The following is a 57,671-nucleotide window of genomic DNA, read 5'->3' as shown; positions in this document are numbered from 1 at the left end:
TCGCTCACCTCTGCCCCGGCTTCCGGAGCTATCGGCTGGTTATGAACCTTCCGCGACACGGCTTGACCGGTTGGCGGATTGCGACCCGCCTTTGCTGTTGCCAGAAAAGGGGTACGGGAAGGACCTGAAGTCACAAGCGCAGGACTGTAGCACCACGCTGGAACCCTTGCTGTTGCTGGTTCGCCCACATCTTGTGCGCCCTGTCCACGACAGGGATCAAGCGAACAGATCGTCACATCGGCCTCACACCCGGAATCGACTCACAAACGTTTGCGAGGCAGCAACTCCAAGCAGTAGACTGCGGGTTGGCGTACCGCCCCGACATTGAATGGCGGACTGCCCGGGACACAGGAGATCCCACATGCAAGTTCGAGTCGTCGACTACCGCGCCGCGGATGCGGCCGAGCAATTCACCCGCTCCCTGCACGAGACAGGCTTCGGCGTCCTGGTGAACCACCCGCTGCCCCAGGAACTGGTCGAGAAGATCTACGCCGACTGGCTGGCCTACTTCAACGGGACCGAGAAGCACGAGCTGGCGTTCTCCAAGGAGACACAGGACGGCTACTTCTCCACCGAGATCTCGGAGACCGCCAAGGGCCACACGCAGAAGGACATCAAGGAGTACTTCCACATCTATCCGTGGGGAAGGATCCCGGCGTCGCTGAAGGACGACGCGATGCGCTACTACCGCATCGCCAACGACCTGGCGGCGGAGCTGCTGTCGTGGGTGGAGAAGCACACCCCGGCCGACATCGCGAAGAACTATCGCGAGCCGCTGTCCAACATGATCAAGGACAGCCGGCTGACGCTGCTGCGCGTGCTGCGGTATCCGCCGCTGACCGGCAACGAGCCGGCCGGCTCGCTGCGGGCGGCGGCGCATGGCGACATCAACCTGCTCACCATCCTGCCGGCGGCCAACGAGCCTGGGCTGCAGGTCCAGGGCAAGGACGGCGAATGGGTCGACGTGCCGGGCGACTTCGGCATGCTGATCATCAACATCGGCGACATGCTGCAGGAAGCGTCGCAGGGCTACTACCCGTCGACGCAGCACCGCGTGGTCAACCCGACCGGCGAAGGCGCGAAGAAGAGCCGCGTCTCGCTGCCGCTGTTCCTGCATCCGCGCGAGGACGTGATCCTGTCGGATCGCTACACCGCGCACGAGTATCTGGAAGAGCGGCTGCGGGAGCTGGGTGTCAAGACCTGACACCTGGCGCACTGCCACCGCCGCTGACCCTCACCCCTGCCCTCTCCCGCAAGCGGGAGAGGGAGTCCGATCGGCTCCACTCGCGGCGTTGGCTCCTCTTGCCCCCTCTCCCGCTTGCGGGAGAGGGTTGGGGTGAGGGCCAGCGGCCTCACGCAGTCAGCAGATCACAGGCTCTTCAACGGCACGACGTCCTTGCCCTTGAGCGTGAACACCGTGACGGCGGACGACTTCAGGTCGTGCTTGTCGTCATAGGCGTACTCGCCGGCCACGCCGGCGTAGCTCGACTTCGCCAGGTGTTCGCCGACCTTCTTCGGATCGGTGGACTGCGTCGCCTCGATCGCGCCGGCCAGCAGATGCGCGCCGTCATAGAACGACGCCGCGTAGGTCAGCGGATCGCGCTTGAACTCGGCCTTGTACTTGTCCAGGAACTGCTTGCCCTTGGCGCTGCGGTCGATCAGCGCGCCGCCTTGCGTGCAGTACGCGTTCAGGTCGTTCGCGATCTGCGACAGCGTCGCGGTTTCCGACGAGCAGATGCCGTCGCCGCCCAGCAGCGGCGCCGTGATGCCGAGCCCGCGCATCTGGCGCAGCATCGGACCGCCCTGCGCCGAGTAGCCGCCGTAGAACACGGCGTCGGGCTTGGCGGCCTTCACGGCGGTCAGGATGCTGCTGAAGTCCGTGGCCTTGTCGTTGGTGAACTCCTTGGACACGACCTTGATGCCGAGCTTGGTCGCCTGCGCGGTGAACTCCTGCGCGACGCCCTGGCCGTAGGCGGTGCGGTCGTCGATGACGGCGACCGTCTTCACCTTCAGGTCCTGCGCCGCGTACACGGCCATTTTCGCGCCGAGCTGGTTGTCGGTCGCGCCGATGCGGAACAGGTTGGACTGGTTGGGCTGCTGCGTGATGCGCGGGTTGGAGGCCACCGTCAGCACGATCACGCCGCCGTCGGAAAACACACGCGAGGCCGGCATGGTCACGCCCGAGTTGTAGGGCCCGAGCACGAACTTGATCTTCTTGTCGACCAGCGCCTGCGCCACCTGCACGCCCTGGCGCGGATCGGCCACGTCGTCGTTGACGTCGAGCTCGAACACCACCGGCTTGCCGCCGACCTTCACGCCCTTGGCGTTCAGTTCCTTGATGGCCAGCGCCGCGCCGTCGCGGTTGTCGATGCCGTAGCCGGCCTGCGGGCCGGTGACCGGGCTCATGAAGCCGATGCGGATGCGCTCCTGCGCGTGGGCGCCCAGCGCGGCGAAGCCGGCGGCGAGCACCAGCAGTTTCAGAGAGAACTTCTTCATATGTCTTCCTCGGTAAGGTCTTCCCCGGTAAGGGAGAGGTCGAGTCTACGTAATGGCGCCGGGGAGCGACTGCGGCGCGGCGTGGCAGCACGACCGTGAAAGAGGCGACGCGCGCCCGTCTACAGTGCGGCATGTCCTCCCGAACAGGCAGCGTCATCTGGATCCGTCCGGAAGCGCCACCCAAACCCGCCGTCGGCGCGCCGTGCAACGGCTGCGGCGTGTGCTGCCTGGCCGAGCCCTGCCCGCTCGGCATGCTGGTCAGCCTGAAGCGCGAAGGCGCGTGCCGTGCGCTGCAATGGTCCGAGAACGACCGGCAGTACCGATGCGGCATGCTGGTGCATCCGACGCGCTATGTTGGGTTGCGAACATTCAAGCCGGAAGGGCTCGTCAACCGGCTGATCCGCCGCTACGCGCGACGCATGATCGCCGCGGGCATCGGCTGCGATGCGGACATCGAGCCGATGACTGCGCCGGCCACGCCCTCCGCGACCACCCCGCCGGCCTCCGTCGTCTCGACGCCGAGACCTCCGTCATCCCCGGAGAAGCGCTAAGCAACGCCTGCCCCCGTCGGGCATAGCATGGGCCGAGCATCGCCTGACCAGGCTTCATCGGAGTCCGCCCATGTCCCGCATCCAGACATCCCGCATCCAGACATTCCGCTTCCCGACAACGTCCCGCTTCGTCCGCGCCCGCATGGCGCTCTCGCTGGCACTCGCATTCGGCACGATGGCCGCAGCGCCGGGCGCGCACGCCGTGGCGCTGCGCTGGGCCGCGCAGAACGACGTGCTGACGCTGGACCCGCACTCGCAGGATCACACGACCACCAGCGCGATCCTGCAGCACGCCTACGAGGGCCTGACCCGCTACAACGAACAGTGGGAGGTCGAGCCCTGCCTGGCCACGAAGTGGACGCCGATCAGCCCGACGCAGGTGCGCTTCGAGCTGCGCAAGGGCGTGAAGTTCCACGACGGCTCGCCCTTCACCGCGGACGACGTGATCTTCAGCTTCGACCGCGTCCGCCAGCCGCAGGGCACGATGCAGATCTACGTCACCGGCATCAAGGAGATCAAGAAGATCGATGACTTCACCGTCGACCTGATCCTCGACTCGCCGCAGCCCATCCTGCTGCGCAACCTGGTCGACTTCCGGATCATGAGCAAGGTCTGGGCGGAGAAGAACAAGGCGACGCAGATGGCCGATTACAAGGCCAAGGACGAGAACTACGCCAGCCGCCATACCGACGGCACCGGCCCGTACGAGATCACCTCCTGGCAGCCCGACCAGAAGATCTCGATGACGATCAACAAGGGCTGGTGGGACAAGAACAAGGGCAACATCACCGAGGTGAGCTACATCCCGATCAAGTCGGATCCGACGCGCGTCGCGGCGCTCACCTCGGGCGACGTGGACCTGCTGACCGAGGTCCCGACGCAGGACGTCGCCGCGGTGAAGGCCGATCCGAAACTCAAGTCGATCGAGGGACCCGAGACCCGCACCATCTTCTTCGCGATGGACCTGGGCAGCGACGAACTGCGCGGCGCCTCCGTGAAGGGCAAGAACCCCTTCAAGGACATCCGCGTGCGCGAAGCGCTCTCCATCGCCATCGACCGCGAGGCGATCAAGCGCAGCATCATGCGCGGCATGTCGGTGCCGGCCTCGCTGATGGTCCCGCCCGGCGTCAACGGCTACGACGCCGCGCTGGACAAGCCCGCCAAGCCCGACCTGGTCCGCGCGAAGAAGCTGCTCGCCGACGCCGGCTATCCGAACGGCTTCGAGCTGCCGCTGAACTGCCCCAACAACCGCTACGTCAACGACGAGAAGGTCTGCCTGGCCGTGGTCTCGATGTGGAGCAAGATCGGCGTGACCGCGCGGCTGACCGCGCAGCCGATGTCGCAGCACAGCCAGCTGTTCCAGCGCTTCGAGGCGCCGCTGTACATGCTGGGCTGGGGCGTGTCGACGATGGACGCGCTCTACTCGCTGCAGGCGCTGGCCCGCACCCGCAGCGGCGGCGCGGACGGCAGCTTCAACTTCTCCAAGGTCAGCGATCCGGCGCTCGACAAGCTGATCGACGCCGCCAAGAGCGAGATCGACATCCCCAAGCGCAACGCGCTGCTGCGCGACGCGCTGGTGCGCACGCGCGACCAGTACCTCTTCATTCCCCTGCACCACCAGGTGCGCCCGTGGGCGATGCGCGCCAACCTGCAGACGCTGCACCGCTCCAACGACCGGCCGGAAGCGCGGTTCACGACGATCAAGTGAGCGCGTGACCGGACCCGCGTGACCGGACCTGCGTCACGCGGAATCCGGATGTCCTTCCTCGGCGGCTGGATTTTCCGGTCCGCCCTTGGGGCAATCCCCAGGGTGGACCGGCCTCCTGACGACAGCCCCGGCGGCTAGCATCCAGGCGACTTCACGTTTGCTTAACGACGTTGCCAAGGGAGCTACCGCTCATGTCGAGGAACCACTCCGGATCGATCCGATCCGCTCGTACCACCCGTGCCGCTCGCACCGCTCTGACCGCCCTGTGCATCGCCGCGCTCGCGGCGACGGTCGGGGTCACCCATGCCGCGCCGCTGCGCTGGGCTGCCCAGAACGACGTGCTGACCCTGGATCCGCACTCTCAGAACCACAGCACGACCAACGCGATCTCGATGCACGCCTACGAGGGCCTGACGCGTTACGACCGCCAGTACCAGGTCGAGCCCTCGCTGGCCACCAAGTGGACGCAGGTCAGTCCGACGCAGGTCCGCTTCGAGCTGCGCAAGGGCGTCAAGTTCCACGACGGCTCGCCCTTCACCGCGGACGACGTCGTGTTCTCCTTCCATCGGATCAAGCAGCCGGTCGGCACCATGCATCCGTTCGTGGCCGGCGTCACCGACATCAAGAAGGTCGACAGCCACACCGTGGACGTGATCCTGGGCGCGCCCAACCCGATCCTGCTGCGCCAGTTCGTCGACTTCCGCATCATGAGCAAGACCTGGGCGGAGAAGAACAAGGCGACCAACCTGCCGGACTTCAAGGCCAAGGAAGAGACCTTCGCGACGCGCAACGCCAACGGCACCGGCCCGTACCGGATCACCGGCTGGCAGCCGGACCAGCGCATCACCATGGTCCAGAACAAGGAGTGGTGGGACGCGAAGAACGCGACCAACGTCGACGAGGTCGTCTACACGCCGATCAAGTCCGACCCGACGCGCGTCGCGGCACTGCTGTCGGGCGACGTGGACCTGCTGTCCGACATCCCGACGCAGGACGTGGGCCGGCTCAAGGCCGATCCGAAGCTCAGCGTCGCGGAGGGCAGCGAGACGCGCACGATCTTCATCGGCATGGACCAGGGCAGCGAGCAGCTCAAGGGCAGCAGCGTGACCGGCAAGAACCCGTTCAAGGACAAGCGCGTGCGCGAGGCGATGTCCCTGGCCATCGACCGCGAGGCGATCAAGCGCGCGACGATGCGCGGGCTGTCGGTGCCGGCCGGCATCATGGTCGCACCGGGCGTGAACGGCAACGCGCCGGACATCGACGTGCCGACCAAGGTCGACGCCGAACGCGCGAAGAAGCTGCTCGCCGAGGCCGGCTACCCGAACGGCTTCGACGTGCCGATGAACTGCCCCAACAACCGCTACGTCAACGACGAGGAGATCTGCCTCGCCGTGGTGTCGATGTGGAGCAAGGTCGGCATCAAGGCGCGGCTGCAGACCGAGTCCTTCAGCACCTTCAGCCCGAAGCTGCAGGCCTTCGAGTACCCGCTGTTCCTGTACGGCTGGGGCGTGCCGACGTATGACGCGCTGTACACGATGCAGTCGCTGGCGCGCACGCGCGCGGGCGGCGCGGACGGCAGCGGCAACTACTTCCGGCTGAGCGACGCGAAGCTGGACCAGATCATCGATGCGGCGAAGGTCGAGGGCGACGTGACCAAGCGCAACGCGCTGCTGAAGGAGGGCCTCGTGCGCATCCGCGACGAGGTCTTCTTCATCCCGCTTCACCACCAGGTGCGCCCATGGGCGATGAAGAAGAGCGTCACCACGCCGCATCGCTCCGACGACCGGCCGGAGGCGCGGTTCACGACGATCAAGTGAGGAAGGCCCGGCGGACCAACTCCGCCTGCTGCCACCGGTGGATCACCGGCGAAGCCGTGGCGCCCGCTGCGGTCACGGCGCGGGAGACCTCGCGCAGTCGGGCGCCGGTAGGCAGGAGCGCTTCCAGTTCATCGCGGACGAAGTGCCACGGTCCCTGGTTGCGCGTCTCTTCCTGCGTCCACACGATCTCCTCGACGAGCGGGTAGCGTTGCAGCACCGCCGCCAGCGCCTCGCGCGGGAACGGGTAGAGCTGCTCGACACGCACCAGCGCCGTCGCGCCGGCCATCGGATCGGCGAGCGAGCCCGCCATCGCCTGCCGCGCGCTCAGCAGGTCGTAGTGCACCTTGCCGCTGCTCAGCACGATGCGCCGCACGCCGCCGGCCTGCGCATCGTCGACGGTGTCGTCGTCCAGTACCGGTTCGAAGCCACGGGCCGCGAGCACGCCGATCGGCGTGTGGCTGCGCGGCTCCGCCAGCAGCACCGCCTTGGGCGTCATCACGATCAGCGGCTTGCGCACTGGATCCAACGCCTGACGCTGCAGAAGCGCCGCGTACTGACCCGACGTCGACGGCATCGCCACGCGCAGGTTGTCCGCGCCGCACAGCTGCAGGAGGCGTGCGAGGAAACCGTTCGAGTGCTCTGGCCCCACGCCCTCGTAGCCGTGCGGCAGCAGCACGGTCAGCGCGGAGGTGTCGCCCCACTTCTCCTCGCCGGAACTGAGGTACTGGTCGAGGTAGACCTGCGCCCCGTTGACGAAGTCGCCGAACTGCGCCTCCCACACGGTCATCACGTCGCGCGCCTGCACGCTGTGCCCGTACTCGAAACCGAGCACCGCCTCTTCCGCCAGCAGCGAGTTGACGACCTCCAGGCGCGCGCCTTCGGAGGCGAAGCGCGACAACGGCGTCCACGTCGAGGGTGCACCGATTCGAGGATCGCCACGCTTCTCTCCCTCACCTGCGACCGACAGGCTGCCTGTATCGACCTCGCGTCCCTGGTGATGCCACACCGCATGCCGATGCAGGAAAGTGCCGCGCTGCACGTCCAGGCCGGAGATCCGAACGCCCACGCCCGCACGCAGGACCTGCGCCCAGGCGAGCGTCTCCGCCGTGCACCAGTCGGCGGGACGGCGTGCGTCGTCGGCCATCCCGCGCCATCGGCTCGCTTGATCGCGCAGGAGATCGTGCGGCTCGAAACCTTCAGGCAGTTGCGCCAACGCTTCCAGGACATCGTGCAGATCGCCGATGGGCGCGCGCTTCTCCGAGGTCGGTGTCGCGTCATCCACCAGCGGCGCGGCGCTGTCGAGCGGTCGCGTCGGATCGAAGGCGTCCACCTCCGCGACGATGGCCGCGACGTCTTCAACGAGAAGCCGCTTGTCCGCCGTCAGACGTTCCGCATACAGCGCCGTCACGCCCGCCTTCGCCGGCATGCGTCGGTACAGCGCCGGACTGGTGAGCAGCGGCACGTCGTGCTCCGAGTGGCCCAGGCGCCGATAGCCGACCAGATCGATCACCACGTCGGTGCCGAAGCGCGCGCGGTAGTCGACCGCGAGCCGCGCCGCGCGCAGCACCGCCTCCGGATCGTCGGCATGCACGCGCAGCACCGGCGCGTCCACACCGCGCGTCGCATCGGTGCAATAGCGCGCCGAGGTCGCATCCATCGGATTCGGCTCCGTGAATCCCAGCTGGTTGTTGATGACGACGTGGATCACGCCGCCCACTTCGTAGCCCTGCTTCAGACCGAGCGCCAAGGTCTCCATCACCACGCCCTGCCCTGCGAAAGCGGCGTCGCCGTGCATCACCACGGCCATGCAGCGCTCCGGCCGGTCGCCCGCCGCGGAGCGCGCCGCGCGCGCCATGCCAACGACCACCGGGTAGACGCTCTGCAGGTGCGACGGGTTGCTCGCCAGGCGCAGGCGCACCGCGCCGTGCGCCGTCTGCACGCGCGAAGTGCCGCCCAGGTGATAGACGAGGTCGCGCTGCCGCTCCGGATGCGCCGGCGCGGGTTCGAAGTAGTCGATCAGCGCGTCGACGGGATGCCCCATCAGATTGGCCAGCACATTCACGCGGCCGCGATGCGGCATGCCCACCAGCACCTGGTCCACGCCCTGCGCCACCGCCGCTTCCAGCAGGGTGTCGAGCAGGGGGAGCAGCGCCTCGTTGCCTTCCAGCGAGAAGCGCTTGCCATGCGGGAAGCGCCTCGCCAGATGACGCTCCCAGCCTTCGACGCGCGCCAGCCGGCGTAGCAGCGCGCTCGCCGCGTCGGCGGACAGCGGCGCGTCGTCCGACTCGAAACGGGCGCTCCACCACGCGCGACGGGACTCGTCGCGCACGGCGCTCAGATCGAGCGTCAAGGATCCGCAGTAGAGCGCGCCCAATCGCCGATGCAGCGCTGCCGCCTCGGCGACGCCGAGGACCATGGTGCCGTCATCGGCCACCGCGTCATCGGGCCTCAGACCGAAACGAAGCAGGTTGAAGGCGTCGTCGGCGCCGGATTCGTCAAGCGCATCACCCAGCGGATCGAGCCGCGCATGGCGATGCCCGTGTTGACGGAACGCCTCGATCAGCGCGGCGATGCCGGGCCTCAGGCGCGCTGAAGAAGACGTGGAAGCGGCTGACGATGCGCTCGCGTCCGACGGATCGGTGTCGCGATCGAAGCGGCAGCGGAGCGCCCAGGCGTGGCGCCCGAACGAGGTGTTCACGGACATGTCGACTCCCTTGACGTTGACTGACTCGGCTCGGATGAGCCCTGCTCGTCACGCCTCGCGGGCGACCCCCGGCGCTCTGCGGCACCTGTGCCGATCCCTCGCGGCCTTCGCAGGCCGGCGATCGATCGACGGTCGGATCCTCCCGGGCTGCGCGACCTCCGGCTCTGCGGCCGGTCCTGTCTCCAGTCCCCTCCAACCTGAGCGACGGCGTGCGGCCGCCGCTCGCGGATTCAAGACGCGATCACCGCGCCTGCATGCGTCGCGCGCGCACCGCGTCCTCATGGCGCGAAGGCGCGCACGGCATCCTCATAGCGCGAAGGCGCGCACGGCGTCGTTGAGCTGATGCGCCTGCTCCTGCAGCGCACGCGCCGCGGCGGTGCTCTGCTCGACCATCGAGGCGTTCTTCTGCGTCGAGTCGTCCATCTGCACGACCGCCGCGTTGACCTGCTCGATGCCCGCGCTCTGCTCGCGGCTGGAGGCGCTGATCTCGGCCACGATGTGGCTCACGTGCCGGATGCTGCCCACGACCTGCTGCATGGTCTGGCCGGCCTGCTCGACCATGCGGCCGCCGGCCTCGACCTGCGACACCGAGTCGTCGATGAGCCGCTTGATCTCCTTGGCCGCCGTCGCGCTGCGCTGCGCCAGGCTGCGCACCTCCGACGCCACGACCGCGAAGCCGCGGCCCTGCTCGCCCGCGCGCGCCGCCTCGACCGCCGCGTTGAGCGCGAGGATGTTGGTCTGGAACGCGATGCCGTCGATGACGCCGATGATCTCGACGATGCGGCGCGAGGCCGCGGAGATCGACGTCATCGTCTCGACCACCTGCCCCACCACCTCGCCGCCCTGCGTGGCGATGCCCGATGCCGACGACGCGGAGCGGTCGGCCTCGCCGGCGTTGTCGGCGCTCATGCGCACCGACGCCGTCAGCTGTTCCATCGCCGAGGCCGTTTCCTCCAGCGCCGCCGCCTGCTGCTCGGTGCGCGCCGCCAGGTCCTGGTTGCCCTGCGCCACCTCCTGCGCCGCGTTGGCGATGGTGTCCGCGCCGGTGCGGACTTCGGTCACGATGCGGTGCAGGTTCTCGACCATGTTCTGCAGCGCGGACATCAGCCGCGCCACCTCGTCCTTGCCGTTGGCGCGGATGCGGTAGGTCAGGTCGCCGGCGGCGACGCGCTCGGCCAGCTCGATGGCGCCCTCGATCGGCTGCGTGATCGAGCGCGTGATGAAGAACGCGGTCGCCACGCCCATCAGCAGCGCCAGCGCCGACGCCACGATCATGTCGAGCTTGGCGCCTTGCGAGCGCTCGTTGGCCTCGGCCACGTCCGCCGCCATGCGGGCGGCCTGGAAGTCGACCATCTTGTCGATCAGCGCGTAGTAGCGCGCCTGCGGTCCGGCCAACTGGTCCTGGTAGATCGCCATCGCGCCGTCGCGGTCGCCCGCGGCCAGCAGCTCGAAGATCTTGCGCACCAGCGCGCCGTACTCCTTGCGCGCCGTCGACTGTTCGGCGAAGAGGGCCTTGCTCTCGTCGTCGGCCAGCATCTTCTCGAGCCGGGCGAGGTTGTCCGAGTTGGTCTGCCGGATCCCCGCGTACTCGTCCATGTACTTCTTGGTCGCCTCGGGCGTCGCCGCCAGCAGCAGCCGGCCGATGGTGATCGCGCCGCGGTCCCCCACGCTCTTGACCTGCGTGGTCAGCGCGATCAGCGCGTAGCGGTCCTCGACCACCCGCCCCATGGTCGCGTTGACCCCGTCGATCACGCGGATCCCCACCCCGAGGATCACCAGCAGCAGCACGAAGACGACCGCGAATGCCGCGGCAAGACGTGATCCGATCCGGACGTCGGCCAATTTCATTTGTTTGCGCTCCCTCACGACGAAATGTCTGTCTATGAAACCACCGCTTACATTTCAGGTCTATCGAGTTCAGCAATGCGAAAGTAGCAATCACGTTGTGAAATCAGTCGACCGTGAAGTCTTCAACGGATTGCGGGCGATACCGGTGTCACGCACGGTCGATTGGCAACCCGACGACGTCGCCAATCGCGCACCACGGGCGATATGCAACGCTTGACCACCCCCTGATGAGGGGGCATTCCCCGCGAAAGCGTGAACGGACGCACAACCGGACGGAGTACGGTGGGGGATACGCGAAATGGAAGAGGGAAACGGCGAACGGGCAAAGGCAGAAACGACAACGCCCCGCTAGGCGGGGCGTCGAGGGGGTGAAGCGGGGGAACGCGGGGTGACCGCTGCCGGTCGTCAGGCCAGCGCGAGGCGCTCCCGCGCCGCCTGGTATTCGCGACCGAAGCGCGCCACCAGCTCACCGGCGGGCAGCACCTCGCGGATCGCACCGATGCCCTGGCCGCTGCCCCAGACATCCTTCCAGGCCTTCGCACCTGTGCCGCCGAAGTTCATCTTCGTCGGATCGCTCTCGGGCAGGTTCTCCGGATCCAGGCCCGCCTTGACGATCGAGCCCTTCAGGTAGTTGCCGTGCACGCCGGTGAACAGGTTGCTGTAGACGATGTCGTCGCTGTTGCTCTCGACGATCATCTGCTTGTAGTCGTCGGAGGCGCGCGCTTCCTCGGTCGCGATGAAGGCCGAGCCGATGTAGGCGAGGTCCGCGCCCATCGCCCGCGCCGCGAGGATCGCGTCGCCGCTGGCCATCGAGCCCGACAGCGCCAGCGGGCCGTCGAACCACTCGCGGATCTCCTGGATCAGCGCGAAGGGACTCTTCACGCCGGCGTGGCCGCCCGCGCCCGCGGCGACGGCGATCAGGCCGTCGGCGCCCTTCTCGATCGCCTTCTTGGCGAACTTGTTGTTGATGATGTCGTGCAGCACGATGCCGCCCCAGCCGTGTACCGCGGCGTTGACGTCCTCGCGCGCGCCCAGCGAGGTGATCACGATGGGCACCTTGTACTTGGCGCACAGGGCCATGTCGTGGTCGAGCCGGTCGTTGCTCTTGTGCACGATCTGGTTGATCGCGAACGGCGCGGCCGGCGACTCCGGATGCGCGCGGTCATGCGCGGCCAGCGTCTCGGTGATCTCGGCGAGCCAGTCGTCGAGCAGCTCGGCCGGACGGGCGTTCAGCGACGGCATCGAGCCGACGATGCCAGCCTTGCATTGCGCGATCACCAGCTTGGGATTGCTGATGATGAACAGCGGCGAGCCGATGACCGGCAGACGCAGCTTGTTGAACAGCGGGGGAAGTGCCACCTCGTGTCTCCTCTTCGATGAATCTCGATGCGACGGGATCAGGACGCTCAGAACACGTCCGAACGCGTCAGAACGCGTCGACGGGCAGGGCCATCACGCTGTCCGCGCCGTTGACGACCGCGTCGCGCTGCGCGGCGCAGCGGGGCAGGATGTGCTCGGCGTAGAAGCGCGCGGTGACGATCTTGGCGTCCATGAAGGCGACGTCTTCACCGGCCGCCTTGAGCTCCTGCGCGGCGAGCAGCGAGCGCGCCAGCTGCCAGCCCGCCATCAGGTTGCCGCCGACCATCAGGTAAGGCACCGAGCCGGCGAAGGCCGCGTTCGGCTTGGCCTTGCCGTTGGCCGCGATGAAGTCGACGACCTCGACGAAGGCTGCGCGTGCCGCGGCCAGCTGCGTGCGCACCGCCAGCGCGTCGGCGCTGCCGTTGGCGGCCAGCGCGCCTTCGGTCTCCTCGACCTGCGCCGCGACACTGCGCGCGAACGCGCCGCCGTCGCGCACCGTCTTGCGGCCGACCAGGTCGTTGGCCTGGATCGCCGTCGTGCCTTCGTAGATCGGCAGGATGCGCGCGTCGCGGTAGTACTGCGCCGCTCCGGTCTCCTCGATGAAGCCCATGCCGCCGTGCACCTGCACGCCCAGCGAGGTCACCTCCAGGCTCATCTCGGTGCTGTAGCCCTTCACCAGCGGCACCATGAACTCGTAGAAGGCCTGCGCCTGCTGGCGGGTCTCGGCGTCCTCGTGGTGGTGGGCCATGTCGTAGGCCGCGGCGGCGTCGATCGCCATCGCGCGGCAACCTTCGACCAGCGCGCGCTGCGTCATCAGCATGCGACGCACGTCGGGGTGATGAATGATCGCCGCGGCGTCCTTCGACGAGCCGTCGACTGGACGCGACTGCACGCGGTCCTTCGCGTACTCGACCGCCTTCTGGTAGGCGCGGTCCGCCACCGCGATGCCCTGCACGCCGACGCCGAAGCGGGCCGCGTTCATCATGATGAACATGTATTCGAGGCCGCGGTTCTCCTCGCCGATCAGCGTACCGATGGCGCCGCCGTGATCGCCGAACTGCAGGACGGCCGTCGGGCTCGCCTTGATGCCGAGCTTGTGCTCGATGGACACGCAGTGCGCGTCGTTGCGCGCGCCCAGCGAGCCGTCGGCGTTGACCAGGAACTTGGACACCAGGAACAGGCTGATGCCCTTCACGCCTTCGGGCGCGCCCGGCACCCGCGCCAGCACCAGGTGGACGATGTTGTCCGCCATGTCGTGCTCGCCCCAGGTGATGAAGATCTTCGTGCCGAAGACCTTGTAGGTGCCGTCGCCCTGCGGCTCCGCGCGCGTGCGCACCATCGCGAGGTCCGAACCGGCCTGCGGCTCGGTCAGGTTCATGGTGCCGGTCCACTCGCCGGAGATCAGTTTCGGGATGAAGGTCTGCTTCTGCTCCTCGGAGCCCGCGACCAGCAGCGCCTCGATCGCGCCGTCGGTCAGCAGCGGGCACAGCGCGAAGCTGACGTTGGCCGCCTGCACGATCTCGCCGCAGGCCGCGCCGATGGTCTTGGGCAAGGCCTGACCCCCATACGCCTCCGGATGCTGCAGGCCCTGCCAGCCGCCCTCGGCGTACTGCTTGAACGCCGCCTTGAAGCCCGGCGTCGCGAAGACTTCGCCGTTCTTCCAATACGACGGATTCCTGTCGCCTTCGACGTTCAGCGGCGCGATCACGTCCTCGTTCAGCTTGGCCGATTCCTCGAGCACCGCCTGCGCGGTGTCCAGGCCGTGGTCGGCAAACGCGGGGATCTGCTCGGCCAGCGTCTGCAGGCCGGCCAGGGCCTGCATGTCGAACAGCATGTCCTTGATCGGGGCGCGGTAGGTCATGGGGGTTGTCTCCGGATGAAAAAAGGGCGCCGCGCGTCGTCGGCGGGCGCCCTTGGTCTTGTCGGCGACCGTTCGATGCGGTCGCGATGCTCAGCGATGGATTACAGCGCCTTGACCAGTTCAGGCACAGCCGTGAACAGGTCGGCTTCCAGGCCGTAGTCGGCCACCGAGAAGATCGGCGCTTCCGGATCCTTGTTGATCGCCACGATCACCTTGGAGTCCTTCATGCCGGCCAGATGCTGGATCGCGCCGGAGATGCCGGCGGCGATGTACAGCTGCGGCGCCACGATCTTGCCGGTCTGTCCGACCTGCCAGTCGTTGGGCGCATAGCCTGCGTCCACCGCAGCGCGCGAGGCGCCCAGCGCGGCGTTCAGCTTGTCGGCCAGGGGGGTCAGCACTTCGTTGAACTTGTCGCTGCTGCCCAGCGCGCGGCCGCCGGACACGATGATCTTGGCGGCGGTCAGTTCGGGGCGATCGCTCTTCGTGACCTCACGGCCGACGAAGCTGCTCTTGCCGCTGTCGGCCACGCCGGACAGCGATTCCACGGCGGCGCTGCCGCCTTCAGCCGCGGAGTCGAAGCCGGTCGTGCGCACGGTGATCACCTTGACGGCGTCGGTCGACTGCACGGTCGCGATCGCGTTGCCGGCGTAGATCGGGCGCTCGAAGGTGTCGGGGCCGACGACCTTGGTGATGTCGCTCACCTGGCCGACGTCCAGCAGCGCGGCAACGCGCGGCGCGACGTTCTTGCCGGCGGCGGTGGCCGGGAACAGGACGTGCGAGTAGTCCTTGGCGATGGCGATCACCTGGGCGGCGACGTTCTCGGCCAGGCCGTCGGCGAACTGCGCGCCGTCGGCGTGCAGGACCTTGGCGACGCCCGAGATCTTCGCGGCGGCCTGCGCGGCGGCGCCGGCGTTCGAGCCGGCGACCAGCACGTGCACGTCGCCGCCGATGGCGGCGGCGGCGGTGACGACGTGGTGCGTGGCGCCCTTGAGCGAGGCGTTGTCGTGTTCAGCGATGACGAGGATGGTCATGTCTTATCTCCGGATCTTGTTCTGAGGTTCAGATGACCTTCGCTTCGGTCTTCAGCTTCGTGACCAGCGTGGCCACGTCCGGCACCTTGATGCCGGCGCTGCGCTTGGGCGGCTCGGCCACCGACAGCGTGTTGATGCGCGGCGACACGTCCACGCCCAGGTCGGCGGGCTTGACCACGTCGAGCTGCTTCTTCTTCGCCTTCATGATGTTGGGCAGCGTCACGTAACGCGGCTCGTTCAGACGCAGGTCGGTCGTCACGACCGCGGGCAGCGTCAGGCTGACCGTCTCCAGGCCGCCGTCGACTTCACGCGTCACGTTGACCTTGCCGTCGGCGACTTCCACCTTCGACGCGAACGTGCCCTGCGGCAGGCCGGTCAGCGCGGCCAGCATCTGGCCGGTCTGGTTGCAATCGTCGTCGATGGCCTGCTTGCCCAGGATCACCAGCTGCGGCTGTTCCTTGTCGACCAGCGCCTTCAGCAGCTTGGCCACGGCCAGCGGCTGCAGTTCGAGGTCGGCGGGGGTCTCGACCAGGATCGCGCGGTCGGCGCCGATGGCCATCGCGGTGCGCAGGGTTTCCTGGCACTGCGTGACGCCGCAGGAGACGGCGATCACCTCGGTGACCACGCCCTTCTCCTTCAGGCGGACGGCTTCCTCGACGGCGATCTCGTCGAAGGGGTTCATCGACATCTTCACGTTGGCGATGTCCACGCCGGTCCCGTCACTCTTGACGCGCACCTTGACGTTGTAATCGACGACTCGTTTGACGGGGACCAATACCTTCATCGAAGCACTCCAAGCGGATTGACGTTAACGTTAATCAGATTCTATGGGAGCCCCGGGGCGCTCCCGTGTCTCCCAGCCGTCATGCACCCCTGCTCCCGTCCCGGGGATCCCGGAAATCCGCGAGCGTCTCCTCGGCGCCGGCTCGAAAATAAAACGAACGATCGTTCTATTCTAGCCATAGCGCCGCCGCTGCCAAGCGGTTCACGGCAGGAATGAGGGATTCCTCTAGACTGCGCTCCCGACACACCGCATCGCCCCTCCCCACGATCACGCCGCGAGTCCCGTGCCTCCCCTGCCCCCTCCCTCCAGCGCTCCCCAGAACTCCCCCGCGAGTGCGCTCGCAAGCCCCCCGGACACCCGCCCGCTCGTCCCCTGCATCGGGGTCTTCGATTCCGGCGTCGGCGGGCTGACCGTGCTGAAGGCATTGCGCGAGCAGTTGCCCGATGTGCCGCTCCATTACGTCGCGGACACGGCGCATGCGCCCTATGGGGACCGCAGCAGCGAGTACATCGTCGAGCGCAGCGTGCGCGTGGCCGAGCGCCTGCGCGAGGTCGGCGCACGGATGGCGGTGGTGGCCTGCAACACGGCGACGGCGCATGCGGTGCAGGCGATGCGCGAGCGCTGGCCGGATTGGCCGGTCGTGGGCATCGAGCCGGGCGTGAAGCCGGCCGTGGCCGCGACGCGCAATGGCCGCATCGGCGTGATGGCCACGACAGCGACGATCGCGAGCCGGCGTTTCGAGCAGCTCGTCGCCGCGCATGCGAGCGATGTCGAACTGATCAGCCAGCCCTGCCCCGGACTGGTCACGCTGATCGAGCGTGGCGATCTGCGCAGCGCCGAGCTCGGCGATCTGATCGAGCGCTTCTGTGCGCCGCTGCGGGAGCGCGGCGTCGACACGGTATTGCTCGGCTGCACCCACTATCCGCTGGTGCAGGCGCGCATCCAGGCCGCGCTCGGCGACGGCGTGCAGCTGCTCAACATCGAGGACGCCGTGGCGCGTCAGGCCCGGCGCGTGTGGGAGAGCCTCGGCCCGGTCGCGTCAGGGCCTGCGGCGATCGTGCTCGAAAGCACCGGCGACCCCGCGCCGCTGCAGCACCTGGCGCGCGAGGCGCTCGGCTGGCGCGACGTGACGGCGACACGCATCTCCGCCTGAATACGCCTCGACACGTCGGCGCCGAACTCAGATCAACGCGCGCGCGAGTCCTCGCGTCATGTCGACGCGTCTCAGCAGCCAATAACCCAGGACGAAGAACACGCCGGTCGCGAGGATGGCGAGCCGGTGGTTGCCCGCCGTCAGCACCGTGACCGCGCCGTAGGTCAGCGGACCGATGATGGCGGCGAGACGCGTGGCGAAGGTCCACAGGCCGAAGAACTCGGCCAGACGGTCATGAGGCGCGAGCGCGCCCGCCAGCGCACGGCCGCAGGACTGGCTGGAGCCCATGCACAGCCCCGCGATCACCGCGGCGATCCAGAACAGCCAGGCGCTCGTCGCCAGGAAGGCCAGCAGCGTCATGACCATCCAGCCGACCAGCGTGATCGCGAGCGCGGGCTGATGGCCGATGCGGTCCTCGTAGTACCCGAACAGGAACGCGCCGACGGCGGAGGCAATGTTCACAAGGAACACCAGCGTCATCGTCTGCGCCTGCGAGAAGCCGAGCGCCTGTTCAGCGTAGACCGCCGCGAGCGCGATGACGACGGCGATCCCGGCCTGATAGCTGGTCCCGCAGGCCAGCAGGCGCAGGAAATCGGGGTACGCGCGGGCGCGCTGCCAGGAGGTCCACAACTGGGAAAGACCTGACCCCATGCGCGCGGCGCGGCGCGTGGCGCAGGGATCGGCGCGCTCGCGCAGCAACAGGAAAGTCGGGAGCGCGGCGAGCAGGTACAGGCCGGCGGTGATCAGCATGGTGACGGGCACGAAGTGATCGGCAGAGTCGCCGCGCGCCTGCGCGCTCAGCACGTAACCCAGGCACAGACCGAGCGCGAGCATCCCGCCCAGATAACCGAAGGCCCATCCCCAACCCGACACGCGCCCGAGCGCATCGCGACGCGCGAGCTCCGGCAGAAACGCCGCGATCAGCGATTCGCCGTACGAGAAGAACACGTTGGAGATCACGACAGCCGCCGCCGCCCACCACAGCTGCTCGGCACCGAACACCGCCAGCGCGGCGGTCGACAGCACGCAGCCGAGCGTGCAGATGCCCAGCAGCTTCTTCTTCGCGCCATGCGCATCGGCCCACGCGCCCAGGCCCGGCATGGTCACCATCACCAGGAAGCTGGACACCGCGATCAGCACGGTCCAGAGCAGCGTGGCCGACGGCTGGCCCTTGGCGATGACGCCGACGAAGTACGCGTTGTAGACGGCGGTCAGGACGACGGTGGTGTAGCCCGAGTTGGCGAAGTCGTACATCGACCAGCCGAAGACTTCGCGCTTGCGAACGCCCGGGTTCAACAGTTCCTGCACAAACATGCCCATGCGCTGCGGTCTCTGGAAGCCGATCGCGTGGTGCCTCGAACGGGACTCGAACCCGTACGCCGGTTGAGGGCGGCGGATTTTAAGTCCGCTGTGTCTACCAATTTCACCATCGAGGCGCGACGACTCCGCATCGATTCCATGTCGGAGTGAGCGCGCATTATCACGGCGACCGACAAAGAAAAAAGGGAAGCCGGTGAGGCTTCCCTTTTGAGGATTTGGAGCGGGAAACGAGGCTCGAACTCGCGACCTCAACCTTGGCAAGGTTGCGCTCTACCAACTGAGCTATTCCCGCATCGCAGGACAGCGGAGTGATGAATCACCCCAACCGACCTTTGGTGTCGTTTGGAGCGGGAAACGAGGCTCGAACTCGCGACCTCAACCTTGGCAAGGTTGCGCTCTACCAACTGAGCTATTCCCGCAATGTCCATTCTTTGGAGGCGCGATCCGGAGTCGAACCGGACTGACCGGATTTGCAATCCGGGGCATAACCGCTTTGCTATCGCGCCCCAGAACCCTGGACGGGATTCTGTAGAAGCCGGATTTGGTTGTCCGACTTCGATAAAAAATGGAAGCCGGGGCTTCCATTCTTTTAAACCTGGAGCGGGAAACGAGGCTCGAACTCGCGACCTCAACCTTGGCAAGGTTGCGCTCTACCAACTGAGCTATTCCCGCAGGTCTTCAACACACTCCCTGCCTCAACTGCCGTGCAATCCTTGCGAATTGCTTTGTTGCTGCTGCACCGTTTGCGCTGAAGCCGAGAGTATAGAACGGTTTTTGACGCTCCCGCAAGAGTTCGGCGACTTCTTTATGAAGATCGCCCAAACGCCGCTTCCCCTGCGCGATCGCTCATCACGCTGAAACGAACAACGGCGCCCGAAGGCGCCGTTGTCATGGGGATTCGCGAACGAATCAGTGCTTCAGCGAATCGCCGGCATCCGGCTTCGGATCCGCGACCTTCTCGGCCGGCGTCGTCGTCGCGGCAGCGACCTCTTCCTCAGGCAGCGCCTGCGGGTAGGTCTCCAGCGCCACTTCGAGCACGCGGTCGATCCAGCGGACCGGCACGATCTCGAGCTGGTTCTTCACGTTCTCCGGAATGTCCTGCAGGTCCTTGACGTTCTCTTCCGGAATCATGACCGTCTTGATGCCGCCGCGATGCGCCGCCAGGAGCTTCTCCTTCAGGCCGCCGATCGCCGTGACCTCGCCGCGCAGCGTGATCTCGCCGGTCATCGCCACATCGGCCCGCACCGGGATCCCGGTCAGCGCCGACACGAAGGCCGTCGTCATCGCGATGCCCGCGCTCGGACCGTCCTTGGGCGTCGCGCCGTCAGGCACGTGCACGTGGATGTCGCGCTTCTCGAAGAGCTCGTCCTTGATGCCCAGGCGACGAGCCCGCGAACGCACCACCGTGCGCGCCGCCTCGACCGACTCCTTCATCACGTCGCCCAGCGAGCCGGTGCGGATGATGGTGCCCTTGCCCGGCATCGCGGTGGCTTCGATGGTCAGCAGATCGCCGCCCACTTCCGTCCACGCCAGGCCGACCACCTGACCGACCTGGTTCTTCTTCTCCGCACGACCGAAGTCGTACTTGCGAACGCCCAGGAACTCGTTGAGGTTGTCCTCGTTGACGACCACCTTGCCGTCGTAGGTCTTCAGCTGCAGACCCTTGACGACCTTGCGGCAGATCTTGGAGATCTCGCGCTCCAGCGACCGCACGCCGGCTTCCCGGGTGTAGTAGCGGATCACGCCGCGGATCGCGTCTTCCGTGACCTCGAGCTCCTCGTCCTTCACGCCGTTGTTGCCCCGTTGCTTGGGCAGCAGGTAGCGCTGGGCGATGTTGACCTTCTCGTCCTCGGTGTAACCCGACAGACGGATGACCTCCATCCGGTCCAGCAGCGCCGGCGGAATGTTCAGCGAGTTCGACGTCGCCACGAACATCACGTCGCTCAGGTCGTAGTCGACCTCGATGTAATGGTCGGCGAAGGTGTGGTTCTGCTCGGGGTCCAGCACCTCCAGCAGCGCCGACGACGGATCGCCGCGGAAGTCCATGCCCAGCTTGTCGATCTCGTCGAGCAGGAACAGCGGATTGCGCGTGCCGACCTTGCTCAGGCTCTGGATCACCTTGCCCGGCATGGAGCCGATGTAGGTGCGGCGGTGACCGCGGATCTCGGCCTCGTCGCGCACGCCGCCCAGCGCCATGCGGACGAACTTGCGGCCCGTGGCGCGCGCCACCGACTGCCCCAGCGAGGTCTTGCCCACGCCCGGAGGTCCGACCAGGCACAGGATGGGTGCCTTGACCTTGTCGACGCGCTGCTGCACCGCGAGGTACTCGAGGATGCGTTCCTTGACCTTGTCGAGGCCGTAGTGGTCCTCGTTCAGCACCGCCTCGGCGTTGGCCAGGTCGTGCTTGATCTTGGTCTTCTTCGCCCACGGCAGGTTGACCAGCGTGTCGATGTAGTTGCGCACGACGGTCGCTTCCGCGGACATCGGCGACATCAGCTTGAGCTTCTTGAGCTCGGACTCGGCCTTCTTGCGCGCTTCCTTCGGCATGCGAGCAGCCTGGATCTTCTTCTCCAGCTCCTCCATGTCGGCGCCTTCCTCGCCGTCGCCCAGCTCCTTCTGGATGGCCTTGACCTGCTCGTTCAGGTAGTACTCGCGCTGGGACTTCTCCATCTGGCGCTTGACGCGGCCGCGGATGCGCTTTTCCACCTGCAGGATGTCGACCTCGTGCTCCAGCAGGTCCAGCAGCTTCTCCAGCCGCTTGCCCACTTCGGACAGGTCCAGCACCGACTGCTTCGCGTCGAGCTTGAGCGGCAGGTGCGCGGCGATCGTGTCGGCCAGGCGACCGGCATCGTCGATGCCGGCGATGGACGTCAGGATCTCCGGCGGGATCTTCTTGTTCAGCTTGACGTACTGGTCGAACTGCTGCGTCACGGCGCGGCGCAGGGCTTCGACCTCGGGCTGGTCGTCGGCTTCGGGCGGAATGGGCACGACCTCGGCGGTGAAGTGCTCTTCACCGTCCTCGATCTTGCTCGTCGTCGCGCGTTGCAGGCCCTCGACCAGCACCTTCACCGTGCCGTCGGGCAGCTTCAGCATCTGCAGGATGCTGGAGACGCAACCCATCTCGAACATGTCGTCGGGCTTGGGTTCGTCCTTGCCGGCCGCCTTCTGCGCGACCAGCATGATCTGGCGCCCTGCTTCCATCGCCGCTTCCAAGGCCTTGATGGACTTGGGACGACCCACGAAGAGCGGGATCACCATGTGCGGGAACACGACCACGTCGCGCAGCGGGAGCAGCGGCAGCGTGATGGGTTCCGCGGGGAGGATCGGATGACCGGACATGAAAACCTCTCTTTCTCAAGCCCATCTAGGGCCCGAGCTACCAATTACAAGGTGCCGTTCAATAGCCTTTGAGCGATTGCTTTCCACGTGAAGTGATGGCAAGCGAATCGCCCGGGGTGTCCTCGCGACCTCAGGCGCTGGCCTTGGTTTCGCGATAGACCAGCAACGGCTTGGTGTCCTCGTCGATGTTGTGTTCGTCCAGCACGACCTTGGCGACGCTCTCCAGCGACGGCAGCTCGAACATGGTGTCGATCAGCGCGTGCTCGACGATCGAGCGCAGGCCGCGGGCCCCGGTCTTGCGGGCCAGCGCCTTGCGCGCGACGGCGCTCAGCGCCGACGGACGCACTTCCAGTTCGACGCCGTCCATCGAGAACAGCTGCTGGTACTGCTTGACCAGCGCATTGCGCGGCTCGGTCAGGATCTGCACCAGCGCGTCCTCGGTCAGCTCGCCCAGCGTGGCGATCACCGGCAGGCGGCCGACCAGTTCCGGGATCAGGCCGAACTTGATCAGGTCGCCGGGTTCGACTTCGCGGAACAGCTCGCCGACCTTCTTGTCGCTCTTGCTCTTGACGTCGGCGCTGAAGCCGATGCCCGAGCGCTCGGAGCGGTTCTGGATCAGTTTCTCCAGGCCGTCGAAGGCGCCGCCGCAGATGAACAGGATGTTGGTCGTGTCGATCTGCAGGAAGTCCTGGTTCGGATGCTTGCGGCCGCCCTGCGGGGGGACGGAGGCCATCGTGCCTTCGACCAGCTTCAGCAGCGCCTGCTGGACGCCCTCGCCCGACACGTCGCGCGTGATCGAGGGGTTGTCCGCCTTGCGGCTGATCTTGTCGATCTCGTCGATGTAGACGATGCCGCGCTGTGCGCGTTCGACGTCGTAATTGCAGTTCTGCAGCAGCTTCTGGATGATGTTCTCGACGTCCTCGCCAACATAGCCGGCCTCGGTCAGCGTCGTCGCATCGGCGATCACGAACGGGACGTTCAGGACGCGCGCCAGCGTCTGCGCGAGCAGCGTCTTGCCCGAACCGGTCGGTCCGATCAGCAGGATGTTGCTCTTGGACAGTTCGACGCCGTCCTTCGTGTCGGCCGCGTGGCGCAGCCGCTTGTAGTGGTTGTAGACCGCGACGGACAGGGTGCGCTTGGCGACGTCCTGGCCGATCACGTACTGGTCGAGCGTCGTCTTGATCTCGCTGGGGACGGGCAGGTCCGATTTGCTGGCACGTCCGCCGGTCGCCGCCTCGGCGGGGACCTCGTCGCGGATGATGTCGTTGCACAGCTCGATGCACTCGTCGCAGATGAACACCGACGGGCCCGCGATCAGCTTCTTGACCTCATGCTGGCTCTTGCCGCAGAAGGAGCAATACAAGACTTTTTCGCTGGAGTTGCCTTTTTTCTCGGCCATGGGAGTGCTGCTGGGGCTGCTGAAGGGCTGCGGGGAATACAGGCAAGTGCCTGCATTGATGATAGTTCAATTGCCGGCACCACCCTTGGGGGGATAAAAGCCCCTAAGAGTGGTCAGTTGGTGCGGTCAACGGGCGGTCAGTTGGCGTGCGGCGCCGACAGTTCGATCCGTACCGGTCAGAAGACTTCTCATGCTTGGGAAATCCCCTGCCCGACGCGTCGGCAAGGTTGGGCATTGAACCGGGACGGGGATCGAAGGCGCGACGGGGTCGGAGCCCGGAGAAAGGCAAGCGGCGCCCCACAGGGACGCCGCCGCACACCGGGAGTGGGCCCGGCCCCGGACCCGATCCGCGTCTCAGCGCTTCTCGATGACCTTGTCGATCAGGCCGTAGGTCGCCGACTCGGCCGCGGACATGAAGTAGTCGCGCTCGGTGTCGGCCTGGATCTTCTCCAGGCTCTGGCCGGTGCGCTCCGCCAGGATGCGGTTGAGCTGCTCGCGGGTCTTGAGGATCTCGCGGGCGTGGATCTCGATGTCCGTGGCCTGACCCTGCGCGCCGCCCAGCGGCTGGTGGATCATGATCTTGGAGTTCGGCAGCGCGAAGCGCTTGCCCTTCTCGCCCGCGGCCAGCAGGAAGGCACCCATGGACGCGGCCATGCCCATGCACAGCGTCGACACCGACGGCTTGATGAACTGCATGGTGTCGTAGATCGACATGCCGGCAGAGACGCTGCCACCCGGCGAGTTGATGTACAGCGAGATCTCCTTCTCGGGGTTCTCGCTCTCCAGGAACAGCAGCTGCGCGACCACCAGGTTGGCGACGGCATCGTTCACCGGGCCGACCAGGAAGACGATGCGCTCGCGCAGCAGGCGGCTGTAGATGTCGTAGGCGCGCTCGCCGCGGCCCGACTGTTCGATGACGATGGGCACCATGCCCAGGTTGCTGGTTTCAAGCGCGCTCATGAAATCCTCTGATGTGGTTCGAGATCACGACAAACCATTATGTCGTGCGCTCCATCCCCTGACCGTCCGAGGGTGGCCCCCTTCGGGGTGCCGCCTTTGCGACGGTAGCGCCGGGGAAAGAAAAAGGCGCCGGCCTTGCGGCCTGGCGCCTTACTTGGCGATGGAATTGCGGCGAATCAAGAGCAACGCCGAAAAACCCTGCGCCAGGACCGTGTGTCCGACGATCAGGCCGTGGCCATCAGCTCGTCGAACGGCAGCTGCTTGTCGGTGATCTTGGCCTTGCCCAGGATGAAGTCGGTCACGTTGTTCTCGATCACGACGGCTTCGACCTCGGCCATGCGCTCGCGGTCCGACAGGTACCAGCGCACGACTTCCGCCGGCTTCTCGTAGCTTTGCGAGATCTCTTCGATGTGGGCCTGCAGCTGCTCGGGCTTGGCCTGCAGGTTCTGCGAACGGACCAGCTCGGCGACCACCAGACCCAGGCGCACGCGCTTCTCGGCCTGGTCGTTGAACAGCTCGGCGGGGATCGGAGCCTTGTCGGCGTCCTTGATGCCGCGCTTCTTCAGGTCTTCGCGGGCGTTGGCGACCATGCGCTCGGCTTCACCGGCGATCAGCGACTTGGGCACGTCCAGCTCGGCCTTGCCGACCAGCGCGTCCATCGCGGCGCCCTTGTTCTTGGCCAGCACGCGGAACTTCACTTCGCGCTCGAGGTTCTTCTTGATGTCGGCGCGCAGGGCCTCGACCGTGCCTTCCTTGATGCCCAGGGCCTTGGCGAACGATTCGTTCACGTCGGGCAGGTGCTGGGCCTCGATCTTCTTGACCGTGACCAGGAAGTCGGCTTCCTTGCCGGCGACGTCCTTGCCGTGATAGTCCTCGGGGAAGGCGAGCGGGAAGGTCTTGGATTCGCCGGCCTTCATGCCGCGCACGGCCTTCTCGAAGGCTTCGAGCATCTGGCCTTCGCCCAGCAGGAACTGGAAGCCGTCGGCCTTGCCGCCGGCGAAGGGTTCGCCGTCGATCTTGCCTTCGAAGTCGATGGTGACGCGGTCGCCGTCGGCGGCCACATCCGCCGCGCCGCGCTGGGCGAACGAACGGCGCTGCTTGCGCAGGATCTCGACGGTCTTGTCGATGGCCTCTTCGGTGACCTCGGCGGCGACGCGCTCGATCTCGGCGTCGGCCAGATCGGCGATCTTGACTTCGGGGTAGACCTCGAAGGTCGCGTCGAAGGCCAGTTCGCCTTCAGCCGCCTCGTCCTTCTGGGCGATGCTGGGCATGCCGGCGACGCGCAGCTTGGCTTCGTTGGCGGCGGCGCTGAAGGCCTCGCCCAGCTTGTCGTTGACGACTTCGTACTGGACCTGCGCGCCGTAGCGCTGGGCCACGAAGGACATCGGCACCTTGCCGGGACGGAAGCCGTCGGCCTTGACCGTGCGGGCCAGCTTCTTCAGGCGGGACTCGACTTCGGAGTTGATGACAGTGGCCGCCAGCGTGAGCGTGATGCGGCGTTCGAGCTTTTCGAGAGTTTCGACGGTGACAGCCATAGTGGACTCGGAATCAGTTGAGAGTGTGGTGCGCGGGGCCGGACTCGAACCGGCACGCCCGTGAAGGCGTCAGGACCTAAACCTGGTGCGTCTACCAATTTCGCCACCCGCGCCGGGTGAACTGAGGTCGTCGCGTTCGCTGCGCGCTGTCGGCGCGCAGTCCGCTCGACGGCCCCCTGGTAATTCTTTGACGCGAAGGAGGAGCCCAGGCCCCTGCCCTCCGCGATCCGGAAAACCGGCGATTGTAATCAAGGAATCGACGCTTTCCGACGCACCCCCGCCCGTCCCGGGCGGGGGAAACCCCTGCGGGGGTGCTTGCGTCGTCAGCGGGCGATCAGTGCCGGCTCAGTGCGTGGACGGCGCGATGCCCGCGTCCTTGTCCCGTTCGACGCGGAACCAGGCCGCATACATCGCCGGCAGCGCCAGCAGCGTCAGCACGGTGGCCACGATCAGGCCGCCCATGATGGCCACGGCCATCGGGCCCCAGAACACGCTGCGCGACAGCGGCACCATCGCCAGCACGGCCGCCGCGGCGGTCAGCGCGATCGGGCGCAGACGACGCACGGCGGATTCGACGATGGCCTGCGCCGGCGGCACGCCGCGGCTGCGGTCCTGCTCGATCTGGTCGATCAGGATGACGGAGTTCCGCTGGATCATGCCCATCAGCGCGATCACGCCCAGCAGCGCGACGAAACCGAACGGCCGGTTCAGCAGCAGCAGCGCCGCGGACACGCCCGCGATGCCGAGGAAGCCGGTCAGGAAGGCCAGCATGGCGCGCGAGAAGCTGTGCAGCTGCAGCATCAGCAGCGTGAAGGTGATGAACAGCATGATGGGCACGCCGGCCGCGATCGAGCCGGTGCCCTTGCTGCTTTCCTCCACCGCGCCGGCGATCGAGATCGAATAGCCGGGCGGCATCTCCTTCTGCATCGCGTCGAGCGCGGGCCAGAGCTGCGTGGTCACGGTCGCGCCCTGCAGGCCCTCGATGACGTCGCCCTGCACGGTGATCGCGAACTGGCGGCTCTCGCGGTGCATCACGCCCGGCTCCCAGGTGAACTGGGGCTTGGCGATCTGCGTCAGCGGCACCGAGCGGCCCGAGGCCGTCGGCACGTAGGCGTTGGCAAGTTCGGACAGCGTGTCGCGCTCCTGCACCGGCTGGCGCAGGACGATGTCGATCAAGCGGTCGGCCTCGCGGTACTGCGCCACCGTCGTGCCGGTCACGAGGATGCGCGCTGCCTGCGCGATGCTCTGGCTGGTAACGCCGAGCGCGCGCGCCTTGTCCTGGTCGACCTGCAGGCGCAGGACCTTGATGGCCTCGTTCCAGTTGTCGTTGACGCCCACCATGTTGGGGTTGGCGCGCATCTGCTCCTTGGCGCGGTCGGCGTAGATCCGCAGCTGCGCGGGATCGTCGCCGGCGATGCGGAACTGCACCGGATACGGCACCGGCGGCCCGTTGGGCAGCAGCTTCACGCGGCCGCGCACCTCGGAGAACTCCTGCGCCAGGATCTGCGGCAGCTTGTGGCGCAAGGTCTCGCGGTCGGCCAGCGACTTCGGCAGGATGATGGCCTGGCTGACGTTGGTGTTGGGCAGGATCTGGTCCAGCGGCAGGTAGAAGCGCGGCACGCCCGAGCCCACCCAGGTCGCGATGCTGCCGACCAGCGGCTCCTTGGCCATGCGGGCCTCGAAGCGCTTGGCGATGACGTTGCTCTCCTCGATCGTGGCGCCCTCGGGCAGCCACAGGTCGACGAGGATCTCCGGCCGGCTCGAGTCCGGGAAGAACTGCTGCTGCACCTTGCCCATGCCGGCCAGGCCGAGCACGAACACCAGGATGGTCAGGCCGATGGTCTTCCAGCGGTTGTACACACACCAGGCGACCCAGCGACGGAAGCGGTTGTAGAACGGTGTGTCGAAGACTTCATGTGCTTCGCCCTCGTGACCGGCGCGGGTCTTCAGCAGCAGTGCGCCCAGGTAGGGCACGAAGTAGACCGACACGAGCCACGAGATCACCAGCGCCGCCGCGGTCACCGCGAAGATGGCGTAGGTGTACTCGCCGACGGTGGACTTCGCCAGGCCGATCGGCAGGAAGCCGACCGCGGTGATCAGCGTGCCGGTCAGCATCGGCTTGGCGGTGGCGTCGTAGGCGTACGTCGCCGCGTGCATCTTGTCGTAGCCCTCTTCGAGCTTGCGCACCATCATCTCGACGGCAATGATGGCGTCGTCGACGAGCAGGCCCAGCGCGATGATCAGCGACCCCAGCGAGATCTTGTGCAGCCCCACGCCGGCGTAGAGCATCACGACGAAGGTGATCGCCAGCACCAGCGGGATGGTGATGCCCACGACCAGGCCCGGCCACACGTCGATGCGCAGCGGCTTGGTGTGCAGGCCCAGCGCGATGAAGCTCACGCCCAGCACCACGACGACGGCCTCGATCAGCACGTGCACGAACTCGCCCACCGAGCTCTTCACGGCGCTGGGCTGGTCCTGGATCTGCTGCAGCGAGATGCCGGCCGGCAGCTGCTGCTGCAGCCGCTTGACGCTGACCTGCAGCGCCTTGCCCAGCGCGATGATGTCGCCGCCCTTGCCCATCGACACGCCCAGCGCGACGACCTGCTTGCCGTTGTAGCGGACCATGGTCGTGGCCGGATCGACGTAGCCGCGGCGGACCTTGGCGATGTCGCCCAGGCGGATGCTGCTGGCCACGCCGGTCTGCGTGTTGGTGCCGCGGATCGGGAATTCGCTCAGCGCCTGGACCGAGTTGAGCTGGCCCTCGATGCGGATCTGCACGTTGGCGCTGCCGGCGTTCATCGTGCCGGCGCTCTCGACCGCGTTCTGCGCGTTGAGCTGCGAGACGACCTGGTTGAAGTCCAGGCCCAGTTCGGCGAGCCGCTTCTGGGAGATCTCGATGAAGAGCTTCTCGGCCTGGACGCCGAAGAGATCGACCTTGGCCACGTCCTGCACGCGCAGCAGTTCGGAGCGCACGGCCTCGGCCTGCTGGCGCAGTTCCTCGATGGAGAAGCCGCCGTCGGACGACAGCGCGAAGATCGAGCCGTAGACGTCGCCGAATTCATCGTTGAAGAACGGTCCCAGCACGCCCTGCGGCAGCGTGGCGCGCAGGTCGCCGATCTTCTTGCGGACCGTGTACCAGAGCTGCGGCACCTCGCCCGGCGCGGTGTTGTCCTTCACCTGGAAGATGGTGAGCGACTCCCCCGGCTTGGTGTAGCTTCGGATCTTGTCGGCGTGCGGCACCTCCTGCAGGGTGCGTTCGATCTTGTCGGTGACCTGCTCGGCCATCTGCTGCGGCGTCGCGCCCGGCCAGTAGGCCTGCACGACCATCGCGCGGAAGGTGAACGGCGGATCCTCGTCCTGACCCAGTTGGAAGTAGGCGGCGAAGCCCAGCACCATCAGCACCACCATCAGGTAGCGCGTCAGCGGGGCATGCTCCAGCGCCCAGCGCGAGAGGTTGAAACCGGCGCGGCTCGGGTTGCTCATTCAGGGCTCCCGGGACTCAACGCGAAGCGGTGGGAGCCGGCGCGGGCGCGGTGCCCGGGGTCGGCGTGCCCGGCGGGACGAAGCGCTTGACCTTCTGCCCCGGCGTCAGCACGTGGCCGCCGGCGGTCACGACCTCCATGCCGGGCGACAGGCCCTGCACGACCAGCTCGTTGCCTTCGGCGCCGACGACGGTCACCGCCTGCGGACTCACCGCCATCGTCTTCGGATCGAGCAGCAGCACGGCGCTCTTGCCCTGCGATTCCATCACCGCGCTCAGCGGCAGCTTGATCGCGTTGTCCGACGGCGCGCCCGTCAGCACGACCGTCGCGGTCTGGCCGAGGTGCACGTTCTGGCTGTTGAGCTCGGCCTTCACCAGGAAGGTCCGCGTCACCGGGTCGGCGGCGGCGGCCAGCTCGCGCAGCTTGATCGGCTGCGCCTCGGCCTTGGTGTCGGTCCAAAGGCGGACCTTCAGGCCGTCCGGGCGGGCCGCGGCGGCGCGCACCAGGGCGACCTGGTCTTCGGACACGGAGAACACGATGTCCCGCGGCCCGTCGTTGGCCACGCGCACGACCGGCGTGCCGGCGGCCACGACCATGCCGGGTTCCGCGTCGATGCCGGTCACGACGCCCGCCGCGTCGGCGATCAGGCTCGAATACTGCGCCTGGTTGCGCTGGACGTCGGACTGGGCGCGCGCCGATTCGAACTGCGCCTGCGCGGCCTTGAAGGCGGCGTCGCGCCGGTCGAGTTCGGCCGCGCTGATGAAGCCCTGGCGATGCAGGTCGATGTAGCGCCGGTAGTCGGCGCCGAGCTGGTCGCGGTTGACGCGCGCCGCCAGCACGGTGGACTTGGCGGCCTCCTGGGCGAGCACCAGATCGGAGCTGTCGATGCGCGCCAGCACCTGCCCGGGCTTCACCACCGATCCGAGGTCCACCTTGCGTTCCAGGATCTTGCCCGCGACGCGGAAGGACAGGCGCGACTCGACGCGGGCCCGCACTTCAGCGGCGAACTCGCGCTGCAGGCCGGCCGATTGCGGCGTCAGCACCAGCGTGCGCACATAGCGCTCCGGCTCGGGCGGCGGCGCCTGCTTGCCGCAGGCAGCCAGCACGACCACGGCGGCCGTCGCGGCGGTCGCCGCCAGCCACTTCGACACGCGTCCCCAGGAACCGGCGAAGGCGGATTCGGACACGGCGCCGGGCGTACCGGCGGACAGGGACACTAGAGACCGTTGGGGCATGGACACCTCGACAAAGCCACGACGCCCGGCCTTGGGCATCGGAGTAACTGACTGACCGGTCAGTAATGTATTCAGCGTGTCCGAACGTGTCAAACCGACGGCGTACGGTTCACCGGGGTACTGCTCGTGGTTTGCGGGGAGTGATGCCCGTCGTAAACCGCCGGGGGTTCGGGACATCAGGTTGACGCAAACGGCACCGCCCGCTCAGCGGAGAATGCCGCCCGTGAGCATAGAGCACTACGAAAACTTTCCTGTCGCTTCCTGGCTGAGCCCGCCGGCGCTGCGTCCCGCGATCATGGCGATCTACCACTTCGCGCGGACCGCCGACGACCTGGCCGATGAAGGCGACGCGACGCCCGCGCAGCGGCTGCGCGACCTGGCCGACTACCGGGCCGACCTGCGCGCCGTCGCCGCGGGTCAGGCGCCGTCGCCGCGCTGGGCGGCGCGCGTCTTCGCGCCGCTGGGGCGCATCCTCGTCGAGTACCGCCTGCCGGTGCCACTGCTGGAGGATCTCCTCGATGCCTTCGAGCAGGACCTCGTGAAGACCGACTACGCCACCCGCACGGAGCTGCTCGACTACTGCCGCCGCTCGGCCAACCCGGTCGGACGCCTGCTGCTGCACCTGTACGACATCGCCGACGCCGAGTCGCTGCGGCGTTCGGACGCGATCTGCTCGGCGCTGCAGCTGATCAACTTCTGGCAGGACTTCACCGTCGACGGCCCGCGCGGCCGCATCTACGCGCCGCTGGAGGACCGCCGGCGTCACGGCGTCGAGGGACAGGACCTGCTGTCGCTGCACGACAGTCAGGCCGCCCGGGCGCTGATCGCGGAACTCTGCGACTGGGCCCGCGACCTGATGGCCGAAGGCGCGCCGCTGGCCCGCCGGATTCCGGGCCGGGCCGGTTGGGAGCTCCGCTTGGTGGTACAAGGCGGCCTCCGTATCCTCGACAAACTGGCGTCGAACCGTTTCGATGCCCTGCTGCGACGGCCGGCGATCAGCGCCGCCGACGCGCCGCTGCTGCTGTGGCGCGCCGTGACGATGCCGACGGACCGAACGAACCCACGCCGCGAAGGGACGGCGCGATGAGCACCAATACTGACAAGACCGCCGACAAGGCCTCCGACAAGACCTCGGACAAGGCGACCGCCGCCGGCGCTTCCACGCCCGAGCAGTACGTCCAGCAGAAAGCCGCCGCGAGCGGCTCCAGCTTCTATTACGCCTTCCTCTTCCTGCCGCCGCCGCGCCGCGCCGCGATCACGGCCTTCTACGCGTTCTGCCGCGAGGTCGACGACGTCGTCGACGAGGTGTCCGATCCGGGCGTCGCCGCGACCAAGCTGGCCTGGTGGCGCAAGGAAGCGATGAGCGCCTTCAACGGCCAGCCCTCGCATCCGGCGATGAAGGCGCTGATGCCGCACGTCAAGGACTACGACATCCGCCTGGAACACCTGCTGGCCGTCATCGACGGCTGCCAGATGGACCTGGAGCAGACGCGCTACCTCGACTACCCCGGCCTGCAGCGTTATTGCCACCTGGTGGCGGGCGTCGTGGGCGAAGTGGCCTCGGGCATCTTCGGCCGCACCGATCCGCAGACCATCGCGTACGCCCACAAGCTGGGCCAGGCGATGCAGCTCACCAACATCATCCGCGACGTCGGCGACGACGCGCGACGCGGCCGCATCTACCTGCCGGTCAGCGAGCTGCAGCAGTTCGACGTGAAGGCGCACGAGATCCTCAAGCGCGACGCGCCGTGGGGCTACAGCGACCGCTTCACCGCGCTGATGAAGTTCCAGGCGCAGCGCGCTCACGCGCTGTACGACGAGGCCGTCGCGCTGCTGTCCGACACCGATCGCAAGGCGCAGAAGCCGGGGCTCATGATGGCCAACATCTACCGCACGCTGCTGCGCGAGATCGAGGCCGAGAACTTCCAGGTCCTGCACCAGCGCATCGCGTTGACGCCGCTGCGCAAGCTGTGGATCGCGATGAAGACGAACTGGCGCGGGCGCTGACGTGACGCGGCTGGCCGTCATCGGCGGCGGCTGGGCGGGGCTCGCCGCGGCCGTCGAAGCCGTGTCGCTGGGCGCCTCGGTCACGCTGTTCGAGATGGCGCCGACGCTCGGCGGGCGGGCACGCAGCCTGGAAGGCACCGGGCCGGCGCTCGACAACGGTCAGCACATCCTGATCGGCGCCTACAAGGACACGCTCGCGCTGATGCGGCGCGTCGGCGGCGATCCGGACTCGGACCTGCTGCGCATGCCGCTGCGGCTGCGTTATCCCGATCGCGAGACGCTTCGACTCCCGCCGGGGCCGCCCACCCTCGCCTTCCTGCGCGGCGTGCTGACCTGCACGGCCTGGTCGTTGCAGGACCGACTGAGATTCCTGGCCACGAGCAGCCTGTGGACGCTGCGCGGCTTCCGCTGCGATCCTGCGCTGACGGTCGCTCAACTCTGCGGCGGACTTCCGCGCGCCGTCCGCGACGACCTGATCGATCCGCTGTGCGTCGCCGCGCTGAACACGCCGTCCACGCAGGCCAGCGCGCAGGTCTTCCTGAGGGTGCTCAAGGACGCGCTGTTCAGCGGTCGGGGCAGCGCGGACCTGCTGCTGCCGCGACGCGGGCTAAGCGCGCTGCTCCCGACGCCGGCACGCGCGTGGCTGCTGTCGCGCGGCGCGGAACTCCGCACGCAGCGCGTGCAGCGACTGGAGGCACAGGGGCGGCAGTGGAAGGTCGACGGCGAAGTCTTCGACGCCATCGTCGTGGCCTGCACGTCGGTCGAAGCTTCCCGGCTCACGCGCGATCTGGCGCCGCATTGGAGTGCCGCCGCCGGCGCGTTCGAGTTCCAGCCCATCGTCACCATCTATCTGGAGAGCGCCGGATCGGCGTTGCCGGCGCCGATGGTTGCCCTTCGCGAATCGGCGACCGAGCCGGCGCAGTTCGCCTTCGACCTCGGCCAGCTCGGTCAGCATCCGGGCCTGTTCAGCCTGGTCGTCAGCGGCGCCGCGCCCTGGGTCGCGCAGGGACTGGATGCCACCGGCGCGGCAGCGCTGGCGCAGGCCCAGCGCCACTTCCAATGGGCGACGCGGCCGAAGATCGTCCGCGTGCTGAGCGAAAAGCGCGCGACCTTCGCCTGCACGCCCGGACTGAATCGCCCTGACGCATCGATCGGACCGGGCATCTGGGCCGCCGGCGACTACCTCGCCGGGCCTTATCCGGCCACGCTCGAAGGCGCCGTGCAAAGCGGGCTGTCCGCGGCCCGTTCCGCAATGCGGCAGCCTGTCGGCGCGACGTCCTCCTGACGCCCCTATCGACCCGATCGGCGCACCGCTGATGGGCAAAAACGACGGATTGCGCCCACTAGGGGCCGCTCTCGGTTTCGCCATGCAAAACCCGTGAGAAATCCTTCACAATCGTCCGCCATGAAGTCCAAGGAGCTGCAGACCCCCGCCATCCAGGTCCTCGAGCGCACATTCGCGTTGCTGGACGTCCTGGCCCAGCATCAGGATCCCGTGTCCTTGAAGCTCATCAGCGAGACCACGGGCCTGCATCCCTCGACCGCCCACCGCATCCTGAACGACCTGACCCTGGGACGTTTCGTGGATCGTCCCGAGGCCGGCAGCTACCGGCTGGGCATGCGGCTCCTGGAACTGGGCAACCTGGTGAAGGCCCGCCTGGACGTCCGCGAGGCCGCCATCGGCCCGATGCGCGAGCTCCACAAGCTGACCCATCAGCCGGTCAACCTCTCGGTCCGGCAAGGCGACGAGATCGTCTACATCGAGCGCACCTACTCCGAGCGCAGCGGCATGCAGGTCGTGCGCGCGGTCGGCGGCCGGGCGCCGCTGCACCTGACCTCGGTCGGCAAGCTCTTCCTGGCCAGCGACGACCCTCAGCGCGTGCGCGCCTACGCGACGCGCACGGGGCTCTCCGGCCACACGCGCAACAGCCTGACCGAGATCACCCTGCTCGAACGCGAGATGGCGCTGGTCCGCCAGCGCGGCGTCGCTCGCGACGACGAGGAACTCGAACTGGGCGTGCGCTGCATGGCTGCCGGCATCTACGACGACCAGGGCAAGCTGGTGGCGGGGCTGTCGATCTCGGCACCCGCGGACCGGCTGGAAGAAGGCTGGTTGCCTCGCCTGAAGGAAACGGCGACGCGGATCTCGGCGTCCCTCGGCTTCCGAGGCTGAACACCCAGCTGCACGTACGGCCCGAAAGCACGGGCCGGAAAGCATGGCCGGAAACGACGAAGCGGGCGCAAGGCCCGCTTCTTTCATTCCGGAGTCGCCGACGCCTACTTGGCGGAAATCACCGGCGTCAGCGCTGTCGCGCTGACGGTCGCCGGGGTGGCGACGGCCGCCAACGGCGACGCGGCGCCGGTCAGCCACTTGCGCACGCGTTCGGCGTCGCCGATGCGCGAGTACTTCCCGGCGGAATCCAGGAACACCATGATCAGCTTGCGACCGGCGAGCTGCGCCTGCATCACCAGGCACTGGCCGGCCTCGTTGATGAAGCCGGTCTTCTGCAGACCGATGTCCCAGTCGCCCTTGCGGACCAGGCCGTTGGTCGTGCCGAAGCGGACCTGCTTGCGGCCCAGCGCGACGGTGTATTCGGACGAGGTCGACAGCTCGCGGATCAGCGGGAACGCATGTGCCGTCTTCACCAGCTTGGCGAGGTCGGCGGCGCTGGACTGGTTGCGGCTGGACAGGCCGGTCGGCTCGACGTAATGCGTGTCCATCATGCCCAGCATGTGGGCCTTGGCGTTCATCGCCGCGACGAAGGTTTCCAGACCGCCCGGGTAGTTGCGACCGAGCGCATGCGCCGCGCGGTTCTCCGAGGACATCAGCGCCAGGTGCAGCAGTTCGCCGCGGGTCAGCGTGGTGCCGACGGCCAGACGGGAACCGGTGAACTTCTCGGTGTCCTTGTCGTCGTCGGTGATCTCGATCTTGTCGTCCAGCGACTGGTTCGCCTCGACGACCAGCAGCGCGGTCATCAGCTTGGTGATGGACGCGATCGGCAGCACCGCCGACGGGTTCTTCGAGAACAGGACCTCGTTGGTGTCCTGGTCGACGACGTAGGCGACGCTGGATTTCAGGTCGAGGGGATCTTCGGTGTCGTGCAGGCCGTACATCGTCCCGAAGGACGGTTTGGACGGGACGACTTCCCGGGCCGGGGCCGCCGCGCGGGCAGCCACCTTGCGTGGCGAGCGCGGGGCCGGCTTGGCCTGCCGCACGCTCTTCACCTTGGCTTTGGAGGACGACGAGGTGGCCGCCTGCGCCGATTGGATCGGCGCGAGACTGGCGGTCAAGCCCGTCAGCAACATGACGCCGCTGAGCGCGGCACCAGACAGCAATGTCGCAATGGTCTTCAATCCAGTCCCCAGGTCAGTGGGCGCGAGTGTAGGGGATCGCTGAAAGACCGGCAAGATCAATGACTTAACGCAGGCTCTTAAAGTACCTGAATCCGTGCCATCCGACGCGGCCGAGAGCTCCGCGTGCGCTGTCCTGTCAACCTTGGGCGGCGACCCGCTCCGTCTTGCTCTGCAACTTGTTCAGAGCGCTCAAATATGCTTTGGCGGACGCGACCACGATATCGGGATCTGCCCCCACGCCGTTCACCACGCGCCCCGCATGTTGCAGGCGCACCGTGACTTCGCCTTGCGATTCTGTGCTGCCGCCGGTGATCGCACTGACCGAATACAGCAGCATTTCCGCCCCACTTTGGACCTTGCTCTCGATCGCCTTGAGCACCGCGTCCACCGGACCGTTGCCGTCGCTCTCGGTGCGATGTTCGGTTTCGCCCTCGGCGAAGACCACCTGCGCCTGGGGCCGCTCACCGGTTTCGGAGCGCTGCGCGAGCGCGACCAGCCGGAAGTGCTCCTGGACCTGGGTGACCGACTCGTCCATCACCAGCGCGATGATGTCCTCGTCGAAGATCTCCGACTTGCGGTCGGCGAGGTCCTTGAAGCGGACGAACGCAGCGTTGATCTCCGCCTCCGACTCCAGCACCACGCCCAGCTCCTGCAGCCGCTGCTTGAACGCGTTGCGTCCCGACAGCTTGCCCAGCACGATCTTGTTGGCGCTCCAGCCGACGTCCTCGGCGCGCATGATCTCGTAGGTGTCGCGGGCCTTCAGCACGCCGTCCTGGTGGATGCCGGAGGCGTGCGCGAAGGCGTTGGCCCCGACCACCGCCTTGTTCGGCTGGATCACGAAGCCGGTGGTCTGCGAGACCAGCTTGGAGGCCGGGACGATCTGGGACGGGTCCACCCGGACATCCAGTCCGAAGTAGTCGCGGCGGGTCTTCACCGCCATCACGACTTCCTCCAGCGAGCAATTGCCGGCACGTTCGCCCAGGCCGTTGATGGTGCACTCGACCTGGCGGGCACCGCCGATCTTCACGCCGGCCAGCGAATTGGCCACCGCCATGCCCAGGTCGTTGTGGCAGTGGACGCTCCAGATCGCCTGGTCGGAGTTCGGAACGCGCTCGCGCAGCGTCTTGATGAACTGGCCGTAGAGCTCCGGGATCGCGTAGCCGACGGTGTCGGGGATGTTGATCGTGCGTGCGCCTTCGCGGATCACCGCCTCGACGACGCGGGCCAGGAACTCCGGATCGGAGCGGTAGCCATCCTCCGGCGAGAACTCGATGTCGTCGGTCAGGTTGCGACCGAAGCGCACGGCCTGGATCGCCTGCTCCAGCACCTGTTCGCGGGTCATGCGCAGCTTCTTCTCCATGTGGAGTTCGCTGGTCGCGATGAAGGTGTGGATGCGCGCGCGCGCCGCGCCCTTGAGCGCCTCGGCGGCGCGGGCGATGTCGCGGTCGTTCGCGCGGGCCAGCGAGCAGACCGTGCTGTCGCGGATGACGTCGGCGATCGCCTTGACCGCCTCGAAGTCGCCCTGGCTCGCCGCCGCGAAGCCGGCCTCGATCACGTCCACCTTCAACCGCTCCAGCTGCCGCGCGATGCGCAGCTTCTCGTCCTTGGTCATGGACGCGCCGGGCGATTGCTCACCGTCGCGCAGGGTGGTGTCGAAGATGATCAGGTGGTCGGACATGGGAGGCTTCCTTGCGGTGGCGGGCCGAGGGCCGAGGGCCGGAGAATGGCCCGCTCGGTGAGTTTAGGCGGCGATGCGGTCGGCCAGCTTCAGCACGCCGCGCTGCGACGCACGACGCAGGCCGGAGACGATCGCCTTCAGCGACGCCGAGGCGATGTTGCCGTCCATGCCGACGCCGAACATCGTGGCCTCGCCGACGCGCAGCTCCAGATAGGCCACCGCCTGCGCGTCGGCGCCGCTGCCCATCGCGTGCTCGTGGTAGTCCAGCACCCGCACCTGGGTCTTCAGCAGCTTGTTCAGCCCCTCGACGAAGGCGTCGATCGGTCCCTTGCCCTGCCCGTCGATCTTGACCATGCGCACGCACAGGTCGGCCTGCGCTTGCACACGGGTCTGGCCGTCCTCGGCGGTGCCGATCTGCGGATGCAGCGACGGCGCCTGCTTCACGCCGTACTCACGGTCGAAGATGCGCCACAGGTCGGCCGCCCCGAGTTCCTTGCCGTTCGTGTCCATCACGCCCTGGACGATCTGGCTGAACTCGATCTGCAGGCGACGCGGCAGCTCGATGCCGTATTCCGCTTCGAGCAGGTACGAGATGCCACCCTTGCCCGACTGGCTGTTGACGCGGATCACCGCCTCGTAGCTGCGACCCAGATCCTTCGGGTCGACCGGCAGGTAGGGGATCTCCCAGATGTCGCCTTCCTTGCGCGCGGCGAAGGCCTTCTTGATCGCGTCCTGGTGTGAGCCCGAGAACGAGGTGTAGACCAACTCGCCGACGTACGGATGGCGCGGATGCACCGGCAACTGGTTGCAGTGCTCGACGCAGCGGCGGATCTCGTCGATGTCGGAGAAGTCCAGCTCCGGATGCACGCCCTGCGTGTACAGGTTGAGCGCGACGTTCACCAGGTCCAGGTTGCCGGTGCGCTCGCCGTTGCCGAAGAGGCAGCCTTCGAGGCGGTCCGCGCCGGCCATGATCGACAGCTCGGCGGCGGCCGTGCCGGTACCCCGGTCGTTGTGCGGATGCACCGACAGCACGATGCAGTCACGCTGTGCGACGTTGCGGCCCATCCATTCGATCATGTCGGCGAACAGGTTGGGCGTGGAATGCTCGACCGTCGACGGCAGGTTGATGATGATCTTGCGCTCGGGCGTCGCCCCCCAGGCTTCGGTCACCGCATCGACGACGCGCTTGGAGAAGCTCAGCTCGGCGCTGGAGAACATCTCCGGCGAGTACTCGAAGCGGAAGTCCGTCTCTGGCTGCTTCTCGGCGAACTCGCGGATCATCCGCGTGTGGGTGACGGCCAGGTCGACGATCTCGTCCTCGCTCATGCCCAGCACGACGCGGCGCATGACCGGAGCCACCGCGTTGTACAGGTGGACGACGGCCCGCTTCGCGCCGACCAGCGATTCGAAGGTGCGCTCGATCAGCGGCTGACGCGCCTGCGTCAGCACCTGGATCGTGACGTCATCGGGAATGTGGCCCTGCTCGATCAGCAGGCGCACGAAGTCGAAGTCGGTCTGCGACGCGGACGGGAAACCGACCTCGATCTCCTTGAAGCCGATCTTCACCAGCATCTGGAACATGCGCAGCTTGCGCTCGGGGTCCATGGGCTCGATCAGGGCCTGGTTGCCGTCACGCAGGTCGGTGCTCAGCCACAGCGGCGCCTTCGTGATCTGCACGTCGGGCCAGCGGCGGTCCGGGAGGGCGATGGGGGCGAAGGCGCGGTACTTGGTCTGCGGTTGCTTGAGCATGAGAGCGTTCCTGTGGGTTCAGGGGCGCAACTCGCAGACTCTCCAGAAACAGGAACGGCCCGTTGCGAGTTGCATTCGGGCCGTTGATCTGGGATGAGCGTCTGGATGGACGGACGTGCGCGATCTAGCGAACCCGAAGGTCACCTAGTAGTAGCAGCGCAATTCGGGCCGGGGACGTCATAGCTGTCGAATATAGGGGTGCGGCGCGGGCAACGTCAACGCCAGTGGGCGAATGACCGTGCCCCGAGCATTCGCTATCGGTGAAGGCCCGCTTCATCGGGCTCGTCGGTGGACATCGCGATGACGCTGGCCGGCTTGCCCTTGGCACGCCGGACCGCGTAGACGATGTAACCCGAGATGCCATACGCACAGAAAACGCCGAAGAGCACCCGGGGCGGATCGATGTTGATCGCCGCGATGGCCAGCATGATCACGACCAGCACGATGAAGGGCACCGAGCGCTTGAAGGTGATGTCCTTGAAGCTGTAGAACGGCGCATTGGTCACCATCGTCAGGCCGGCGTAGAGCGTGAAGCCGAAGGCCAGCCACGCCAGCGTCGGATCGCGGTGGATGTCCTTGTAGCCCGAGCTGTCGAGCGCCCAGATCAGGCTCATCACCAGCGCGGCCGCGGCCGGGCTGGGCACACCCTGGAAGAAGCGCCGGTCCACGACCGCGATGTTGGTGTTGAAGCGCGCCAGGCGCAGCGCGGCGCCCGCGATGTAGACGAAGGCGGCGAACCAGCCCCACTTGCCCAGTCCCTGCAGCGCCCAGGAGTACATGATCAGCGCCGGCGCGGCGCCGAAGGACACCATGTCGGACAGCGAGTCCATCTGCTCGCCGAAGGTGCTCTGCGTGTTGGTCATGCGCGCGACGCGCCCGTCCAGGCTGTCGAGCACCATCGCCGCGAAGATGCCGTAGACGGACTGCTCGAAGCGGCCGCCGATGCCCATCACGATCGCATAGAAGCCGCTGAACAGCGCCGCCAGCGTGAAGAGGTTGGGCAGCAGGTAGATGCCCTTGTGGCGCGGGCGCTGCGGGGCGTCGAGGGCATCCGCCTCGTCCTCGTCGAGCAGGTCCACGCTCTTGTTTTCGGTCGAATTCATGGGGCGCGAGGATAACTCACTGCATCAATGGAAAAGGCCGCGCGGTGCGACCCGCGCGGCCTTCTGGACTGATCTGACGCGATCTGCGTGGATCAGTTCTTGGACTTGTCGACCAGCTTGTTAGCCTTGATCCAAGGCATCATCGCGCGCAGCTGCTCGCCGACCTGCTCGATCGGGTGCTCGGCGGTCAGGCGGCGGCGGCTGATCAGCGTCGGGGCGCCGGCCTTGTTCTCCAGGATGAAGGACTTGGCGTACTCGCCGGTCTGGATGTCCTTCAGGCACTGGCGCATCGCGTCCTTGGTCGCGGCGGTCACCACGCGCGGGCCGGTCACGTACTCGCCGTACTCCGCGTTGTTGGAGATCGAGTAGTTCATGTTGGCGATACCGCCTTCATAGATCAGGTCGACGATCAGCTTGAGCTCGTGCAGGCACTCGAAGTAGGCCATCTCCGGCGCGTAGCCGGCTTCGGTCAGCGTCTCGAAACCGGCCTTGATCAGCTCGACGGCGCCGCCGCACAGCACAGCCTGTTCGCCGAACAGGTCGGTCTCGGTCTCTTCACGGAACGAGGTCTGGATGATGCCGGCCTTGCCGCCGCCGTTCGCGGCCGCGTAGCTCAGGGCCAGGTCACGCGCCTTGCCGGTCTTGTCGGCGTAGACGGCGATCAGGTGAGGCACGCCGCCGCCCTGCTTGTAGGTGTTGCGCACCGTGTGGCCCGGGGCCTTGGGGGCGACCATCCACACGTCCAGGTCCTCGCGCGGCTGCACCTGGCCGTAGTGGACGTTGAAGCCGTGGGCGAAGGCCAGCGACGCGCCCTGCTTGATGTTGGGCTCGACTTCATTCTTGTAGACGTCGGCGATCTGCTCGTCGGGCAGCAGGATCATGACCACGTCGGCGGCCTTCACCGCGTCGGCGATCTCGGCGACCTTCAGGCCGGCGCCTTCGGCCTTGGCCCAGGACGCGCCGCTGCGGCGCAGACCCACGGTGACCTTCACGCCGCTCTCGTTCAGGTTCTGGGCATGGGCGTGGCCTTGTGAGCCGTAGCCGATGATGGTGACGTTCTTGCCCTTGATCAGGCTGAGGTCGGCGTCCTTGTCGTAATACACGTTCATGGTGGTCTCTCCGGGGAAAACAGGTCAGGGGTTGTTCGGTGAAGGGTGTTCAGTGGTCGCGGCGATCAAACGCGCAGGATGCGCTCGCCGCGGCCGATGCCGCTGGTGCCGGTGCGCACCGTCTCGAGGATCGCGCTGCGGTCGATCGCGTCGATGAAGGCGTCGAGCTTGCCGGCGTCGCCGGTCAGCTCGATCGTGTAGGTCTTCTCGGTGACGTCGATGACGTGGCCGCGGAAGATGTCGGAGGTGCGCTTGAGCTCCTCACGCTCCTTGCCGACGGCGCGCACCTTGATCAGCATGAGCTCGCGCTCGATGTAGCGGCCCTCGGTCAGGTCGACGACCTTGACGACCTCGATCAGCCGGTTCAGGTGCTTGGTGATCTGCTCGATCACGTCGTCGCTGCCGCTGGTGACGATGGTCATCCGGGACAGCGACGGGTCTTCCGTCGGCGCCACGGTCAGGCTCTCGATGTTGTAGCCCCGGGCGGAGAACAGCGCGACGACGCGCGACAGCGCCCCCGGCTCGTTCTCGATGAGCAAAGCAATGATGTGTTTCATGGAATCTCGTCCTTCGCGCTCTTCAGACCGCCGGCGGTAACCGGTCGGCCCTTGGCCACGCTCTTCGATCTAGGAATCAGGCCGGATCGCCCTGAACGCTTCGGGCCGTCCGCCGCCGGTCGCGATGCGCGCGGTAACGCGCATCCCGCCGGACGGCTTCAGGCCGTCAACGGTCTCAGAGGTCCTCGGACCCCAGCAGCATCTCGGAGATGCCCTTGCCCGCCTGCACCATCGGCCAGACGTTCTCGGTCGGGTCGGTGCGCACGTCGATGAAGACGGTGCGGTCCTTCAACCGCATCGCCTCCCGCAGCGCGGGCTCGACGTCCGAGGGCTTCTCCACCAGCAGTCCGACGTGCCCGTAGGCCTCGGCCAGCTTGACGAAGTCGGGCAGCGCATCCATGTAGCTGTGCGAGTAGCGCTTGCCGTAGTCCAGCTCCTGCCACTGCCGCACCATGCCCAGGTAGCGGTTGTTCAGCGAGACCACCTTCACAGGCGTCTTGTACTGCTGGCAGGTGGACAGCTCCTGGATGTTCATCTGGATGCTGCCTTCGCCAGTGATGCAGAACACATCCGACTCCGGCTTCGCCAGCTTGATACCCATCGCGTACGGCAGGCCCACGCCCATCGTGCCCAGGCCGCCGGAGTTGATCCAGCGACGCGGCTCGTTGAAGCGCAGGAACTGGGCCGCCCACATCTGGTGCTGGCCGACATCCGAGGTGAAGTAGGCGTCGCGGTCGCGGGTCAGGTTCCACAGCGTCTCGAGGACGTACTGCGGCTTGATGACTTCGTTGGACTGCTTGTAGGCCAGGCAGTCGCGCTTGCGCCAGTCGTTGATCTGGCTCCACCAGGCGTTGATCGCCTCGGCGTCAGGTCTTGCCTGCGCTTCCTTGATCTGCGCGATCAGCTCCTGCAGCACGTCCTTGACGTCGCCGACGATCGGGATGTCCACGCGCACGCGCTTGGAGATCGACGACGGGTCGATGTCGACGTGGATGATCTTGCGATCGACCGACGAGAAGTGCTTCGGGTTGCCGATCACGCGATCGTCGAAGCGCGCACCGACGGCCAGCAGCACATCGCAGTGCTGCATCGTCATGTTGGCTTCGTAGGTCCCGTGCATGCCCAGCATGCCCAGGAACCGCGGATCGCTGCCGGGCATCGCGCCCAGGCCCATCAGCGTGTTCGTGCAGGGGTAGCCCAGGAGCTCGACCAGCTGGCGCAGTTCCGCCGTGGCCTCGCCCAGGATCACCCCGCCGCCCGTGTAGATGTAGGGCCGCTTGGCCCCCATCAGCAGCTGGACCGCCTTGCGGATCTGACCGCTGTGGCCCTTCTTCACCGGGTTGTAGGAGCGCATCTCGACGCGCTCCGGGTAGTGGAACGCGGTGCGGTTGAGCGAGACGTCCTTCGGGATGTCCACCACGACCGGACCGGGACGGCCGGTGCGCGCGATGTGGAAGGCCTTCTTGAGCGTCGTCGCCAGGTCGCGCACGTCCTTGACCAGGAAGTTGTGCTTCACGATCGGGCGCGTGATGCCGACGGTGTCGCATTCCTGGAAGGCGTCGAGGCCGATGGCGGGCGTGGGGACCTGACCGGTGATGATCACCATCGGGATCGAGTCCATGTACGCCGTCGCGATGCCGGTGATCGCGTTGGTGACGCCGGGACCCGAGGTCACCAGCGCGACGCCGACTTCGCCGGTCGCCCGGGCATAGCCGTCGGCGGCGTGCACGGCGGCCTGCTCATGACGGACCAGCACGTGCTGGATGGCGTCCTGCTTGTAGAGCGCGTCGTAGATGTAGAGGACGGCGCCGCCTGGATAGCCCCAGAGGAACTTCACGCCTTCGGCCTGAAGACTCTGAACCAGGATTTCGGAGCCATTCAGTTCCTGACCGGAACTGACGGAATGGGGGTGCGGTTGTGAGCGAGCTTCCGTGATCGCTGCACGTTTGATGTCCGCGGCAGACATGTCCATATGTCGAACCTCTGAGTTTTTTCTCTGACGAAAAACCATCGGTGTCTCTCCTCTCGCTCTTGTGAAGCGGACTTGAAACGTCGCGTCAAAAACAGGGGCGCCCCGGTTGGGCGGCCTACTTGAGACAGAAAATGCGGTGTGCGAGCCTTTGATTATGCACGCAAACCCGCAGAGCTCCGGAATCGATGGTGGTCTGTAGCGCTGATGCGATAATCCGCGCCGTTTTGCCCGCTAGACCGTCTTCGACCCCGACCCAGATCGCCCTCTGACGGCGCCAGCCCTTGGCCACAGACAAAGAACTCAACGACTTTCTCAAGACCGCCGACCGACGTGCCTTCAAGCGCACGGTCTACATGGTTCGAGACGAAGACGCCGCCCTGGACATCGTCCAGGACGCCATGATCCGGTTGGCCGAGAAGTATTTCGACCGTCCGGCGGCGGAGCTGCCGCTGCTGTTCCAACGCATCCTGTCCAACGCGACGATGGACTGGTTCCGGCGGCAGAAGGTGCGCAACGCGCTGTTCAGCAACCTGTCGGACTTCGAAGGCGCCGATCCCGGCGACGACTTCGACCTGCTGGAATCGCTGGAGACGCGCGAAGGGTCGATGGGGGCGCTGTCCGCCGCGGACGAGGTCTCGCGCGTTCAGGTCCTGGCAGCGATCGAACAAGAAGTTGCTGCTTTGCCGGCACGTCAACGGGAAGCCTTCCTGCTGCGTTACTGGGAGGAACTCGACGTCGCCGAAACGGCAGCGGTCATGGGTTGCTCGGAGGGCAGCGTGAAGACACACTGCTCCCGCGCCGTGCATGCGCTGGCCAAAACGCTGAAAGCCAAGGGAATCTCGCTATGAAGAAGAACACGCCAGGAACGCCGCTGCCGCTGGAGGCGGACGCGCGCGTGACCCGTTTCGGCCTTCGCGTGGCCGCGGGACTGACCGAGCAGAGCGAGGCCCTGTCTGGCGACATCCAGGAACGGCTGCGCTTCGCGCGTGAGCAGGCGCTCGCCAAGGCGATGGCCGCGCGCGCCGCGGCACCCGCGCAAACCGCCTCCGACGCCCGCCAGATGGGCGGCGGCACGCTGGCCCTGGGTGGCGGCGAGAAGACCCCGCGCTGGCGCAAGGCCGCGACGCTGCTGCCGCTGGCGCTGCTGCTGGGCGGCCTGCTGCTGATCCAGCACAGCCAGTGGTACGAGCAGATCCGCAGTGCGGCCGAGCTCGACACGGAGATGCTCTCCAAGCCGCTGCCGCCGGCGGCGTACAGCGATCCGGGCTTCCGCGAGTACCTGAACGAGAACCAGACCGACCCGAACAACCCGAACGGCGCGGCCGACGGCGAGAAGTCCGACGAAGCCAAATCGTCGCAGTGAGGCGGCGCGTGGCCAGTTCCTTCCGCCCTCTCCCGCTCGCTGCGGGAGATCTTCGCGTTTTCCCTGAGTCTTCCCTTGCGCTGTCGGCCTCGCGCCGCTGGGTGCGGCGTCTGACTCTGGCGGCCGCCTGCGGCGTGCTCGCTGCCGGTGCGACGGCCACCTTGGCCCAGGACACCGCTGCATCCGCGCCGGTCGACGCCAACCGCGCCGGGGCTTCGCCGGCGCCGCGCGCCTCGTCGACGACGAGACCGGTGTCCCCGACGACCGGCCCCGGCGCGCTGACCAGCAGCCAGAACTGGGCCTCGCTGAGCGCATCGCAGAAGGAGGCGCTGGCCCCGTTGTCCAAGGAGTGGGACCAGCTCGACGGCGCCCGCAAGGGCAAGTGGCTGGAAATCGCCGCCCGTTATCCGACCTTGCCGGCCGAGCACCAGCAGCGTCTGCGCGAGCGCATGGTCGAGTGGACGCGGATGTCGCCGGCGGAACGCCAGCGCGCCCGGATCGGCTACCAGCACGCGAATGAACTCCGCGGGCCGGAACAGGAAACCCGTCTGCGCGAGAAATGGGACGCCTATCAGGCACTGCCTCCCGAGAAGCGCCAGCGACTGGTGGAGCGCGCAGCGGAGAAGGCCTCGGCCGCAGGCCGCGACACGCCCGCCGCCGCCACCCGCGCGAAGGCGCCGATCCAGCGCACGCCGCTGACGGCAACGACTGGCCCCACCATCGTCCAGGCCCAGCCAGGCGCGACCACGGTGCTGATGACGCAGCGCCCCGAGCCGCCGGCTGCCGGTGCCAGCGCCGCCCCCGGCCGACCGATCCGCTCGCCGAGCGAGGCGAAGCTCGACCCGGACACGCTGCTCCCCCGACGCGACCCGGCCAGCCGCTAAACTGGCCGGATGACCTCCGCACCCGTTGCCGGCGAAGTCCCTCCGCCGGGCCTGATGCGCCGCCTCGCCGCCTTCATCTATGAAGGCGTCGTCCTGTTCGGCGTCGTCTTCATCGCCGGCTGGCTGTACTCCACCCTCACCCAGCAGCGCAATGCGCTGGTCGGGCAGCACGGGTTGCAGGCCTTCCTGTTCCTGGTGCTGGGCATCTATTTCATCTGGTTCTGGTCGCGCGGCGGCCAGACCGTGGCCATGCGGGCCTGGCACCTGCGCGTCGTCGACGCCCACGGCAGACCGCTCACGCAGGCACGCGCCACGGCGCGCTACCTCGCCGCCTGGCTCTGGTTCCTGCCGGCGCTGGCCAGCGTGCACGCCCTGGGACTGGACCACAGCACCGGCGCCATCTTCGGCACGATGTTCGCCGGTATCGCCGGCTACCTGCTGCTGGCCCGGCTGCATCCGCAGCGCCAGTTCCTGCATGACGTGATCTGCGGGACCCGCCTGATCACCCAGCTGCCACCGCCTCGCCCGAAGAAGGCGACGGCGGTGCCGGCAGACTCCTGAACTTCCCCCGGTCTCCTGCGCCGCTTCCGACGATGAGCAACCCCCACAAGGGCCGTACCGGCCTGGATCGCATCCTGCACGCCGCCGGTTATTCCTGGGACGGACTGCGCGCCGCCTACCGCGGTGAGAGCGCCTTCCGCCAGGAGACCTGGCTGACGATCATCGGCATCCCGCTGGCTTTCTGGGTCGGACGGGACTGGGTGCAGGTCGCGCTGCTGGCCGGCTCGCTGATCCTGGTGCTGATCGTGGAACTGCTGAACTCGGCGGTCGAGGCGGTCGTCGACCGCGTGTCGTTCGAGCTGCACGACCTCAGCAAGCGCGCCAAGGACATCGCCAGCGCCGCCGTGCTGCTGTCGCTGGTGCTGGCCGGCGGCATCTGGCTGGCCGCCATCTGGCAGCACCTGCGATGACGCGACTGCGGGCCGGAAAGCGGCCATAAAGCGGCCGGAAAGCGGCCAAAAGGACGAAGGGCGGACGCCAACCGGCGCCCGCCCTTCCCTGTTTCTGGATCTGTCGGATCCGCGCGGTCAGACCGCGGCTTCGTCCTGTTCGCCGGTGCGGATGCGGATGACCTGCTCCACGGCGGTGACGAAAATCTTGCCGTCGCCGATCTTGCCGGTCTTGGCGGCCTTGAGGATGGCGTCGATGGAACGCTCCACCTCGTCGTCCTTCACGACGACCTCGACCTTCACCTTCGGCAGGAAGTCGACGACGTACTCGGCGCCGCGGTACAGCTCGGTGTGGCCCTTCTGACGGCCGAAGCCCTTCACTTCGGTGACGGTCAGGCCGGAGGCGCCGACCTCGGCCAGCGCTTCGCGCACTTCGTCGAGCTTGAACGGTTTGATGATGGCGGTGATCTGTTTCATCACGGGGCTCCGAAAAGGGGATTGGCGGGCAAGACTGGTTTCGATTTAAGCACGGATCGTTTCAATCGGACGCCCGCCTTTGGAGAAGGGAGTCATCGCCTCAATCCGGAATGCGGTCGAGCTCGGCCAGCCACACGGCCGGCTCGGAATCGCTGGGCGCGCGCCAGTCGCCGCGCGGCGACAGCGAGCCGCCGCTACCCACCTTCGGCCCATTGGGCACGCAGCTGCGCTTGAACTGGCTGCCGCGGAAGAAGCGGCTGACGAAGATCCGCAGCACGCGCTTGATCTCGGCCAGCGGGTACTCGTTGCGCTGGACGTGCTCGCCGTCGGGCCACTCGCCACGGGCCTTGTCGCCCCAGGCGTGACGCGCCAGGAAGGCGATCTTGGCCGGCGAGTAGCCGTGGCGGATCGTGTAGAACAGGTTGAAGTCCTGCAGCTCGTAGCGACCGATCTTGTCTTCGGTGCTCTGCAGGCCCGAGCCTTCCACACGCGAATCCTGCGGCACGAGTTCGGGGCTGATCTCCGTGTTCAGGATGTCGAACAGCACGTCCTGTCCCGAGGGTCCGAGCTGCGCCGTCTCCGCGACCCAGCGCACCAGGTACTGGATCAGCGTCTTGGGCACCGACGCGTTCACGTTGTAGTGCGACATGTGGTCGCCAACGCCGTAGGTGCACCAGCCGAGCGCGAGCTCGCTCAGGTCGCCGGTGCCGAGCACCAGCGCGCCGGTGTGATTCGCGAGGCGGAACAGATGGCTGGTGCGTTCACCCGCCTGCACGTTCTCGAAGGTCACGTCGTAGACGGGCTCGCCGGCGGCATACGGATGTCCGAGGTCCTTGAGCATCTGCTCGCAGCTCGGGCGGATGTCGATCTCGCGGGCCTCGCAACCGATCTCGCGCATCAACCGCAAGGCCTGGTCGCGCGTGCGCGTGCCCGTGGCGAATCCCGGCATCGTGACGCCGAGGATGTTGGTGCGCGGCCAGCCCATTTGGTCCATCGCGCGCGCGGCGACCAGCAGCGCATGCGTCGAATCCAGGCCGCCCGAGATGCCCAGCACCAGCTTGTGGATGCCGCTGGACACGAGCCGCTGCACCAGCGCCTGCACCTGGATCTGGAAGACCTCGTTGCAGCGCTCGTCGCGGCGCTGGCGGTCCGAGGGCACATACGGGAAGCGCTCGATGCGGCGTCGCAGCGGCAGCGGCGTGGCGCGATCCACGCCCAGCTCGAACTCGATCGTGCGGAAGGTCTTCAGCAGCGGCGCGTGATGCCGCACCGAATCGCCGAAGCTCGTCTGCCGCATCCGTTCGCGCGACAGGCGCTCCAGGTCCACGTCGGCCGACACCAGCTGCGAGCGGCGCTGGAAGCGTTCGCTCTCGGCAAGGAAGCTGCCGTTCTCATAGACCAGCGCCTGGCCGTCCCACGCGAGGTCGGTGCTGGACTCGCCGGCGCCGGCGGAGGTGTAGACATAGGCCGCCAGGCAGCGCGCCGACTGCTGGCCGACGAGCTGGTGGCGATAGCCCGACTTGCCGACCGTGATGTTGGACGCCGACAGGTTCACGAGCACGGTCGCGCCGGCCAGCGCGGCGTACGACGACGGCGGGATCGGCGTCCAGACGTCCTCGCAGATCTCGACGTGCAGGCGCAGCAGCGGCTGGTCGCTTGCCGCGATCACGAGCCGCGTGCCGAAGGCCACGCGCTGGCCCAGCAGCGTGATCTCCTCGGAGATCGCCTCGTCGGCGGCGTTGAACTGGCGAGCCTCGTAGAACTCGCCGTAGTTGGGCAGGTAGGTCTTGGGCAGCACGGCCAGCAGCCGGCCGCGCTGGAACACGACGGCGCAGTTGAACAGCCGGTGCTCGATGCGCAGCGGCAGGCCGACGATCACGACCGTGGGCAGGTCGCGCGACACCGTCAGCAGATGCGCCAACGCCGCTTCGCAGCCGTCCAGCAGCGGGCGCTGGTGGAAGAGGTCCTCGCTGGTGTAGGCGGCCAGGCCGAGTTCCGGGAACGCCGCGACCGCGGCGCCGTCTGCGGCGGCCTCGCGCAGCAGCTGCGCGGTCTGCTCGCCGTTGAAGGCCGGATCGGCCACGCGGCACAGCGGGATGCCGACGGCGATGCGGGCGAAGTCGTGGGCGTAGAGGTTGTCGAAGGACAGACCGGCCGGGGAGGAGGCCGCAAGGCCGGTCGGGGAGGAAGTCGTCGTCGCTTGCATGGGAAGCATCCTGCCATCAAAGCGAAGGGTTTGAGCTTGCGCCTAAGATTTGCCGCGCATGACTTCCCCGCCCTCGCCTTCTCCCGCCGCCGACGCGCCCGACATCGAGCATCAGCACGAGCAACAGCACGAGCATGAGCACGACGTCGCCCAGCCGCTCATCCGCGTCGACGACGATCCCGCCGCGCTGCCCCGCGATCAATGGAACGCGCTGCTCGCCGCCTCGCCGCTGCCGTCGCCGTTCATGAAGCACGAGTACCTGACGGCGATGCACGCGTCCGGCTCCGCCGTGCCGAAGAAGGGTTGGCAGGCGCAGTTTCTCAGCGTGTGGGATGGCGACGAGCTGATCGCCGCCTGCCCGGCGTACCTCAAGGGTCACTCGTACGGCGAGTACGTGTTCGACTGGGCCTGGGCCGACGCCTACCAGCGGCACGGGCTCGCGTATTACCCCAAGCTGCTGGTCGCGGTGCCGTTCACGCCGGTGCCCGGGAGCCGCCTGCTGGCGAAGGACGCCGCCGCGCGCGAATGGCTCGTGAAGGCCTTGCGGGCGCTGACGGCGCGCTCGGAGCTGTCCTCGGTGCATGTGCTGTTCGGCGACGACCAGGACCAGCGCGCGCTCACCGGCGACGACTGGCTCGCACGCCAGCAGGTGCAGTTCCACTGGACCGGCGACGGCGTGCCGCGGCCGTTCGCCGACTACCTCGCGACGTTGCAACGCGAGAAACGCAAGAAGATCCAGCAGGAACGGCGCAAGGTCGTCGAGGCCGGCATCCGATTCGAGCCGCTGCTCGGCGCGGCCATCACCGCCGAGGACTGGGACTTCTTCTACGAGTGCTACACGCTGACCTACATCGCGCATCGCAACAAGCCGTACCTGACGCGCGACTTCTTCGCGCGCATGGCGGCGGACATGCCGGAGCACTGGCTGATGTTCGTCGCTCGGGACGCTTCGGGCGAGCGCGTGGCCGCGTCACTGGTCGCGATCGACGACTCGCAGCGCGCGGCGTACGGCCGCTACTGGGGCTCGACGCGCTACATCCCCAACCTGCACTTCGACGCCTGCTACTACCAGCCGCTGGCGTGGTGCCTGGAGAACGGCTGGCGCCGCTTCGAAGGCGGCGCGCAGGGCGAGCACAAGATGGCGCGCGGCCTCATGCCGGTGGCGACGTACTCGGCGCACTGGCTCGCGCATCCGCAGTTCCGCGAGGCGGTCGCGGACTTCCTCACGCAGGAAGGCGAGGCGATGAGCGAATACATCGACGAACTGGAACGGCATCAACCGTTCAAGGCGACACCGCCTGACGACGCCGCAGTCTGAAGGCGGCGCGGCCCGGCCATCGCGGCGAACGTGTCCGGACGGAAACGACAAGGCGCCCCTCGGGGCGCCTTGTCGTTGTGCGGCAGACCTCCCTGGGAGGTCTGGCCGGTCAGGCCTGCTGCGCCTTCGCGTAGTTGGCCATGCCGTCGGTGATTTCCTTCTTGGCGGCTTCCGGGCCTTCCCAGCCCTTGACCTTCACCCACTTGCCGGCTTCGAGGTCCTTGTAGTGCTCGAAGAAATGCTGGATCGCCTTCAGGCGCATCTGGTTGATGTCCTCGGGCTTGGTCCAGTGCTCGTAGATCGGCAGGATCTTGGTGGTGGGCACGGCCAGCAGCTTGGCGTCGCCGCCGGCTTCGTCGTCCATCTGCAGCACGCCGATGGCGCGGCAGGTCACCACCACGCCCGGGGTCAGCGGGAAGGGCGTGATCACCAGCACGTCGACCGGATCGCCGTCGTCGGCCAGCGTCTGCGGCACGTAGCCGTAGTTGCACGGGTAGTGCATCGCCGTCGTCATGAAGCGGTCGACGAACAGCGCGCCGCTTTCCTTGTCGACCTCGTACTTGATCGGGTCGGCGTTCATCGGGATCTCGATGACGACGTTGAACTGCTCGGGCGCCTTCGCGCCGGGGGTGACTTTGTGCAGGCTCATGGTGGTGGACAGCGGTGAAAGCAGGGGAATCCGGAGCCCCCAGCGGCGAACGCCGCGCAGAACTCCGGAAAAACCGCAATTCTAGAGGCTCGCCTGAACCGGCCCTGACGCCCGGCCCTCCCGCGGACTTTCACGTCCCCGTCTTCCGCGTCGTCGGGTTCAGGTCGTCGGATTCAAGTCGTCAGGCTCAGGTCGTCAGGCTGTGCGTCGGCCGCTGCCCGGCCAGCGCCTGCGCCAGGCTCTCCAGCACCATCCGGCCCATCGCGGCGCGGGTCTCCTCGGTCGCGCTGGCGCGATGCGCCTGCAGCACGACGTTGTCCAGGTCCAGCAGCGCCGGCGGCACGTTCGGTTCGTCGGCGAACACATCCAGCCCCGCGCCCGCGATGCGCTTCTCCTGGAGCGCCTTCACCAGATCGGACTCCTTCACCAGGCGTCCGCGCGCGACGTTGATCAGGAAGCCGCGCGGCCCGATCGCGTCCAGCACCGGCGCGTCGATCAGGTCGCGGGCCTTGTCCGCGGCGGCGCAGACGATCAGCGCGTCGCTGTCGCGGGCCAGTTGCACGAGGTCCGCCTCGAAGGTCCACGGCACGCCGGCGATCTCCTTCAAGTCGGTGTAACGCACCGGGCAGCCGAAGGCGCCGACGCGCTCCGCCACCGCGCGGCCCACTCGCCCCAGACCCACGATGCCCACGCGCATCCCGCTCACGCGGCGTGCCAGCGGGATCGCATTCGGCTGCGGGAACTTGGGCCACAGGCCGCCGCGCACGAAACGGTCCACCGAAGCGATGTTGCGCGCCGTCGCCAGCAGCAGCGCCAGCGCCATGTCGGCGACGTCCTCGGTCAGCGCGCCGAAGGTACCCGTCACCGGCAGCCCGCGCGAGCGGGCGTACTCGATGTCCACCGCGTCCGTGCCGACGCCGTTCACCGCCACGACCTCCAGCGCCGGCAGCCGATCCATCATCGACCGCGAGATCCCCGTGTGCCCGCCGGTGATCACGCCGCGCAGGGTCGCGCCGTGGGTCGCCAGATACGCGTCCGGATCAGCCTGCTCGAACAGGCGGTGCATCGTGTACAGCGCGTCGAGCTCCGCATTGATCGCGGGCACGAGGATGGGATTCAGTTGAAGGATGTTCGGCTTCATGGCGTTCTCTACTTCAGGAAGGATCAGAAAGGATTCACTCGGGCTGGATGCCGGCCGTCTTGATGACGGCGCCCCAGCGCTTGTATTCGGCGGCCTGGAAGCTGGCGAGTTCCGCCGGCGTCGACGTGAACGGCTCCATGCCGTTCTGCTCGACGAAGCGCTTGACCGGCTCCGCGGTCATCGCCTTCTGCATCAGCGCATTGATGCGCTCGACGACAGGCGCGGGCGTGCCCGCGGGCGCGTAGACCGCGTTCCAGTAGCTGATCTCGTAGCCGGGCAGGCCTGCCTCGGCGATCGTCGGCAGGTCCGGCACCAACGGCGAGCGCTTGGGGCTGCTGACGCCCAGCGCCTTGAGCTTGCCCGCCTTCACCTGCGGCAGGCTGGTGGTCAGGTCCACGATCATCAGATCGACCTGACCGCCGACCAGATCGACCATCGCCTGCGGGTTGGCCTTGTAGGGCACGTAGGTCAGCTGGGTCTGCGTCATCTGCTGGAACAGCTCGGCCGCCACCCGCGCCGACGAACTGCCCGCGCCGAAAGTGAGCTGCTGCTTCTTCGCGATCGCGCTGAGCTCCGTGACGTTGCGCGCCTGGATGCGCGGATTGGTCACCAGCAGCAGATAGCCCTTCACCAGCGCGCCGACCGGGGCGAAGTCCTTCACCGGGTCATACGCGAGCTTGCGGAACAGATGCGGATTGGCGGCCTGCGTCGTGTTGGTCGTGATGAACAGCGTGTAGCCGTCGGCCGCAGAGCGCGCCACCGCCTGCGCCGCGATGCCGCCGCTGGCGCCGGCCTTGTTCTCGACGATCACCGGCACCTTGGTCGCGGCGGTGATCTCCGCGCCGATGGCGCGTGCCAGGCCGTCGGTCGTGCTGCCGGGGCTGGAGCCGACCACGAGCGTGATCGCGCGGGACGGGAACGCGTCGCCCTGCGCGAATGCGCTGAATGTGGTCAACGACGCAGACAAGGCAAGGGAAGCGGCGCCCGCGAGGGCGAGCGAGGCGCGGCGCCGTGCCGGCTGGAAGCGAGGGATGCGGTTCATGCGGTTGTCTCCATGGAAGGGGCATGAGGGGCGGCGTCGCGCAGGCTTCTGAGCGGTCTGCGTCGATGTCGCGTGGACTCATGCTGGCAGCGCACAAACAACCGGTCAATATTGATGATCAATATCAATCTGAAGCCTGGATTCGCCATTCATTCGACCAAATCGATCACCTGACAGGGGATAGGCGAGGCGTGGACAGGATTCATGTTGATGAATACATTGACGACATCAACGACACGAGACCACGCCCCGATGGCTGCCTGGATGACCCTGGACGAAGCACGCGACGCGCTGGGCGTGCGTGCGCAGACGATCTACGCCTACGTGAGCCGCGGCCGTATCGGCGTCGAGCCCGATCCGCAGGACTCGCGTCGCAGCCTGTATCGCGCCGAGGACGTGAAGGCGCTGGTGCGCCGCAAGGAGACGGGGCGCACGCGCGAGACGCTCGCGGCGACGACGCTGTTCGGCGCAGAACCCAGCATCCCGACGGCGGTCTCGACCTTCTCGGGCGGACGCCCCTTCTACCGCGGCGTCGACGTCGTCGAACTCGCCGGGACCGCGACGCTGGAGGACGCGGCGCGGCTGCTGTGGAATGTCGAGACGCCGCCGTCGTTTCCGCGCCCCGTGGTCGCATCGGGCTCGCCGTCGCGCGCCGCGCTGGACGTCGTCGCTGCGCTGCCGGACGGTCGTGCCCGCGCATTCGCCGAGCTGGCGGCGCTCACCGCCACCGGACATTCGACGCGCGGCCGCCTGCCGCGCGTGCTGATCGAGGAGGCGTCAGCGCTGGTCGGTCGGCTGGCCGTCGCCTTCGGCGCCTCCGACGAAGAGGCGCTGCCGCTGCACGAGCGCCTCGCGCGCGGCTGGGGTCAGCCGCGCGCCGTGGCCGCGTTGCTGCGCAAGACGCTGGTCCTCGCGGCGGATCATGAGATCACCAGCTCGGCCTTCTCCGCGCGCATCACCGCGTCCACCGGGGCCTCGCTGCCGGCGTGCCTGCTCGCGGGACTGACGACCTTCTCCGGCCCGCTGCACGGCGACGCCTCGGGGCGCGTACGTACCTTGTTCGATGAGGTCGAGCGCGACGGCGCCGATGCCGTCGTCGACCGCTATCTGGCCTCGGCGATGCCGCTGCCCGGCTTCGGCCATCACATCTATCCGGACGGCGATCCGCGTGCGGCGTCGCTGATGGCGGACTTCAAGCCGCCCGCCGCGATCGCTCGCCTGATCGAGCGCGTCGTCGCGCTGACCGGTCTGCCGCCGTCGATGGACGTGGCGCTGGCCGCGCTCGTCGCGCGTTACAAGCTGCCGCCGGACGCCGGCTTTGCGATCTTCGCGATCGCGCGCAGCGTCGGTCTCCTGGCTCACAGCATGGAGCAGCTTGCCATCGACTCGGTGATCCGTCCGCGCGGCCGTTACATCGGCCCCAGCGCTGCGGGCCCGGTCGATCCCCGCAAGGAGCGCCGCAAGCGCTGACGGGGGCAGTCCTCGGTTCGGAGAAGCCGGCGGAGCCGGTGCCCCTCGGAGCGAATTCCGAGCGGCGAGGAGGAGATTGAGCGGAGAGGGGCACCGGCTCCGCCGGCTTCGGGCGCCTTGCACCGAACGCTTGTAAAGGTGACGTGACGAGGCACATGACATGCCCGGGGGCCAGTTGTTGCCCTGCCCGTGTCGTTCGCCCCTGCAAAGCCTGACACCCGCCTTGCAAAGCCTGTGAATCCGCTGGTAAACGCTCATGCCATGCACTATTCACGGGCTTAGCATCGATCGACGGACTGTTGCTGTTGCGTGCGCGCAGGCCCGGCGCCCGCTGGATGGAACCGTCTCACGGATCAAAGAATCAGCGAGAGGAGACAACCTTATGTCGACGAGTTTGGCGCTGTACTTCGCGCTGGCCTGCGGGCTGGCGGCGGTGCTTTACGGCTTTATCCAACGCAGCTGGATCCTGAGCCAGGACCCCGGCAATCCTCGCATGCAGGAGATCGCGGGCGCGATCCAGCAGGGTGCCGCGGCCTATCTGGCGCGGCAGTACCGCACCATCGCGATCGTCGGCGTGGTGCTCGGCATCCTGATCGGCGTCGCGCTGGATTGGAAGTCGGCGATCGGTTTCTTCATCGGCGCGGTGCTGTCCGGGGGTTGCGGCTTCATCGGCATGAACGTCTCCGTGCGCGCCAACGTGCGGACCGCGCAGGCGGCGACGCAGGGCATCGGACCGGCGCTCAATGTCGCGTTCAAGGGCGGCGCCATCACCGGCATGCTGGTCGTGGGGCTGGGCCTGCTCGGCGTGGGCCTGTTCTTCATGTGGGTCAGCGACAGCGCCACCCGCGTCGACAGCCAGACGCTCAAGCCGATGCTGGGACTGGCCTTCGGCTCGTCGCTGATTTCGATCTTCGCGCGGCTGGGCGGCGGCATCTTCACCAAGGGGGCCGACGTCGGCGCCGACCTCGTCGGCAAGGTCGAGGCGGGCATCCCCGAGGACGATCCGCGCAACCCGGCGGTGATCGCGGACAACGTCGGCGACAACGTCGGCGACTGCGCCGGCATGGCGGCCGACCTCTTCGAGACCTACGCGGTCACGCTGATCGCCACGATGGCGCTGGCGGCGCTCACCTTCGGCGGCATGTCGATCGCGGCCATCGTGTATCCGCTGGTGCTGGGCGGTGCGTCCATCATCGCCTCCATCATCGGCTGCAGCTTCGTCAAGGCCAGCCCCGGCATGAAGAACGTGATGCCGGCGCTCTACAAGGGCCTGGTCGTCGCGGGCGTGCTGTCGGCCATCGCCTTCTGGTTCATCACCCGCGCGCTGTTCCCGCAGGACCTGACCCTGCCCGGCGGACAGACCATCGGTGCGAACGCCCTCTTCCTGTCCTGCCTGGTCGGCCTGCTGCTGACCGCCGCGATGGTGTGGATCACCGAGTACTACACCGGCACCGACTACAAGCCGGTGCAGCACGTGGCGCAGGCCTCCACCACCGGCCACGGCACCAACATCATCGCGGGCCTGGGCGTGTCCATGCGTTCCACCGCCTGGCCGGTGCTGTTCGTGTGCGTCGCCATCCTGGTGGCTTTCAAGCTGGCGGGGCTCTACGGCATCGCGATCGCGGCCACGGCCATGCTCAGCATGGCGGGCATCGTCGTGGCGCTCGACGCCTACGGCCCGATCACCGACAACGCCGGCGGCATCGCCGAGATGGCCGACCTGCCCGCCAGCGTGCGCGACATCACCGATCCGCTGGACGCCGTCGGCAACACCACCAAGGCCGTCACCAAGGGCTACGCGATCGGTTCCGCTGGCCTGGCGGCGCTGGTGCTCTTCGCCGACTACACCCACGCGCTGGAGCAGCAGGGGCTGTCGGTCAGCTTCGACCTGAGCAACCACATGGTCATCGTCGGCCTGTTCATCGGCGGGCTGATCCCCTACCTCTTCGGCGCGATGGCGATGGAGGCGGTGGGACGCGCGGCGGGCTCGGTCGTCGAGGAAGTGCGGCGCCAGTTCCGCGACATCAAGGGGATCATGGAAGGCACCGCCAAGCCCG

The 57,671-nt window shown here is 67.5% G+C and carries 43 protein-coding genes and 6 tRNA genes (1 of these 49 running past the window's edge); 17 read left to right on the top strand and 32 right to left on the bottom strand.

Annotated features, from left to right (window positions below):
• Window positions 1-361 precede the first annotated feature (361 nt).
• The gene (locus tag ACQZ13_RS09685; protein ID WP_431051387.1) at window positions 362-1,204 is read left to right on the top strand and encodes an isopenicillin N synthase family dioxygenase; all 843 of its coding nucleotides are present in this window, start codon (window positions 362-364) and stop codon (window positions 1,202-1,204) included.
• 164 nt (window positions 1,205-1,368) lie between these two features.
• Here the strand turns inward: ACQZ13_RS09685 and ACQZ13_RS09680 are convergent, their stop codons facing one another.
• Window positions 1,369-2,496, bottom strand: a complete 1,128-nt coding sequence (locus ACQZ13_RS09680; RefSeq protein WP_431051385.1) for a branched-chain amino acid ABC transporter substrate-binding protein — start codon at window positions 2,494-2,496, stop codon at window positions 1,369-1,371.
• A gap of 131 nt (window positions 2,497-2,627) precedes the next feature.
• Here ACQZ13_RS09680 and ACQZ13_RS09675 point away from each other — a divergent pair, with 131 nt between their 5' ends.
• From ACQZ13_RS09675 to ACQZ13_RS09665, 3 genes are all read left to right on the top strand, one after another.
• The gene (locus ACQZ13_RS09675) at window positions 2,628-3,047 is read left to right on the top strand and encodes a hypothetical protein (RefSeq protein ID WP_431051383.1); all 420 of its coding nucleotides are present in this window, start codon (window positions 2,628-2,630) and stop codon (window positions 3,045-3,047) included.
• Between the two features lie 70 nt (window positions 3,048-3,117).
• Window positions 3,118-4,755 (top strand): ABC transporter substrate-binding protein, encoded by a 1,638-nt coding sequence (locus ACQZ13_RS09670; protein ID WP_431051381.1) that lies wholly within the window; start codon window positions 3,118-3,120, stop codon window positions 4,753-4,755.
• A 191-nt stretch (window positions 4,756-4,946) separates the two neighbouring features.
• The gene (locus ACQZ13_RS09665) at window positions 4,947-6,572 is read left to right on the top strand and encodes an ABC transporter substrate-binding protein (protein ID WP_431051379.1); all 1,626 of its coding nucleotides are present in this window, start codon (window positions 4,947-4,949) and stop codon (window positions 6,570-6,572) included.
• Here ACQZ13_RS09665 and ACQZ13_RS09660 read toward each other — a convergent pair.
• From ACQZ13_RS09660 to ACQZ13_RS09635, 6 genes are all read right to left on the bottom strand, one after another.
• Entirely contained in the window at window positions 6,565-9,276 is a 2,712-nt protein-coding gene (locus ACQZ13_RS09660) for a 2-oxoglutarate dehydrogenase E1 component (RefSeq protein ID WP_431051377.1), read from the bottom strand. The genes ACQZ13_RS09665 and ACQZ13_RS09660 overlap by 8 nt on opposite strands.
• Window positions 9,277-9,582: 306 nt before the next feature.
• A complete protein-coding gene (locus ACQZ13_RS09655) occupies window positions 9,583-11,124 on the bottom strand; it encodes a methyl-accepting chemotaxis protein (protein WP_431051375.1) in 1,542 nt (513 codons plus the stop codon).
• A gap of 405 nt (window positions 11,125-11,529) precedes the next feature.
• Window positions 11,530-12,483, bottom strand: a complete 954-nt coding sequence (locus tag ACQZ13_RS09650; RefSeq protein ID WP_088403560.1) for an NAD(P)H-dependent flavin oxidoreductase — start codon at window positions 12,481-12,483, stop codon at window positions 11,530-11,532.
• Between the two features lie 67 nt (window positions 12,484-12,550).
• On the bottom strand, window positions 12,551-14,344 hold the full coding sequence (locus ACQZ13_RS09645) for an acyl-CoA dehydrogenase (protein WP_431051373.1): 1,794 nt from the start codon (window positions 14,342-14,344) through the stop codon (window positions 12,551-12,553).
• Between the two features lie 101 nt (window positions 14,345-14,445).
• Complete coding sequence (locus ACQZ13_RS09640; RefSeq protein ID WP_431051371.1) at window positions 14,446-15,375, bottom strand: electron transfer flavoprotein subunit alpha/FixB family protein; 930 nt, start codon at window positions 15,373-15,375, stop codon at window positions 14,446-14,448.
• A 28-nt stretch (window positions 15,376-15,403) separates the two neighbouring features.
• Window positions 15,404-16,159, bottom strand: coding sequence for an electron transfer flavoprotein subunit beta/FixA family protein (locus ACQZ13_RS09635; protein ID WP_431051369.1), 756 nt, complete (start codon window positions 16,157-16,159; stop codon window positions 15,404-15,406).
• A 283-nt stretch (window positions 16,160-16,442) separates the two neighbouring features.
• Between ACQZ13_RS09635 and murI the strand changes: the two genes are divergently transcribed.
• Window positions 16,443-17,312 carry a glutamate racemase gene (gene murI, locus ACQZ13_RS09630; protein WP_431051367.1) on the top strand — a complete coding sequence of 290 codons (870 nt, stop codon included), beginning with the start codon at window positions 16,443-16,445 and terminating at the stop codon, window positions 17,310-17,312.
• Between the two features lie 27 nt (window positions 17,313-17,339).
• On the opposite strand, the gene ACQZ13_RS09625 is transcribed toward murI, so the two are convergent.
• The 13 genes from ACQZ13_RS09625 to ACQZ13_RS09565 form a co-directional block, all read right to left on the bottom strand.
• Window positions 17,340-18,632 carry an MFS transporter gene (locus tag ACQZ13_RS09625; protein WP_431051365.1) on the bottom strand — a complete coding sequence of 431 codons (1,293 nt, stop codon included), beginning with the start codon at window positions 18,630-18,632 and terminating at the stop codon, window positions 17,340-17,342.
• Between the two features lie 28 nt (window positions 18,633-18,660).
• Window positions 18,661-18,748: transfer RNA gene (locus ACQZ13_RS09620), tRNA-Leu, on the bottom strand.
• A 100-nt stretch (window positions 18,749-18,848) separates the two neighbouring features.
• Window positions 18,849-18,924: transfer RNA gene (locus ACQZ13_RS09615), tRNA-Gly, on the bottom strand.
• Window positions 18,925-18,975: 51 nt separating this feature from the next.
• Window positions 18,976-19,051: transfer RNA gene (locus tag ACQZ13_RS09610), tRNA-Gly, on the bottom strand.
• A gap of 13 nt (window positions 19,052-19,064) precedes the next feature.
• Window positions 19,065-19,138 (bottom strand) — tRNA-Cys (locus ACQZ13_RS09605).
• 90 nt (window positions 19,139-19,228) lie between these two features.
• A tRNA-Gly gene (locus ACQZ13_RS09600) sits at window positions 19,229-19,304 on the bottom strand.
• A 237-nt stretch (window positions 19,305-19,541) separates the two neighbouring features.
• A complete protein-coding gene (gene lon, locus ACQZ13_RS09595) occupies window positions 19,542-21,971 on the bottom strand; it encodes an endopeptidase La (protein ID WP_431051363.1) in 2,430 nt (809 codons plus the stop codon).
• 130 nt (window positions 21,972-22,101) lie between these two features.
• Window positions 22,102-23,370: an ATP-dependent Clp protease ATP-binding subunit ClpX gene (clpX, locus tag ACQZ13_RS09590; protein ID WP_067275628.1), complete on the bottom strand. Its 1,269-nt coding sequence runs from the start codon at window positions 23,368-23,370 to the stop codon at window positions 22,102-22,104.
• Between the two features lie 354 nt (window positions 23,371-23,724).
• On the bottom strand, window positions 23,725-24,330 hold the full coding sequence (gene clpP / locus ACQZ13_RS09585) for an ATP-dependent Clp endopeptidase proteolytic subunit ClpP (RefSeq protein ID WP_067275631.1): 606 nt from the start codon (window positions 24,328-24,330) through the stop codon (window positions 23,725-23,727).
• Between the two features lie 224 nt (window positions 24,331-24,554).
• On the bottom strand, window positions 24,555-25,865 hold the full coding sequence (tig, locus tag ACQZ13_RS09580) for a trigger factor (RefSeq protein ID WP_431051360.1): 1,311 nt from the start codon (window positions 25,863-25,865) through the stop codon (window positions 24,555-24,557).
• A gap of 26 nt (window positions 25,866-25,891) precedes the next feature.
• Window positions 25,892-25,978 (bottom strand) — tRNA-Leu (locus ACQZ13_RS09575).
• A gap of 232 nt (window positions 25,979-26,210) precedes the next feature.
• Window positions 26,211-29,351, bottom strand: a complete 3,141-nt coding sequence (locus ACQZ13_RS09570; RefSeq protein WP_088403553.1) for an efflux RND transporter permease subunit — start codon at window positions 29,349-29,351, stop codon at window positions 26,211-26,213.
• Window positions 29,352-29,367: 16 nt separating this feature from the next.
• Entirely contained in the window at window positions 29,368-30,585 is a 1,218-nt protein-coding gene (locus ACQZ13_RS09565) for an efflux RND transporter periplasmic adaptor subunit (protein WP_431051358.1), read from the bottom strand.
• A 214-nt stretch (window positions 30,586-30,799) separates the two neighbouring features.
• Here ACQZ13_RS09565 and hpnC point away from each other — a divergent pair, with 214 nt between their 5' ends.
• The 4 genes from hpnC (at window position 30,800) to ACQZ13_RS09545 (ending at window position 34,765) form a co-directional block, all read left to right on the top strand.
• On the top strand, window positions 30,800-31,672 hold the full coding sequence (gene hpnC, locus ACQZ13_RS09560; RefSeq protein WP_431051356.1) for a squalene synthase HpnC: 873 nt from the start codon (window positions 30,800-30,802) through the stop codon (window positions 31,670-31,672).
• Complete coding sequence (gene hpnD / locus ACQZ13_RS09555) at window positions 31,669-32,592, top strand: presqualene diphosphate synthase HpnD (protein ID WP_431051354.1); 924 nt, start codon at window positions 31,669-31,671, stop codon at window positions 32,590-32,592. Before hpnC ends, hpnD begins: the two co-directional genes overlap by 4 nt.
• Before the next feature lies 1 nt (window position 32,593).
• Window positions 32,594-33,877: a hydroxysqualene dehydroxylase HpnE gene (gene hpnE / locus ACQZ13_RS09550; RefSeq protein WP_431051352.1), complete on the top strand. Its 1,284-nt coding sequence runs from the start codon at window positions 32,594-32,596 to the stop codon at window positions 33,875-33,877.
• A gap of 120 nt (window positions 33,878-33,997) precedes the next feature.
• Window positions 33,998-34,765, top strand: a complete 768-nt coding sequence (locus ACQZ13_RS09545; protein ID WP_088403548.1) for an IclR family transcriptional regulator — start codon at window positions 33,998-34,000, stop codon at window positions 34,763-34,765.
• 104 nt (window positions 34,766-34,869) lie between these two features.
• On the opposite strand, the gene pbpG is transcribed toward ACQZ13_RS09545, so the two are convergent.
• The 7 genes from pbpG to ACQZ13_RS09510 form a co-directional block, all read right to left on the bottom strand.
• Window positions 34,870-35,898: a D-alanyl-D-alanine endopeptidase gene (gene pbpG / locus ACQZ13_RS09540; RefSeq protein ID WP_431053179.1), complete on the bottom strand. Its 1,029-nt coding sequence runs from the start codon at window positions 35,896-35,898 to the stop codon at window positions 34,870-34,872.
• 184 nt (window positions 35,899-36,082) lie between these two features.
• A complete protein-coding gene (locus ACQZ13_RS09535) occupies window positions 36,083-37,624 on the bottom strand; it encodes a 2-isopropylmalate synthase (protein WP_431051350.1) in 1,542 nt (513 codons plus the stop codon).
• Between the two features lie 63 nt (window positions 37,625-37,687).
• Window positions 37,688-39,373, bottom strand: a complete 1,686-nt coding sequence (gene leuA / locus ACQZ13_RS09530) for a 2-isopropylmalate synthase (RefSeq protein WP_431051348.1) — start codon at window positions 39,371-39,373, stop codon at window positions 37,688-37,690.
• Window positions 39,374-39,627: 254 nt separating this feature from the next.
• Window positions 39,628-40,476, bottom strand: a complete 849-nt coding sequence (pssA, locus tag ACQZ13_RS09525) for a CDP-diacylglycerol--serine O-phosphatidyltransferase (RefSeq protein ID WP_088403545.1) — start codon at window positions 40,474-40,476, stop codon at window positions 39,628-39,630.
• 92 nt (window positions 40,477-40,568) lie between these two features.
• On the bottom strand, window positions 40,569-41,585 hold the full coding sequence (gene ilvC / locus ACQZ13_RS09520; RefSeq protein ID WP_088403544.1) for a ketol-acid reductoisomerase: 1,017 nt from the start codon (window positions 41,583-41,585) through the stop codon (window positions 40,569-40,571).
• A gap of 65 nt (window positions 41,586-41,650) precedes the next feature.
• Window positions 41,651-42,142 carry an acetolactate synthase small subunit gene (gene ilvN / locus ACQZ13_RS09515; protein WP_067275674.1) on the bottom strand — a complete coding sequence of 164 codons (492 nt, stop codon included), beginning with the start codon at window positions 42,140-42,142 and terminating at the stop codon, window positions 41,651-41,653.
• A gap of 175 nt (window positions 42,143-42,317) precedes the next feature.
• Window positions 42,318-44,114 carry an acetolactate synthase 3 catalytic subunit gene (locus ACQZ13_RS09510; RefSeq protein WP_431051344.1) on the bottom strand — a complete coding sequence of 599 codons (1,797 nt, stop codon included), beginning with the start codon at window positions 44,112-44,114 and terminating at the stop codon, window positions 42,318-42,320.
• A 281-nt stretch (window positions 44,115-44,395) separates the two neighbouring features.
• Here ACQZ13_RS09510 and ACQZ13_RS09505 point away from each other — a divergent pair, with 281 nt between their 5' ends.
• The 5 genes from ACQZ13_RS09505 to ACQZ13_RS09485 all read left to right on the top strand — a co-directional run bounded on the left by ACQZ13_RS09505 (window position 44,396) and on the right by ACQZ13_RS09485 (window position 47,332).
• Entirely contained in the window at window positions 44,396-44,962 is a 567-nt protein-coding gene (locus tag ACQZ13_RS09505; protein WP_067275679.1) for an RNA polymerase sigma factor, read from the top strand.
• On the top strand, window positions 44,959-45,477 hold the full coding sequence (locus tag ACQZ13_RS09500; protein ID WP_431051342.1) for a DUF3619 family protein: 519 nt from the start codon (window positions 44,959-44,961) through the stop codon (window positions 45,475-45,477). Before ACQZ13_RS09505 ends, ACQZ13_RS09500 begins: the two co-directional genes overlap by 4 nt.
• A 101-nt stretch (window positions 45,478-45,578) precedes the next feature.
• On the top strand, window positions 45,579-46,361 hold the full coding sequence (locus tag ACQZ13_RS09495; protein ID WP_431051340.1) for a DUF3106 domain-containing protein: 783 nt from the start codon (window positions 45,579-45,581) through the stop codon (window positions 46,359-46,361).
• 9 nt (window positions 46,362-46,370) lie between these two features.
• Window positions 46,371-46,922, top strand: coding sequence for an RDD family protein (locus tag ACQZ13_RS09490; protein ID WP_431051338.1), 552 nt, complete (start codon window positions 46,371-46,373; stop codon window positions 46,920-46,922).
• Between the two features lie 32 nt (window positions 46,923-46,954).
• Complete coding sequence (locus ACQZ13_RS09485) at window positions 46,955-47,332, top strand: diacylglycerol kinase (RefSeq protein ID WP_088403538.1); 378 nt, start codon at window positions 46,955-46,957, stop codon at window positions 47,330-47,332.
• A 117-nt stretch (window positions 47,333-47,449) separates the two neighbouring features.
• On the opposite strand, the gene ACQZ13_RS09480 is transcribed toward ACQZ13_RS09485, so the two are convergent.
• Window positions 47,450-47,788 carry a P-II family nitrogen regulator gene (locus ACQZ13_RS09480; RefSeq protein WP_067275693.1) on the bottom strand — a complete coding sequence of 113 codons (339 nt, stop codon included), beginning with the start codon at window positions 47,786-47,788 and terminating at the stop codon, window positions 47,450-47,452.
• Between the two features lie 100 nt (window positions 47,789-47,888).
• Window positions 47,889-49,994 (bottom strand): NAD(+) synthase, encoded by a 2,106-nt coding sequence (locus ACQZ13_RS09475; RefSeq protein ID WP_431051336.1) that lies wholly within the window; start codon window positions 49,992-49,994, stop codon window positions 47,889-47,891.
• 58 nt (window positions 49,995-50,052) lie between these two features.
• On the opposite strand from ACQZ13_RS09475, the gene ACQZ13_RS09470 reads away from it, so the two are divergent.
• On the top strand, window positions 50,053-51,312 hold the full coding sequence (locus ACQZ13_RS09470) for a GNAT family N-acetyltransferase (RefSeq protein WP_431051334.1): 1,260 nt from the start codon (window positions 50,053-50,055) through the stop codon (window positions 51,310-51,312).
• A 109-nt stretch (window positions 51,313-51,421) separates the two neighbouring features.
• On the opposite strand, the gene ppa is transcribed toward ACQZ13_RS09470, so the two are convergent.
• The 3 genes from ppa to ACQZ13_RS09455 form a co-directional block, all read right to left on the bottom strand.
• Window positions 51,422-51,961 carry an inorganic diphosphatase gene (gene ppa, locus ACQZ13_RS09465; RefSeq protein ID WP_331614326.1) on the bottom strand — a complete coding sequence of 180 codons (540 nt, stop codon included), beginning with the start codon at window positions 51,959-51,961 and terminating at the stop codon, window positions 51,422-51,424.
• Window positions 51,962-52,148: 187 nt separating this feature from the next.
• A complete protein-coding gene (locus ACQZ13_RS09460; protein ID WP_431051331.1) occupies window positions 52,149-53,102 on the bottom strand; it encodes a 2-hydroxyacid dehydrogenase in 954 nt (317 codons plus the stop codon).
• Between the two features lie 34 nt (window positions 53,103-53,136).
• Window positions 53,137-54,144, bottom strand: coding sequence for a Bug family tripartite tricarboxylate transporter substrate binding protein (locus tag ACQZ13_RS09455; RefSeq protein WP_431051329.1), 1,008 nt, complete (start codon window positions 54,142-54,144; stop codon window positions 53,137-53,139).
• A 252-nt stretch (window positions 54,145-54,396) separates the two neighbouring features.
• Here ACQZ13_RS09455 and ACQZ13_RS09450 point away from each other — a divergent pair, with 252 nt between their 5' ends.
• Both ACQZ13_RS09450 and ACQZ13_RS09445 read left to right on the top strand, forming a co-directional pair.
• Window positions 54,397-55,614 carry a citrate synthase family protein gene (locus tag ACQZ13_RS09450; RefSeq protein WP_431051327.1) on the top strand — a complete coding sequence of 406 codons (1,218 nt, stop codon included), beginning with the start codon at window positions 54,397-54,399 and terminating at the stop codon, window positions 55,612-55,614.
• A gap of 382 nt (window positions 55,615-55,996) precedes the next feature.
• A protein-coding gene (locus tag ACQZ13_RS09445; RefSeq protein WP_431051325.1) for a sodium-translocating pyrophosphatase crosses the window boundary here: on the top strand, window positions 55,997-57,671 show its 5' portion. The gene runs 533 nt beyond the window's last position; 1,675 of the gene's 2,208 nt are visible here — the first part of the coding sequence; the start codon lies at window positions 55,997-55,999; its stop codon lies beyond the right edge, outside the window.

This window comes from Roseateles sp. L2-2 (assembly GCF_050613215.1).
GTDB lineage: Bacteria > Pseudomonadota > Gammaproteobacteria > Burkholderiales > Burkholderiaceae_C > Roseateles > Roseateles noduli.
The sequence above is the reverse complement of the archived record's forward strand: the minus strand, read 5'-3'. Positions and strand labels throughout refer to the sequence as shown.

Coding starts and splice junctions, on each gene's coding strand:
- ACQZ13_RS09460 (WP_431051331.1), bottom strand. CDS start 53,102: ATGAAGCCGAACATCCTTCAACTGAATCCCATCCTCGTGCCCGCGATC.
- lon (WP_431051363.1), bottom strand. CDS start 21,971: ATGTCCGGTCATCCGATCCTCCCCGCGGAACCCATCACGCTGCCGCTG.
- ilvN (WP_067275674.1), bottom strand. CDS start 42,142: ATGAAACACATCATTGCTTTGCTCATCGAGAACGAGCCGGGGGCGCTG.
- ACQZ13_RS09510 (WP_431051344.1), bottom strand. CDS start 44,114: ATGGACATGTCTGCCGCGGACATCAAACGTGCAGCGATCACGGAAGCT.
- ACQZ13_RS09680 (WP_431051385.1), bottom strand. CDS start 2,496: ATGAAGAAGTTCTCTCTGAAACTGCTGGTGCTCGCCGCCGGCTTCGCC.
- hpnC (WP_431051356.1), top strand. CDS start 30,800: ATGCCGCCCGTGAGCATAGAGCACTACGAAAACTTTCCTGTCGCTTCC.
- ACQZ13_RS09480 (WP_067275693.1), bottom strand. CDS start 47,788: ATGAAACAGATCACCGCCATCATCAAACCGTTCAAGCTCGACGAAGTG.
- ACQZ13_RS09455 (WP_431051329.1), bottom strand. CDS start 54,144: ATGAACCGCATCCCTCGCTTCCAGCCGGCACGGCGCCGCGCCTCGCTC.
- ACQZ13_RS09485 (WP_088403538.1), top strand. CDS start 46,955: ATGAGCAACCCCCACAAGGGCCGTACCGGCCTGGATCGCATCCTGCAC.
- clpX (WP_067275628.1), bottom strand. CDS start 23,370: ATGGCCGAGAAAAAAGGCAACTCCAGCGAAAAAGTCTTGTATTGCTCC.
- ACQZ13_RS09545 (WP_088403548.1), top strand. CDS start 33,998: ATGAAGTCCAAGGAGCTGCAGACCCCCGCCATCCAGGTCCTCGAGCGC.
- ACQZ13_RS09670 (WP_431051381.1), top strand. CDS start 3,118: ATGTCCCGCATCCAGACATCCCGCATCCAGACATTCCGCTTCCCGACA.
- leuA (WP_431051348.1), bottom strand. CDS start 39,373: ATGCTCAAGCAACCGCAGACCAAGTACCGCGCCTTCGCCCCCATCGCC.
- ACQZ13_RS09570 (WP_088403553.1), bottom strand. CDS start 29,351: ATGAGCAACCCGAGCCGCGCCGGTTTCAACCTCTCGCGCTGGGCGCTG.
- ACQZ13_RS09655 (WP_431051375.1), bottom strand. CDS start 11,124: ATGAAATTGGCCGACGTCCGGATCGGATCACGTCTTGCCGCGGCATTC.
- clpP (WP_067275631.1), bottom strand. CDS start 24,330: ATGAGCGCGCTTGAAACCAGCAACCTGGGCATGGTGCCCATCGTCATC.
- pbpG (WP_431053179.1), bottom strand. CDS start 35,898: ATGTTGCTGACGGGCTTGACCGCCAGTCTCGCGCCGATCCAATCGGCG.
- ppa (WP_331614326.1), bottom strand. CDS start 51,961: ATGAGCCTGCACAAAGTCACCCCCGGCGCGAAGGCGCCCGAGCAGTTC.
- ACQZ13_RS09635 (WP_431051369.1), bottom strand. CDS start 16,159: ATGAAGGTATTGGTCCCCGTCAAACGAGTCGTCGATTACAACGTCAAG.
- ACQZ13_RS09565 (WP_431051358.1), bottom strand. CDS start 30,585: ATGCCCCAACGGTCTCTAGTGTCCCTGTCCGCCGGTACGCCCGGCGCC.
- ACQZ13_RS09685 (WP_431051387.1), top strand. CDS start 362: ATGCAAGTTCGAGTCGTCGACTACCGCGCCGCGGATGCGGCCGAGCAA.
- ilvC (WP_088403544.1), bottom strand. CDS start 41,585: ATGAACGTGTATTACGACAAGGACGCCGACCTCAGCCTGATCAAGGGC.
- ACQZ13_RS09665 (WP_431051379.1), top strand. CDS start 4,947: ATGTCGAGGAACCACTCCGGATCGATCCGATCCGCTCGTACCACCCGT.
- ACQZ13_RS09535 (WP_431051350.1), bottom strand. CDS start 37,624: ATGTCCGACCACCTGATCATCTTCGACACCACCCTGCGCGACGGTGAG.
- ACQZ13_RS09660 (WP_431051377.1), bottom strand. CDS start 9,276: ATGTCCGTGAACACCTCGTTCGGGCGCCACGCCTGGGCGCTCCGCTGC.
- pssA (WP_088403545.1), bottom strand. CDS start 40,476: ATGAATTCGACCGAAAACAAGAGCGTGGACCTGCTCGACGAGGACGAG.
- ACQZ13_RS09675 (WP_431051383.1), top strand. CDS start 2,628: ATGTCCTCCCGAACAGGCAGCGTCATCTGGATCCGTCCGGAAGCGCCA.
- tig (WP_431051360.1), bottom strand. CDS start 25,865: ATGGCTGTCACCGTCGAAACTCTCGAAAAGCTCGAACGCCGCATCACG.
- ACQZ13_RS09450 (WP_431051327.1), top strand. CDS start 54,397: ATGGCTGCCTGGATGACCCTGGACGAAGCACGCGACGCGCTGGGCGTG.
- ACQZ13_RS09470 (WP_431051334.1), top strand. CDS start 50,053: ATGACTTCCCCGCCCTCGCCTTCTCCCGCCGCCGACGCGCCCGACATC.
- ACQZ13_RS09640 (WP_431051371.1), bottom strand. CDS start 15,375: ATGACCATCCTCGTCATCGCTGAACACGACAACGCCTCGCTCAAGGGC.
- ACQZ13_RS09490 (WP_431051338.1), top strand. CDS start 46,371: ATGACCTCCGCACCCGTTGCCGGCGAAGTCCCTCCGCCGGGCCTGATG.
- hpnD (WP_431051354.1), top strand. CDS start 31,669: ATGAGCACCAATACTGACAAGACCGCCGACAAGGCCTCCGACAAGACC.
- ACQZ13_RS09645 (WP_431051373.1), bottom strand. CDS start 14,344: ATGACCTACCGCGCCCCGATCAAGGACATGCTGTTCGACATGCAGGCC.
- ACQZ13_RS09625 (WP_431051365.1), bottom strand. CDS start 18,632: ATGGGCATGTTTGTGCAGGAACTGTTGAACCCGGGCGTTCGCAAGCGC.
- ACQZ13_RS09475 (WP_431051336.1), bottom strand. CDS start 49,994: ATGCAAGCGACGACGACTTCCTCCCCGACCGGCCTTGCGGCCTCCTCC.
- ACQZ13_RS09500 (WP_431051342.1), top strand. CDS start 44,959: ATGAAGAAGAACACGCCAGGAACGCCGCTGCCGCTGGAGGCGGACGCG.